At 71.2% G+C, this 57,292-nt stretch carries 52 protein-coding genes and 1 tRNA gene (2 of these 53 only partly in view); 24 read left to right on the forward strand and 29 right to left on the reverse strand.

Annotated features, from left to right (window positions below; translation table 11 throughout):
- A protein-coding gene (locus BLU79_RS40385; protein ID WP_093911026.1) for a hypothetical protein crosses the window boundary here: on the forward strand, positions 1-306 show its 3' end. 429 nt of this gene lie to the left of the window's left edge; the window shows 306 of its 735 coding nt (coding positions 430-735); its start codon lies off the left edge, out of view; the stop codon is at positions 304-306.
- Here BLU79_RS40385 and BLU79_RS40390 read toward each other — a convergent pair.
- Positions 252-989 (reverse strand): 3-keto-5-aminohexanoate cleavage protein, encoded by a 738-nt coding sequence (locus BLU79_RS40390; protein ID WP_177001359.1) that lies wholly within the window; start codon positions 987-989, stop codon positions 252-254. The two genes, BLU79_RS40385 and BLU79_RS40390, sit on opposite strands and share 55 nt — an antisense overlap.
- A gap of 110 nt (positions 990-1,099) precedes the next feature.
- Positions 1,100-1,705, reverse strand: coding sequence for a hypothetical protein (locus BLU79_RS40395; protein WP_093911027.1), 606 nt, complete (start codon positions 1,703-1,705; stop codon positions 1,100-1,102).
- A gap of 232 nt (positions 1,706-1,937) precedes the next feature.
- On the opposite strand from BLU79_RS40395, the gene BLU79_RS40400 reads away from it, so the two are divergent.
- Positions 1,938-4,733, forward strand: coding sequence for a penicillin acylase family protein (locus BLU79_RS40400; protein WP_093911028.1), 2,796 nt, complete (start codon positions 1,938-1,940; stop codon positions 4,731-4,733).
- 54 nt (positions 4,734-4,787) lie between these two features.
- On the opposite strand, the gene BLU79_RS40405 is transcribed toward BLU79_RS40400, so the two are convergent.
- On the reverse strand, positions 4,788-6,140 hold the full coding sequence (locus tag BLU79_RS40405; RefSeq protein WP_093911029.1) for a serine-threonine protein kinase: 1,353 nt from the start codon (positions 6,138-6,140) through the stop codon (positions 4,788-4,790).
- Between the two features lie 96 nt (positions 6,141-6,236).
- Entirely contained in the window at positions 6,237-7,469 is a 1,233-nt protein-coding gene (locus BLU79_RS40410; protein ID WP_093911030.1) for an exo-beta-N-acetylmuramidase NamZ family protein, read from the reverse strand.
- A 187-nt stretch (positions 7,470-7,656) separates the two neighbouring features.
- Here BLU79_RS40410 and BLU79_RS40415 point away from each other — a divergent pair, with 187 nt between their 5' ends.
- The 3 genes from BLU79_RS40415 to BLU79_RS40425 are packed head-to-tail and all read left to right on the forward strand — an operon-like array spanning position 7,657 to position 10,727.
- Positions 7,657-8,430, forward strand: a complete 774-nt coding sequence (locus BLU79_RS40415) for an SDR family oxidoreductase (protein WP_093911031.1) — start codon at positions 7,657-7,659, stop codon at positions 8,428-8,430.
- Positions 8,427-10,094, forward strand: coding sequence for a class I adenylate-forming enzyme family protein (locus tag BLU79_RS40420; protein WP_093911032.1), 1,668 nt, complete (start codon positions 8,427-8,429; stop codon positions 10,092-10,094). The genes BLU79_RS40415 and BLU79_RS40420 overlap by 4 nt, the downstream gene beginning before the upstream one ends.
- Before the next feature lie 39 nt (positions 10,095-10,133).
- On the forward strand, positions 10,134-10,727 hold the full coding sequence (locus tag BLU79_RS40425) for a TetR/AcrR family transcriptional regulator (RefSeq protein WP_093911033.1): 594 nt from the start codon (positions 10,134-10,136) through the stop codon (positions 10,725-10,727).
- A gap of 84 nt (positions 10,728-10,811) precedes the next feature.
- Here the strand turns inward: BLU79_RS40425 and BLU79_RS40430 are convergent, their stop codons facing one another.
- The 3 genes from BLU79_RS40430 to BLU79_RS40440 all read right to left on the reverse strand — a co-directional run bounded on the left by BLU79_RS40430 (position 10,812) and on the right by BLU79_RS40440 (position 13,599).
- On the reverse strand, positions 10,812-12,026 hold the full coding sequence (locus BLU79_RS40430; RefSeq protein WP_093911034.1) for an acyl-CoA dehydrogenase family protein: 1,215 nt from the start codon (positions 12,024-12,026) through the stop codon (positions 10,812-10,814).
- Between the two features lie 5 nt (positions 12,027-12,031).
- Entirely contained in the window at positions 12,032-13,066 is a 1,035-nt protein-coding gene (locus tag BLU79_RS40435) for a phosphotransferase family protein (RefSeq protein WP_093911035.1), read from the reverse strand.
- A gap of 236 nt (positions 13,067-13,302) precedes the next feature.
- On the reverse strand, positions 13,303-13,599 hold the full coding sequence (locus tag BLU79_RS40440) for a hypothetical protein (RefSeq protein WP_093911036.1): 297 nt from the start codon (positions 13,597-13,599) through the stop codon (positions 13,303-13,305).
- Positions 13,600-13,710: 111 nt separating this feature from the next.
- On the opposite strand from BLU79_RS40440, the gene BLU79_RS40445 reads away from it, so the two are divergent.
- Positions 13,711-14,691, forward strand: coding sequence for an NADP-dependent oxidoreductase (locus tag BLU79_RS40445; RefSeq protein WP_093911037.1), 981 nt, complete (start codon positions 13,711-13,713; stop codon positions 14,689-14,691).
- A 419-nt stretch (positions 14,692-15,110) separates the two neighbouring features.
- Here the strand turns inward: BLU79_RS40445 and BLU79_RS40450 are convergent, their stop codons facing one another.
- The 4 genes from BLU79_RS40450 to BLU79_RS40465 form a co-directional block, all read right to left on the reverse strand.
- Positions 15,111-15,440, reverse strand: a complete 330-nt coding sequence (locus BLU79_RS40450; protein WP_093911038.1) for a DUF202 domain-containing protein — start codon at positions 15,438-15,440, stop codon at positions 15,111-15,113.
- The gene (locus BLU79_RS40455; RefSeq protein ID WP_093911039.1) at positions 15,437-15,829 is read right to left on the reverse strand and encodes a YidH family protein; all 393 of its coding nucleotides are present in this window, start codon (positions 15,827-15,829) and stop codon (positions 15,437-15,439) included. The genes BLU79_RS40450 and BLU79_RS40455 overlap by 4 nt, the downstream gene beginning before the upstream one ends.
- Positions 15,830-15,897: 68 nt before the next feature.
- Complete coding sequence (locus BLU79_RS40460; RefSeq protein ID WP_093911040.1) at positions 15,898-16,413, reverse strand: NUDIX hydrolase; 516 nt, start codon at positions 16,411-16,413, stop codon at positions 15,898-15,900.
- A 60-nt stretch (positions 16,414-16,473) separates the two neighbouring features.
- A complete protein-coding gene (locus tag BLU79_RS40465) occupies positions 16,474-17,370 on the reverse strand; it encodes a DMT family transporter (RefSeq protein ID WP_093911091.1) in 897 nt (298 codons plus the stop codon).
- A gap of 306 nt (positions 17,371-17,676) precedes the next feature.
- Here BLU79_RS40465 and BLU79_RS40470 point away from each other — a divergent pair, with 306 nt between their 5' ends.
- From BLU79_RS40470 to BLU79_RS40485, 4 genes are all read left to right on the forward strand, one after another.
- A complete protein-coding gene (locus BLU79_RS40470) occupies positions 17,677-18,627 on the forward strand; it encodes a hypothetical protein (protein ID WP_093911041.1) in 951 nt (316 codons plus the stop codon).
- Positions 18,628-18,913: 286 nt separating this feature from the next.
- Positions 18,914-20,461, forward strand: coding sequence for an APC family permease (locus tag BLU79_RS40475; protein WP_093911042.1), 1,548 nt, complete (start codon positions 18,914-18,916; stop codon positions 20,459-20,461).
- 167 nt (positions 20,462-20,628) lie between these two features.
- Positions 20,629-21,378 (forward strand): molybdopterin-dependent oxidoreductase, encoded by a 750-nt coding sequence (locus BLU79_RS40480; RefSeq protein WP_093911043.1) that lies wholly within the window; start codon positions 20,629-20,631, stop codon positions 21,376-21,378.
- Positions 21,362-21,985, forward strand: coding sequence for a cytochrome b/b6 domain-containing protein (locus BLU79_RS40485; RefSeq protein ID WP_093911044.1), 624 nt, complete (start codon positions 21,362-21,364; stop codon positions 21,983-21,985). The genes BLU79_RS40480 and BLU79_RS40485 overlap by 17 nt, the downstream gene beginning before the upstream one ends.
- Here the strand turns inward: BLU79_RS40485 and BLU79_RS40490 are convergent.
- The 5 genes from BLU79_RS40490 to BLU79_RS40510 all read right to left on the reverse strand — a co-directional run bounded on the left by BLU79_RS40490 (position 21,896) and on the right by BLU79_RS40510 (position 27,000).
- Positions 21,896-23,011 (reverse strand): hypothetical protein, encoded by a 1,116-nt coding sequence (locus BLU79_RS40490; protein ID WP_143052562.1) that lies wholly within the window; start codon positions 23,009-23,011, stop codon positions 21,896-21,898. The genes BLU79_RS40485 and BLU79_RS40490 overlap by 90 nt on opposite strands.
- 171 nt (positions 23,012-23,182) lie before the next feature.
- Positions 23,183-24,217: an L-idonate 5-dehydrogenase gene (locus tag BLU79_RS40495; RefSeq protein ID WP_093911046.1), complete on the reverse strand. Its 1,035-nt coding sequence runs from the start codon at positions 24,215-24,217 to the stop codon at positions 23,183-23,185.
- 14 nt (positions 24,218-24,231) lie between these two features.
- Entirely contained in the window at positions 24,232-25,008 is a 777-nt protein-coding gene (locus BLU79_RS40500; RefSeq protein WP_093911047.1) for an SDR family oxidoreductase, read from the reverse strand.
- Positions 25,009-25,034: 26 nt separating this feature from the next.
- Entirely contained in the window at positions 25,035-26,432 is a 1,398-nt protein-coding gene (locus tag BLU79_RS40505; RefSeq protein WP_093911048.1) for a GntP family permease, read from the reverse strand.
- A gap of 49 nt (positions 26,433-26,481) precedes the next feature.
- A complete protein-coding gene (locus BLU79_RS40510; protein ID WP_093911049.1) occupies positions 26,482-27,000 on the reverse strand; it encodes a gluconokinase in 519 nt (172 codons plus the stop codon).
- Positions 27,001-27,137: 137 nt separating this feature from the next.
- Between BLU79_RS40510 and BLU79_RS40515 the strand changes: the two genes are divergently transcribed.
- Positions 27,138-27,839, forward strand: a complete 702-nt coding sequence (locus BLU79_RS40515; protein ID WP_093911050.1) for a FadR/GntR family transcriptional regulator — start codon at positions 27,138-27,140, stop codon at positions 27,837-27,839.
- A 41-nt stretch (positions 27,840-27,880) separates the two neighbouring features.
- Here BLU79_RS40515 and BLU79_RS40520 read toward each other — a convergent pair whose 3' ends face one another.
- The 4 genes from BLU79_RS40520 to BLU79_RS40535 all read right to left on the reverse strand — a co-directional run bounded on the left by BLU79_RS40520 (position 27,881) and on the right by BLU79_RS40535 (position 33,912).
- On the reverse strand, positions 27,881-28,258 hold the full coding sequence (locus BLU79_RS40520) for a YchJ family protein (protein ID WP_093911092.1): 378 nt from the start codon (positions 28,256-28,258) through the stop codon (positions 27,881-27,883).
- A 13-nt stretch (positions 28,259-28,271) separates the two neighbouring features.
- Positions 28,272-29,615: a M1 family metallopeptidase gene (locus BLU79_RS40525; protein ID WP_093911051.1), complete on the reverse strand. Its 1,344-nt coding sequence runs from the start codon at positions 29,613-29,615 to the stop codon at positions 28,272-28,274.
- Positions 29,616-29,692: 77 nt separating this feature from the next.
- Positions 29,693-33,559 (reverse strand): Pls/PosA family non-ribosomal peptide synthetase, encoded by a 3,867-nt coding sequence (locus tag BLU79_RS40530; protein WP_093911052.1) that lies wholly within the window; start codon positions 33,557-33,559, stop codon positions 29,693-29,695.
- Positions 33,560-33,827: 268 nt separating this feature from the next.
- Positions 33,828-33,912 (reverse strand) — tRNA-Leu (locus tag BLU79_RS40535).
- 189 nt (positions 33,913-34,101) lie between these two features.
- On the opposite strand from BLU79_RS40535, the gene BLU79_RS40540 reads away from it, so the two are divergent.
- The 3 genes from BLU79_RS40540 to BLU79_RS49795 all read left to right on the forward strand — a co-directional run bounded on the left by BLU79_RS40540 (position 34,102) and on the right by BLU79_RS49795 (position 36,795).
- Positions 34,102-35,427, forward strand: coding sequence for a M20/M25/M40 family metallo-hydrolase (locus BLU79_RS40540; protein ID WP_093911053.1), 1,326 nt, complete (start codon positions 34,102-34,104; stop codon positions 35,425-35,427).
- Positions 35,428-35,595: 168 nt separating this feature from the next.
- Complete coding sequence (chpH, locus tag BLU79_RS40545) at positions 35,596-35,829, forward strand: chaplin ChpH (RefSeq protein WP_093911054.1); 234 nt, start codon at positions 35,596-35,598, stop codon at positions 35,827-35,829.
- 144 nt (positions 35,830-35,973) lie between these two features.
- Positions 35,974-36,795 (forward strand): chaplin, encoded by an 822-nt coding sequence (locus tag BLU79_RS49795; RefSeq protein ID WP_093911055.1) that lies wholly within the window; start codon positions 35,974-35,976, stop codon positions 36,793-36,795.
- A 74-nt stretch (positions 36,796-36,869) separates the two neighbouring features.
- Here BLU79_RS49795 and BLU79_RS40555 read toward each other — a convergent pair whose 3' ends face one another.
- A complete protein-coding gene (locus tag BLU79_RS40555) occupies positions 36,870-37,058 on the reverse strand; it encodes a DUF5703 family protein (protein ID WP_005485166.1) in 189 nt (62 codons plus the stop codon).
- 47 nt (positions 37,059-37,105) lie between these two features.
- Here BLU79_RS40555 and BLU79_RS40560 point away from each other — a divergent pair, with 47 nt between their 5' ends.
- A complete protein-coding gene (locus tag BLU79_RS40560; RefSeq protein WP_093911056.1) occupies positions 37,106-37,780 on the forward strand; it encodes a hypothetical protein in 675 nt (224 codons plus the stop codon).
- 218 nt (positions 37,781-37,998) lie between these two features.
- Here BLU79_RS40560 and BLU79_RS40565 read toward each other — a convergent pair whose 3' ends face one another.
- A complete protein-coding gene (locus BLU79_RS40565) occupies positions 37,999-40,167 on the reverse strand; it encodes a helix-hairpin-helix domain-containing protein (RefSeq protein ID WP_093911057.1) in 2,169 nt (722 codons plus the stop codon).
- Complete coding sequence (locus BLU79_RS40570) at positions 40,164-41,147, reverse strand: aldo/keto reductase (RefSeq protein ID WP_093911058.1); 984 nt, start codon at positions 41,145-41,147, stop codon at positions 40,164-40,166. The genes BLU79_RS40565 and BLU79_RS40570 overlap by 4 nt, the downstream gene beginning before the upstream one ends.
- A gap of 186 nt (positions 41,148-41,333) precedes the next feature.
- Here BLU79_RS40570 and BLU79_RS40575 point away from each other — a divergent pair, with 186 nt between their 5' ends.
- Complete coding sequence (locus BLU79_RS40575; protein WP_093911059.1) at positions 41,334-42,389, forward strand: LLM class F420-dependent oxidoreductase; 1,056 nt, start codon at positions 41,334-41,336, stop codon at positions 42,387-42,389.
- A gap of 258 nt (positions 42,390-42,647) precedes the next feature.
- Positions 42,648-43,436, forward strand: coding sequence for a ferritin-like domain-containing protein (locus BLU79_RS40580; RefSeq protein ID WP_093911060.1), 789 nt, complete (start codon positions 42,648-42,650; stop codon positions 43,434-43,436).
- A gap of 31 nt (positions 43,437-43,467) precedes the next feature.
- On the opposite strand, the gene corA is transcribed toward BLU79_RS40580, so the two are convergent.
- Entirely contained in the window at positions 43,468-44,466 is a 999-nt protein-coding gene (gene corA / locus BLU79_RS40585) for a magnesium/cobalt transporter CorA (RefSeq protein ID WP_177001360.1), read from the reverse strand.
- Positions 44,467-44,528: 62 nt separating this feature from the next.
- Between corA and BLU79_RS40590 the strand changes: the two genes are divergently transcribed.
- The 4 genes from BLU79_RS40590 to mshC all read left to right on the forward strand — a co-directional run bounded on the left by BLU79_RS40590 (position 44,529) and on the right by mshC (position 48,026).
- Positions 44,529-45,215, forward strand: a complete 687-nt coding sequence (locus BLU79_RS40590) for a histidine phosphatase family protein (protein WP_093911061.1) — start codon at positions 44,529-44,531, stop codon at positions 45,213-45,215.
- 96 nt (positions 45,216-45,311) lie between these two features.
- The gene (locus tag BLU79_RS40595) at positions 45,312-45,902 is read left to right on the forward strand and encodes a DUF3090 domain-containing protein (RefSeq protein ID WP_093911062.1); all 591 of its coding nucleotides are present in this window, start codon (positions 45,312-45,314) and stop codon (positions 45,900-45,902) included.
- Complete coding sequence (locus BLU79_RS40600; RefSeq protein ID WP_177001361.1) at positions 45,866-46,684, forward strand: SCO1664 family protein; 819 nt, start codon at positions 45,866-45,868, stop codon at positions 46,682-46,684. The genes BLU79_RS40595 and BLU79_RS40600 overlap by 37 nt, the downstream gene beginning before the upstream one ends.
- Positions 46,685-46,796: 112 nt before the next feature.
- The gene (gene mshC, locus BLU79_RS40605; RefSeq protein ID WP_093911064.1) at positions 46,797-48,026 is read left to right on the forward strand and encodes a cysteine--1-D-myo-inosityl 2-amino-2-deoxy-alpha-D-glucopyranoside ligase; all 1,230 of its coding nucleotides are present in this window, start codon (positions 46,797-46,799) and stop codon (positions 48,024-48,026) included.
- 87 nt (positions 48,027-48,113) lie between these two features.
- Here the strand turns inward: mshC and BLU79_RS49485 are convergent, their stop codons facing one another.
- Complete coding sequence (locus BLU79_RS49485) at positions 48,114-48,389, reverse strand: hypothetical protein (RefSeq protein WP_256333641.1); 276 nt, start codon at positions 48,387-48,389, stop codon at positions 48,114-48,116.
- A gap of 3 nt (positions 48,390-48,392) precedes the next feature.
- Between BLU79_RS49485 and BLU79_RS49490 the strand changes: the two genes are divergently transcribed.
- A complete protein-coding gene (locus tag BLU79_RS49490) occupies positions 48,393-48,746 on the forward strand; it encodes a hypothetical protein (protein WP_256333642.1) in 354 nt (117 codons plus the stop codon).
- A 14-nt stretch (positions 48,747-48,760) separates the two neighbouring features.
- On the opposite strand, the gene BLU79_RS40615 is transcribed toward BLU79_RS49490, so the two are convergent.
- Complete coding sequence (locus BLU79_RS40615; protein WP_093911066.1) at positions 48,761-50,497, reverse strand: S8 family peptidase; 1,737 nt, start codon at positions 50,495-50,497, stop codon at positions 48,761-48,763.
- A gap of 311 nt (positions 50,498-50,808) precedes the next feature.
- Here BLU79_RS40615 and BLU79_RS40620 point away from each other — a divergent pair, with 311 nt between their 5' ends.
- Positions 50,809-51,783, forward strand: a complete 975-nt coding sequence (locus tag BLU79_RS40620) for an SMP-30/gluconolactonase/LRE family protein (RefSeq protein ID WP_093911067.1) — start codon at positions 50,809-50,811, stop codon at positions 51,781-51,783.
- 133 nt (positions 51,784-51,916) lie between these two features.
- Here the strand turns inward: BLU79_RS40620 and BLU79_RS40625 are convergent, their stop codons facing one another.
- The gene (locus BLU79_RS40625; RefSeq protein ID WP_093911068.1) at positions 51,917-52,894 is read right to left on the reverse strand and encodes a PAC2 family protein; all 978 of its coding nucleotides are present in this window, start codon (positions 52,892-52,894) and stop codon (positions 51,917-51,919) included.
- Between the two features lie 315 nt (positions 52,895-53,209).
- Here BLU79_RS40625 and BLU79_RS47640 point away from each other — a divergent pair, with 315 nt between their 5' ends.
- Positions 53,210-55,594, forward strand: a complete 2,385-nt coding sequence (locus BLU79_RS47640; protein WP_218137824.1) for an NACHT domain-containing protein — start codon at positions 53,210-53,212, stop codon at positions 55,592-55,594.
- Position 55,595: 1 nt separating this feature from the next.
- On the opposite strand, the gene BLU79_RS40635 is transcribed toward BLU79_RS47640, so the two are convergent.
- Both BLU79_RS40635 and BLU79_RS40640 read right to left on the reverse strand, forming a co-directional pair.
- Positions 55,596-56,267, reverse strand: a complete 672-nt coding sequence (locus BLU79_RS40635; protein ID WP_093911069.1) for a FadR/GntR family transcriptional regulator — start codon at positions 56,265-56,267, stop codon at positions 55,596-55,598.
- Positions 56,268-56,362: 95 nt separating this feature from the next.
- Positions 56,363-57,292: the 3' portion of an amidohydrolase gene (locus tag BLU79_RS40640; protein ID WP_371132035.1), read on the reverse strand. Its footprint extends 375 nt past the window's final position; 930 of the gene's 1,305 nt are visible here — the last part of the coding sequence; its start codon lies beyond the right edge, outside the window — the gene reads right to left on this strand; the stop codon is at positions 56,363-56,365.

Here is a 57,292-nt window from a genome sequence, read left to right on the forward strand (position 1 = left end):
CTCGGAACCATGACGCCGCTGCTCGACCGTTGGGACAGCGGGCCCGTCGCCGACGCCCACCTCGCGAGCTGCGCGGCGACCTGGCTGTACCACCTGGACTCCGATGCCGCGCCGTTCGGCTGGTGGTATCACGCCGACGAGGCCCCCGTCGTCGCCGAACTCCAGTCCTGGCTGACCGCACACGCCCCCGCGCGCCTGCGCGCCCGCAGCGAGCCCGACCTCGCGATCCGCACCGAACTCCTCGCGCTGCCCTACGACGAGCGCTGGGCCCACCCGTACTGGACCAGTCCCTCGGCCACCAACTGAGCGTTGGACACGGCCCGTTCCCCGTCCGGCAGGACCAGCGTGTCCTCCAGGCCGATACGCGTCGCCAACCCCAACCGCCCCGCCAGCCGCAGCACCGGCCACGCGCCCCCGTCCTCCCCGTGCAGCAGCACCGGACGGCCGAACGCCGAGCCCAGGTCGGCCAGGAGAGCACGCGCGGTCTCCTCGGCCGTATCCGCCGAGGGGTCCGTCACCTCCGCCAGCACCCTCAGCACCCTCGGCCCGAGCGGCGAGGCGGCGAACCGTGCCGCGCCGTCCGTGCCGGACCAGATGCCCGCCTCCACGCCGACGCCCCGCTCCAGCAGCCCGGCAGCCACCTGCTCGGCGCCCGGCTCGTGCCAGTTGACGGAGGCGTGGTCGGGGAGGGCCGAGATCGCGGACCAGCTACGAATGCGCTCCACGCGGGCCGCCGTATCCGGTTCCGCCCAGGCGCCCGTGGTCACACCGACCGGGACCGATACCCGGGCCCGTATCGCGTCGAGCACCGGCGCGAGCACACGCGGGGACAGACTGTCCTGTCCGCAAGGGGTCTTCGGGTGGACATGGATGTCCGTGGCACCGGCCGCTACCGCGGCGGCGGCGGACTCGGCCAGGGCCTGCGGCGACAGAGGCACCGCAGCGCCGTCGCCCGCCCCTCGGGGCCCGTTCAGACACACCTGGATCATGTCTCGATGGTGCCAGTCACCACTGACAACGGCGGCTGGGCGGCCTCGAACCCCGCGTCGGCCGTGGTCGGCAAAAGGGGGTGCGGCATCCCCGGCGCACCCCCGTCGTACTAGGCGGACATGAGCAGCCGCCGTTCGCGCCGTGACGCCGCCAGCGCTTCCGGCGTGAGGACCGGACGCGGCACCACGATTCCGCAGTCCGTGCAGACCGGGCCCGACGACGGTTCATGGGCCAGGTCGTACTTCCAGATCAGCCGCTCCCCGCCGCACGCCGGGCACTCCGAACCCGGATCGCGCTCCAGCGCGGAGATCAGTCGGCGCAGCACCTCGGCCAGCGGTTCGTCCGGGTGGACCCGGGGGTCGTCGCACCAGGCGACTCCGAAACCGCCCCAGGTCAGCCGGTGCCAGTCGTCCACACTGCCCGGCCTGCGCAGTCCGTCGTGCTTTTCCCTCTTGCGCCGCTCGGCGAACTCGACCTCATAGGCCAGCCAGACCGAACGCGCCTCTTCCAGCTCGTCCAACGCGGCCACGAGCCGCGCAGGATCGGGGGACCGGTCCTCCGGACCGAATCCCGCCCGGGAGCACAAGTGGTCCCAGGTCGCCCTGTGCCCGTAAGGAGCGAACCGCTCAAGGCACTTACGCAGTGAGTAGCGCCGCAGCGCCAGATCGCACCGCGGATCTCGCACCTGTCTCGCCAGACTCCGGAAACCGGCCATCGCCCTGCACCTCCGTCACACCTGCACCTGTACTTCGGTCACTTCGGCGTCGCCGCACGGACTTCGCGCGACGTTGACGAATAGACGTATCGACAAGCGATTCGGCTCCATCCGATTTCCGATGACCTCCATAGCGAGCCCTGGTGACTCCAAAAAGTGACGCATGTTCATCTTCAATCCCGGGGATACCGCCGGTAACACTCTCGGCCCACCCTCGTCGGTAGGAGCTGCCATGCCACGGCGTATCCCCCGAAACGCCCTGTCCAGACTGAGAACTCCCGGCGGATTCCCCGGGTTCCTGAAGACCGCATCCGTATGCGCGCTGATTGCCGGTCTTTTGTCACCTCTTTCCCAAGCGGTGGCCGCGCCCGAGGCGGCGGCCGAGGTCACGGCCGCGAACGACTACTGCGGGAACCAGTGCTCCGACATCCTGCCGCCGGGCCAGAACGGCAACGCCACCCTCGCCCAGATCCTGGTCAACCAGGCCTTCGGAACCATGCCGGAGCACGCCTCCGACCAGCTGGGCCCCTACGCCAACCTGGCCACCGGCCACTCCGGCCTCACCAATGCGACGATCAACAACTTCTTCAACGACGCCTCGTTCGGCGTTCCCTCCGACCAAGTCGCCTCCACCGTGAATCCCGCCGGACGCGGCGACGTGACGATCGTCCGTGACAAGAAGACGGGTGTGCCGCACATCACCGGTACCACCCGATACGGCACGGAGTTCGGCGCCGGCTATGCGGCGGCCCAGGACCGGCTGTGGCTGATGGACGTCTTCCGGCACGTCGGACGCGGACAGCTGACCTCGTTCGCGGGCGGTGCGGCCTCCAACCAGGGCCTGGAGCAGCAGTTCTGGCGCCACGCGCCGTACACCGAGGCCGATCTGCAGGCACAGATCGACAACGCTGTCGCCAACAACGGCGAGCGCGGGCAGCTGGCCCTCGCCGACGCCAAGGCCTACCTCGACGGCATCAACGCCTACATAGACGCCTCCGACAGCGGCCGCTACTTCCCCGGCGAGTACGTCCTGACGGGCCACAAGGACTCCGTCACCAACGCAGGCACCATCGAGCACTTCAAGATCACCGACCTGGTAGCGCTCGGCTCCGTCATCGGCGCCCTGTTCGGCTCCGGAGGCGGCGGCGAGGTCAACAACGCGATCTCCCTGCTGGCCGCCCAGGAGAAGTACGGCGTGGCCGAGGGCACGAAGTTGTGGGAGTCGTTCCGTGAGCGCAACGACCCCGAGGCGGTCGTCACCGTCCACGACAAGAGCTTCCCTTACGCAGGCAAGCCCGCCGACCCGCAGGGCGAGGCCCTGCCCGACGCCGGTGCGGTGACCGAGGAACAGCTCGTCTACGACCGTACGGGCAGCGCGGCATCGTCGGCCGCGAGCAGCGCCTCGACCACGGCCGCCGAGACCGCCATGACCTCGGCCAAGCGGGGCATGTCCAACGCCCTGGTGGTGGGCGGCGAGCACACCGCGAGCGGCCACCCGGTCGCCGTCTTCGGCCCGCAGACCGGCTACTTCGCGCCCCAGCTCCTCCTGCTCCAGGAGATCCAGGGCCCGGGCATCAGCGCGCGCGGCGCCTCCTTCGCGGGCCTGAGCATGTACGTCGAGCTCGGCCGCGGCCAGGACTACTCGTGGAGCGCCACGACTTCCGGCCAGGACATCATCGACACCTACGCCGTCGAGCTGTGCCAGGACGACTACCACTACCTCCACCGCGGCACCTGCACCGCGATGGAGAAGATCGAGCAGAAGAACGCCTGGAAGCCGACCACCGCCGACAGCACCCCCGAGGGCTCGTACACGATGCGGGTCTGGCGCACGAAGTACGGCCCCGTCACCCACCGCGCGACCGTCGGCGGCAAGAAGGTCGCCTACACCACCCTGCGCTCGTCCTTCATGCACGAGGCCGACTCGATCATCGGCTTCCAGATGCTGAACGACCCCGACTACGTCAAGGGCCCGGCGGACTTCCAGAAGGCGGTGCAGCACATCAACTACACCTTCAACTGGTTCTACGTCGACTCCGAGCACACCGCCTACTACAACAGCGGCGACAACCCGGTCCGGGCGGCCGGCGTCGACGCGGAGTTCCCGGTCTGGGCGCAGTCGGCGTACGAGTGGCGGGGCTGGGACCCGACGACGAACACGGCGCAGTACACCCCGCCGTCCGAGCACCCCAACTCCATCGACCAGGACTACTACATCTCCTGGAACAACAAGCAGGCCCAGGACTACACGACCGCCCCCTGGGGCGACGGCTCGGTCCACCGCGGCAACCTGCTGGAGAACCGGGTGAAGAAGCTGGTCGCCGCGGGCGGCGTGACCCGGGCCGCGCTGGTCAAGGCGATGGCCGACGCGGGCCTGGCCGACCTGCGGGCCGAGGACGTGGTGCCGGACCTGCTCAAGGTCGTGGGCAGCTCCACGGTGACCGACCCGACGGCCGCGGCGGCGGTGAGCAAGCTCCAGACGTGGCTGTCGGCGGGTGCCAAGCGCACCGAGACGTCCGCCGGTTCGAAGACGTACGCCAACGCCGACGCGATCCGCATCCTGGACGCGTGGTGGCCGCTGCTGGTGAAGGCGGAGTTCGAGCCGGGGCTCGGCAGTGAGCTGTACGCCGCGATGGCGAACAACCTGCCCATCGACGAGTCCCCGTCCGCCGCGCACGGCCCGACCGGCTCGCACGCCGGAAGCTCCTTCCAGTACGGCTGGTGGAGCTATGTCGACAAGGACATCCGGTCCGTGCTCGGCGAGTCCGTGCAGGGCCCGCTCGACCGCGAGTACTGCGGTGGCGGCAGCCTCAGCGCCTGCCGGGACATCCTGATCAGCACCCTGAAGGAGGCGGCGGGCAAGACCGCCGCCCAGGTCTACCCCGGCGACGACCAGTGCTCGGCGGGCGACCAGTGGTGTGCCGACTCGATCGTCCAGCGCACCCTGGGCGGCATCAAGCACGGCAAGATCAGCTGGCAGAACCGCCCGACGTATCAGCAGGTCGTGGAGTTCACGTCACATCGGTGACGGGACAGGTGGGGCCTACGGGATATCGCGGATGAACTGGTTGCCGGCGGCGGGTCACTTGATGCGGCCCGCCGCCAGCACCACCTGCGCCAGCTCCCGGTGCACGATGTCGCTGTGCGCCCCCGCCGGTGCCCCGCCCCGCTTGACGACCGTCGCCGCGTCGATGTTCACGCATCCCGAGGTGGGCAGCTTCGCCTTCAGCGCGTCGGCCAGCTTCAGTGACTTCGTCCCCGGCACGGCCTGCACCCCGTCGTGCCCCATCGCACCCCACTTGTCGCCCAGCATCCGGCCGACGTCCAGGGCCGCGATCCCGCGCGCGTCCCCTGCCATGCGGGAGGCCAGCGGATACATCGTGGACAGAGCCGAGTCGTGCCGCGAGTAACAGCACACCAGCGGTCCGTCGATACGGTTGTGCTGGCCCTCCAACACCCCGCCGGCACGGGCGTCGTGCGGCAGCCGGGACGCGAACGCGTAGTGCGAGAAGGCACCTTGGAGCAGCGTCACCGACTTCACCGTGCGCACCCCCTTCGGCAGCCCGCGCAACGCGAAGGACACCAGCCGTGCGCCGAAGCTGTGCCCGACCAGATGCACCCGCACCTCGGGCTCCCGCGCGGCCAGTTGCCCGATCACCCGGCCGAGACCGCGCTCACCGACCGTCCCCGCGCGCCGCTTCATGGCGTAGTACGTCGCCTGCCGCAGCAACTCGTGCGCGCCCTCCCAAGGGTTCGGCAACGAGAAGGAGGCCTCCGCGGACGGGGCTCCGTCGGGGGCACCGTCCGGCGCCCCTTCGGGCGCTTCGAGAAGCGTCAGCGCCCGCGCGAACTCCTCGCACACGGCCGCCACGGATCCCGAGAACATGTCGGGCGAGTCCTGCGGCGCCCCCTCGCGCAGCGTGTCCGCCGCGAACAGCGCCTGCGGCCCCGGCGGCACGACGTCCACCAGCATCCGCACCAGCCGCCCGAACTCCTCCAACTCGGCCTCCTCACGCGGCTGCTGGTCCAACAGCCGCGCGATCTGGTCGATCACGGTCGCCCGCCCCGGGAAGGTCTCCAGCAGGGCGTGCCGCGTGTCCTTGTCGAGGACCGGCCGGCGGGGCATCTCGGCCGCCACGGCCCGCGGAAAGTCGGGGATGGGCTCGTCCGAGAACCGCATCGACGGCCAGACCACGCCCACGTACCCGACCTTCGCCGCCGGGGCGAGCCGCGGGATCGGGGCGAAGAAGCCGTCGTAGAGCCGGGTCGCGCCCGAGCGGTCGCTGTTCCAGCCGTGCGTGAAGACGATCAGATCACGGACGTCGTGCCGCGCCACGCCGGCCAGCAGCCGGTCCCGCCTGCCGGCGTCCGGATCTCCGTCCGCGTCGAAGGTCAGCTCCCAGTAGGGAGTCACGCTCACTGCCGGATCCGCCATGACAGGCCCCCTCGTCCCCCGAAGTGGTGCGATACGGGCGCATCGTCCTGCTACCGGGCGGGAAAGGCCAGATGTCGTCACCCATCAGTGGGGCGCTTATTTGTACAGCAGGTACTCCCCGCGCATCCGCCGGAACGCCGCCAGCTCCTGCTGCCAGCCCGCCACCACCTCGTCGGCGCTCGCACCCGCGTCGATCATCGTGCGCACCTGGGTGGAACCGGTGAGCTTGTCGATCCAGTTGTCGGCGCGCCAGGCGAAGCCGCTCCAGGCCCTCTTGGCGGTCACCAGCAGGGCGATTCCGGTACGGACGGGGTCGTACGCCGCGCGATCGTGGACGTGGACCTGGACGCCGCCGATGGTCTTGCCCTGGAACTTCGAGAACGTGGGCGCGAAGTACGCCTCCCTGAAGTGCACGCCGGACAGGGCGAGTTCGTTCGCCGTCGCCGCCCAGCGTCCGTCGATGTTTTCCGCGCCCAGCAGTTCGAAGGGGCGGGTGGTGCCGCGTCCCTCCGAGAGGTTCGTGCCCTCGAAGAGACAGGTGCCGGAGTACACCAGCGCCGTGTCCGGGGTCGGCATGTTCGGGCTCGGCGGCACCCAGGGCAGGCCCGAGGCGTCGAAGAAGTCGGACCGCCGCCAGCCCGTCATCCGCACGGTCTCCAGCGAGACCGGGGTGGTGAGGAACTCCCCGTTGAACAGCCGCGCCAACTCGGCGACCGTCATGCCGTGCGCCTGCGAGATGGGCTGACGGCCCACGAAGGTCGCGAACTCCTTGTGGAGCACGGGGCCTTGGGCCGCTCGGCCGGTCACCGGGTTCGGGCGGTCGAGGACCACGAAGCGCTTGCCTGCCAGCTGGGCCGCCTCCATGCAGTCGTAGAGGGTCCAGATGTAGGTGTAGAAGCGGGCGCCCGCGTCCTGGATGTCGAAGACGACGGTGTCGACGCCGGAGGTGGTGAAGATGTCGGCGAGGGGGCGGCCGCTCTTGAGGTACGTGTCGTAGACCGGGAGGCCGGTGGCCGGGTCGTCGTAGCGGCCTTCGGAGCCGCCTGCCTGGGCGGTGCCCCGGAAGCCGTGTTCTGGGCCGAAGACGGCCCTCAGGTTCACCCTTTCGTCGGCATGCATGACGTCTACGATGTGGCGGACGTCTCGGGTGACGCCGGTGGGGTTGGTGACGATTCCGACCTTCTGGCCTTCGAGGACCGAGTAGCCGTCGGCTGCGAGCCGCTCGAAGCCGGTGCGCAATTGCCTGTGGCGCTCGGACGCCGACGCTGCCGAAGGGACGGCTGCTGCTGCCGTTGTCGCTGCGAGGAGTGCTCGTCTGGATAGGCGCATGGGGGGCACGGTATTGCTCCCGCAGATTGGGGGGAAGGTGCGGGTGATTCGTGGCTTGTCGCGCCCTGCGGCGGAGCCGCATATAGATGCAGCCCGCGCCCCTTGACGGCGTTGCAGCCGCCCTTCCCAGTCACATACCGACCGGTTAGTCTGGACCTCGCAGGAGAGCCGCAGTCGAAGGAGACCGATGGTGGAAGCCGTTCAGGGTGCCGGAGTCGTCGTTACCGGGGCTGGGGGTGGCATCGGCGCGGCCCTTGCCCGGCGCTTTGCTGCTGAGGGGGCCCGGGTCGTCGTCAACGACCTGGATGCCGGGAAGGCCGAGGCGGTCGCCGGCGAGATCGGCGGCATCGCAGTGCCCGGCGACGCGTCCGCCATCGTCGGCGACGCCCGGGACGCCCTCGGCGGCACCGTCGATGTCTACTGCGCCAACGCGGGCGTCGCCTTCGGCGGGCCGGACCTCGCCGATCTCGCCGATGACAAGGCCTGGTCGCTGTCCTGGGACGTCAACGTCATGGCACACGTGCGTGCCGCCCACGAGCTGCTTCCCCAGTGGCTGGAGCGGGGCAGCGGGCGGTTCGTCTCCACCGTGTCCGCCGCCGGGCTGCTCACCATGATCGGCGCCGCGCCCTACGCGGTCACCAAACACGGGGCGTACGCCTTCGCCGAGTACCTGTCGCTGACGTACCGGCACCGCGGCCTGAAGGTCCACGCCATCTGCCCGCAGGGTGTGCGCACCGACATGCTGGACGCCACCGGCAGCGCGGGGGACCTGGTGCTGAAGCCCACCGCCATCGCGGCGGAGGACGTGGCGGACGCCCTGTTCAAGGGGATGGAGGAGGATCGGTTCCTGATCCTTCCGCACCCCGAGGTCGCCGGGTACTACCAGGCGCGGGCCGCCGAGCCCGACCGCTGGCTGGGCAACATGAACCACCTCCAGCAGAAGTGGGAGGCAAGCCTGTGACCGACACCTCCCGCTACTCCGCCAAGCCCTGGCTGGCCCTGCTCAGCGACGCCCAGCGCGCGCCGATAGCCCCCGCCGACTCCCTCGTGCACGCCCTGCGCCGCGTCGCCGCCGACACCCCGGAGGGCGTCTTCCTCGCCTACTTCGACGGCCGGCTGACCTACCGCGAGGTCGACGAGCTCAGCGACTCCGTCGCCGGGCACCTCGCCGCCCGCGGTCTGGAGCGCGGCGACCGGGTGGCGATCCTGCTGCAGAACTCCCCGCACTTCGTGCTCGCCCTGCTCGGCGCCTGGAAGGCGGGGGCGGTCGTCGTGCCCGTCAACCCGATGTACAAGTCGGGGGAGGTCACCCATGTCCTGCGGGACGGCGAGGTGGCCGCGCTGATCTGTTCCGACCGGGCCTGGGCGTCGTATCTGCGCGAGACGGCGGCCGACTCGCCGGTGCGGATCGTGCTCACCGGGTGCGAGTTGGATTTCCAGACGCGCGACGACGCGCGCGTGCTGTCCTTCGAGCGGCTCCCGCAGGCCGAGGACGCCGACGACCTGGCGGCGGTCGCCCGCGGCGGGCACAAGGCGCCGGAAGGACGCAACCTCGGCCCGTCCGACATCGCGCTGATCAGCTACACCTCGGGCACCAGCGGCACGCCCAAGGGCGCCACCAACACGCACGGCAACATCATGTACAACGCCGAGCGGCAGCGCACCGGGCTGGAGCTGCCCGAGGCGCCCGTCTACTTCGCGCTGGCTCCGCTCTTCCACATCACCGGGATGGTGTGCCAGCTCGGTGCCTGTCTCAACAGCGCGGGCACGCTGGTGCTGGCGTACCGCTTCGAGGCGGGTGTCGTGCTGGACGCGTTCGCCGAGCACGGGCCGCACTACACCGTCGGCCCGTCGACCGCGTTCATGGCGCTGGCCGCCCACCCGGCCGTCACCCGCGACCACTTCGCGTCCTTCCGGATGATCTCCTCCGGCGGCGCCCCGCTGCCGCCCGCCCTGGTGGAGAAGTTCCGGGCCGGCTTCGGGCCGTACATCCGCAACGGCTACGGCCTCACCGAGTGCACCGCCCCCTGCGCCTCCGTCCCGCCCGGCCTGGAGGCCCCCGTCGACCCGGTCTCCGGGACGCTTGCCGTGGGGCTCCCGGGGCCCGAGACGGTCGTACGGATCGTCGACGACCAGGGCGCCGAGGTGCCCTTCGGCGAGCAGGGCGAGATCCTCGTACGGGGGCCGCAGGTCATCCCCGGATACTGGCGGCGGCCCGAGGCCACCGCCGAGACCTTCCCCGACGGCGAGCTGCGCACCGGCGACATCGGCTTCATGGACGCCGAGGGCTGGCTGTACGTCGTCGACCGCAAGAAGGACATGATCAACGCGTCCGGCTTCAAGGTGTGGCCGCGCGAGGTCGAGGACGTGCTCTACACGCACCCGGCGGTGCGCGAGGCGGCCGTCGTGGGGGTGCCCGACGGGTACCGCGGGGAGACCGTCAAGGCGTACATCAGCCTCCGTCCGGGTGCCGAGGCGGACCCCGACGCACTCGCCGCGTACTGCAAGGAGAGACTGGCCGCCTACAAATATCCGCGGCAGGTGGAGGTCCTGCCCGACTTGCCGAAGACGGCTAGTGGGAAGATCCTCCGTCGGGAACTTCGTTCCCGCGCGAACGACGGCTAGACAGCGAGCAACATTCCCGGAAAGGCGGGTGGCGGGACAGTGGCCAGGACGACGGACGGAGACGGTACGCCCGTCCCCCAGCGGCTGCTCGCCGCCGCCACCCGGCTCTTCGCCGAGCAGGGCTACGACCGCACCTCGGTGCAGGAGATCGTGGAGGCGGCCGGCGTCACCAAGGGGGCGCTGTACCACTACTTCGGTTCCAAGGACGACCTTCTGCACGAGGTGTACGCGCGCGTGCTGCGCGTTCAGCAGGAGCGGCTGGACGCCTACGCGGACGCCGACGAGCCCATCGAGAAGCGGCTGCGGGGCGCGGCGGCGGATGTCGTGGTGACGACCATCGATAACCTCGACGACGCGATGATCTTCTTCCGCTCCATGCACCACCTGAGCCCGGAGAAGAACAAGCAGGTGCGCGCCGAGCGCCGGCGCTACCACGAACGCTTCCGTGCGCTCATCGAGGAGGGCCAGGAGTCGGGCGTCTTCTCCAGGGCGACCCCGGCCGACCTGGTGGTGGACTACCACTTCGGGTCCGTCCACCATCTGTCGACCTGGTACCGGCCCGACGGCCCGATGAGCCCCCAGGAGGTCGCCGACCAGCTGGCGGACCTGCTGCTGCGAGCGCTGCGGCCGTAACCACCGCATTCCGGAGCATGGGGCGCGTTCCGGAGCATGAGTAAGGGGCGACCGCATGAGCGGCCGCCCCTTACCTACGTCCCGTTACAGGTACTTCTTCAACTCCCGCCGCGCCAGCGACCGCTGGTGCACCTCGTCCGGCCCGTCGGCGATCATCAGCGTCCGCGCGCTGGCGTACAGCTCGGCCAGCGGGAAGTCCTGGCTGACGCCGCCCGCGCCGTGCAGCTGGATCGCCCGGTCGATGATGTCGACGACGGCACGCGGCGTGGCGATCTTGATGGACTGGATCTCCGTGTGGGCGCCCTTGTTGCCGACGGTGTCCATCAGCCAGGCCGTCTTCAGCACCAGCAGCCGCAGCTGCTCGACCGTCACCCGCGCGTCGGCGATCCAATTGTGGACCACGCCCTGCTGGGCCAGCGCCTTGCCGAACGCCGTACGGGACACGGCCCGGCGGCACATCAGCTCGATCGCCCGCTCGGCCATGCCGATCAGCCGCATGCAGTGGTGGATCCGGCCGGGGCCGAGCCGTGCCTGGGCGATCGCGAACCCGCCGCCCTCCTCACCGATGAGGTGGGACACCGGCACGCGCGCGTGGTCGAAGATCACCTCGGCGTGACCGCCGTGTGAGTGGTCCTCGTAGCCGAACACCTGCATGGCGCGCTTGACGGTCACACCCGGGGTGTCACGAGGCACCAGCACCATGGACTGCTGACGCCGGATGTCCTCGCCGTCCGGGTCCGTCTTGCCCATCACGATGAAGATCTTGCAGTCCGGGTTCATCGCCCCGGAGATGTACCACTTGCGGCCCGTGATGACGTACTCGTCGCCGTCCCGCTCGATCAGCGTGGTGATGTTGGTGGCGTCGGAGGAGGCCACGTCCGGCTCGGTCATCGCGAACGCCGAGCGGATCTCACCGGCCAGCAGCGGCTCCAGCCACTGCTTCTTCTGCTGCTCGTCGGCGAACTGGGCCAGCACCTCCATGTTCCCCGTGTCGGGCGCCGCGCAGTTCGTGGCCGTCGGTGCCAGGTGCGGGGAGCGGCCGGTGATCTCGGCGAGCGGGGCGTACTGGAGGTTGGTGAGCCCGGCGCCGTGCTCGGCGTCCGGGAGGAACAGGTTCCACAGGCCCTGCCTGCGCGCCTCCGCCTTCAGCTCCCCGACCACGGCCGGCGTGTCCCACGGGGACGCCAGCGCGGCCCGCTGCTCCTCCGCGACCGCCTCGGCCGGGTAGACGTACTCGTCCATGAAGGCCAGCAGCTTGCCGCGCAGCTCCTCGGTGCGTGCGTCGAACGCGAAGTCCATGTGCGTCAGCCTTCCTGGATGCCGTCTTGAAGAGTGGTCAGGCCGTGCTCGATGAAGACAGGGACCAGGTCGCCGATGCGGTCGAAGCCGCGGCCGACCGTCTGGCCCAGCGTGTAGCGGTAGTGGATGCCCTCCAGGATCACGGCGAGCTTGAACCAGGCGAACGCCGTGTACCAGGAGACCGCGGAGACGTCGCGTCCCGAGCGTGCGGCGTATCGCTCGATCAGTTCGGTGGGGGCGGGGTGCCCGGCCGCCTCGGCGGTCGTGGAGACCGGGGAGTCCGCCATGCCCAGCGGCATGCTGTACATCACCAGCAGGCCGAGGTCGGTGAGCGGGTCGCCGAGGGTCGACATCTCCCAGTCGAGGATCGCCTTGATCTGGTCGTCGTCGCCGATCAGGACGTTGTCCAGCCGGTAGTCGCCGTGCACGACGGCCGCGGTGGGGGAGGCGGGCAGCCGCCGTCCGAGCGTCGCGTGCAGCTCGTCGATGCCGGCCAGCTCGCGGTTGCGGGAGGCGTCCAACTGCTTCCCCCAGCGCCGCAGTTGCCGGTCCAGGAAGCCCTCGGGGCGGCCGAAGTCCGCGAGCCCCACCTCCGCGGGATCCACCGCGTGCAGCTCGACGAGCGTGTCCACCAGCGACAGCACCGCGTCCCGGGTGCGCGCCGGGCCGAGCGGGGCGAGCTGGTCGGCGGTGCGGTACGGGGTGCCCTCGACGAACTCCATGACGTAGAAGGGCGACCCCAGCACCTCCTCGTCCTCGCACAGCAGCACGGGCCGCGGCACGGGGACGTTCGTCGGATGGAGCGCGCTGATGACCCGGTGCTCGCGCTTCATGTCGTGCGCCGTGGCCAGGACATGGCCGAGCGGGGGCCGCCGTACGACCCACTTCGAGGTGCCGTCGGACACCGCGTAGGTGAGGTTCGACCGTCCGCCCTCGATCAGCCGGCCGGTCAGCGGACCGTGCGCCAGACCGGGCCGCTCGCGCTCGAGCAGGCCGCGCAGCCGGTCGAGATCGAGACCGGGCGGATGGTCGGGGCTCATACATCGCTCCTAATGGCAGGTGAACGAAGGCAGGTGAACGAGACCTGACTCATGATGCCGACCAGTCGGTATGTAGTCCAGTGGGGGAGCCGAACGTGATCGGGGCCACGATAGGCCGACAGCTCCCCGCGCGATGCGTCGGGGAGCTGTCGGTGGTGTCTTCTCGGCCAGTAAGGCTCAATGTCGGCCAATAAAGGCCGGGTGTGACCGGTGTGAATGGTGCGAGTGGTGCGAGCTCAGTGATCGTCCCAGTGGCCGTCGTGCGCGGCGTGCCGGTGGCCGTCGTGGACGTAGTCGACGTGGTCGCCGTGCAGGATGCTCTCGTGCCCGCAGTCGGCTCCGTGCTGATGGGTGTGGCCCTCGTGTGCGACGTGCCCGTCCGTCTCGCACTCGTCCCAGTGGCCCGCGTGCTCACGGTGGAGGTGGCCGTCGTGCGCGTAGTCGGTGTGGTCACCGTGCGGCACCGGGGTGTGCCCGCAGTCGGGGCCGTGGGTGTGCGTGTGGGAGGGGTGTTCCACGTGCAGGGTGGTCATGGTGCTCACCTTCGAAGGTGCGGGTTGTGACGTCGACAGGCTGCCACGCGAACGGCGCATATCAGGTCATTCGGCTTGCGTGGCGCCGTGCCAGCCCGGAGGGTCGGACCCATGAAGGGCATCAGCTACTCACGCTACGGCGGCGCCGATGAGCTCGCATACGGGGATGTGCGCGACCCGCGGGTCGGCCCCGACTCGGTGCTGGTCAAGGTGCGGGCGGCCGCGGTCAACCCGGTCGACTGGAAGTGCCGCGAGGGCTACATGGACCGGCTGCTGGAGCCGGTCTTCCCGGTGATCCCCGGCTGGGACGTCTCCGGCGTCGTGGTCCAACCGGGCGTGTCCGTCACGGAGTTCGGGGTCGGCGACGAGGTCATCGGCTATGTGCGCGAGGACTTCCTCTCCCGCGGCACCTTCGCCGAGTACGTCGCGGCCCCCGTCCGTACCCTCGCGCGCAAGCCCCGCAACCTCACCTGGGAGGAGGCGGCCGGTCTGCCGCTGGTGGGGCTGACGGCGTACCAGGTCCTGACCAAGGTGCTCCAGGTCAAGCGCGACGAGACGGTCCTCGTGCACGCCGCGGCCGGCGGGGTGGGCTCGATCGCCGTCCAGCTCGCCCGGTATCTGGGCGCCCGGGTCATCGGCACGGCGAGCGCACACAACCACGACTTCGTACGCGGCCTCGGCGGGGAGCCGGTCGAGTACGGCGATGGTCTGGTCGAGCGGGTGCGCGGCCTGGCTCCCGAGGGCGTGGACGCGGCGTTCGACACGGTCGGCGGCGAGGCACTGAAGGCCTCGGCCAACCTCCTGGCCCCCGAGGGCCGCCTGGCGTCCATCGCCGACCCGGACGTCTTCGACTACGGCGGCCGCTACTACTTCGTCCGCCCCGACGCCGCCGACCTGCTGCGACTGTCCGAGCTGGCGGAGGAGGGCGTGGTGTCCGTACACGTCTCGGAAACGTTCCCCCTGGAACGCACACCGGACGCCCACCGCCTCAACCAGGAGGGCCGCACCCGGGGCAAGATCGTGGTGACGGTGGACTGGGAGACGGAGGAGGAGGCGGTGGCGCCGGAGGGGTTGTGGCAGGGGGCGGAGTAGGGCGTTCGGGGTGTGAGTGGAGGGGGTGGGCCTTGGGGAGGCGGGTGGTGTGGGCCGGGGGGCCTTCAGCGACCGGGGGTGCGGGGTGGGGTGTTGCTGGTGCCGGGTGGTGAGTGGGCCTCGGGGGGTGTCTTGGGGGCCCGGGAGTGGGGGGGCGGGGCGTACTCGGGGATCGGGTGGTGTGGGCCAGGGGGTTCTCACGGGGCGAGTGGCGAGGGCGGCCGTTCTCGGAGGAGGGCGACGCCGCATATGGCCCGGGCCGGGGTGAGGAGGGTCGTGGCTGTGGCCTGGCGGGGCGAGTGCCGGGGGATTGGTCCACGCGGCGAGGGCGTGGATACGGCACTGGGTGGGGAGTCGTAGAGGATCGGGTGGTGTGGGCCACGGGGTTCTCGCGGGGCAGGTGGCGGGGGCGGCCGTTCTCAGAAGAGGAGGGCGACGCCGCACACGGCCAGGGCCACGGTGACCAGGGCCGTGGCCGTGGCCTGCCGAGAGGGGAGTGCCGGGGGCTCGGCCGTCGCGGCGAGGGCGTGGATGCGGCGGTGGGCCAGGGTCAGGAAGGCCAGCCACAGGCCGAAGCACAGGGCGCAGGCGATCATCCCGGGCACCGAGACCCCGCCGTGCAGTGCGGTCTTCATGGCGAGTACGGCGGCCACGGTGCCGGACAGTGTCGTACGCCGCCACGCCAGACGCGTCCGCTCGGGCTGCAGCCCCGGATCCCGCACCGGCTCCGTGACCGACCCGGCGCTCACCCCTCCCACCCGACGAGCACGACGACGACCATCGCGACGGCCACGACCGCGACCACCAGGCTCAGCACCGCCGGGAACCGCGACACCGGCAGATCCTCGCCCCGGCGCATCGCCCGCTCGCAGCGCACCCAGTGATTGACCGCGCGCAACGAGCACAGCACGCCCGCCGCCAGCAGCGCGAGCGCCAGCCCGACGCGCCAGCCCCAGCGCAGGTCCGGCAGGAACTGGTCCACCGCGAACCCGCCGCCGATGAGCGCGAGCGCGGTACGCAGCCAGGCCAGGAAGGTGCGCTCGTTCGCCAGCGAGAACCGGTAGTCGGGGGTGCCGCCCTCCTGCCGGATCTGCTGAGGTTCGAACCACAGCCGGACGTTTCGTACGAACTCGATCACATGAACGACCCTATCCGGACGGCCGTCAGGGGGCGCTGTCAGTCCCCCCCGGCTACACAGCAGGCAGGTCAGCCGGCCGCCCGGTACGCCCTGAGCCGCTCGTACGCCGCGACCCCGTCCGGCACCCACGCCCACTCCGTCAGCCGCCGCTCCACCTCGGCCTCGGCCAGGAAGTCGTGCCACGCGACCTCCTCCACCTGCGGGCTCACGGGCAGCTCGCAGCGCACCTCGTACACCGCCGACCACCAGGTCTGCCCGGCGCCGTCGTCGTAGAGGAACTTGAAGAGGTACGCCGGGCGGGGCAGCCCGCTCACCCCGAGTTCCTCCTCCGCCTCACGCAGGGCGGCGTCGTCGTACGACTCGCCCGCGCCGACCACTCCGCCGACGAACATGTCGTACCGCGAGGGAAACACCAGCTTGGTGGGCGTGCGGCGGTGCACGAAAAGGCGGCCCTGCGCATCCCGTGCCTCGATGAAGACGCAGCGGTGGCGCAGCCCCTTGGCGTAGGCCTCGCCGCGCGGGGACCGGCCGATGACCCGGTCCTGCTCGTCGACGATGTCGAGGATTTCGTCAGCAGCGCTCATGGGGCCCATCCAAGCAGGGCGGCGCCCGCAACAGTCAGGCGTACCGGTCAGGTGTACCGGTCAGGGCGTCTGCAGAGCCGCCGCCACCCGCCGGAGCTGGGGCACGCCGGACGGCATCGCCGAATGCGTCCCGAGCATGATGATGCCCACCACGATGCCGGCGAGCCCGGCCGCTTCCCACGCCAGCGCGCCCGCGTCGGTGCGGAGCCGGTCGCCGAGGAAGCCCACGCCGCAGGCGATGCCGGCCAGCGGCTGGGCCGCGGTCAGGGCGGGCAGGGACATGCGCAGGGAGGCGGTCTCGAAGGCGCTCTGGACCAGGATCAGCCCGGTGAGGCCGAGCGCCACCACGGCGTACGGCTGCCAGCCGGTGAGGACCTCCATGATGCCGCCCTCGGCGAAACGCTGCCCGGTCATGCGCGTCAGGGCGTCCTGCACGCCGTAGAGGAGACCGGCGGCGGTCGCCAGCAGCGCCGGACCCGAGCTGAGCCGCGAGCGCTTGGCGTAGGTCGTGAGCACCAGGGCCAGTCCGACCATGACGCCGATGATCAGCCAGTGCCGGAGGGGGCTGTCGGTCGCCGTTCCGCCCTGTGGCTGTCCGGCGACGATGAACGCCGTCACGCCGCCCGCGAGCAGCGCGAGGCCCGTCCAGCCCTGGCGGCCCAGCGGCTGCTTGGTCTGGCGGCGGGAGAGTATGAGCGCGAACAGCAGGTTCGTCGCCAGCAGAGGTTCCACCAGGGAGATCTCGCCCTGGCCCAGCGCCATCGCGCCCAGCGCCATGCCGACCACCATCAGACCGATACCGCCCAGCCAGCGCGGCACCTTCATCAGGTCGAGGAGGATCCGCGGGGACAAGAAGTCGCTCAGCGGCGCCTTCTGTGCCGCGTTCTGCTGCAGTACGAAGCCGAAGCCCAGGCAGCATGCAGCGGTGACGGCGAGTATCAGAATCTGAAGCGACACGCTGCGTACCTCGATCATCCTGCCGGGGGGACGGGGTGCGTAAGGACCGACTGTAGCGGCCCAGAGCCCGGCATACGTGGTCTCGTAATCGTGCGGTGCCCGCAGCGACGGCGCCATGACGTACGCCACACAGTCTGAACAATTCCGACATTTCAGTCGTGGCGATTGCCTCAACTGTCACATCAGTAACGGGAGTTGACGCGTGTAACACTGCGACGGCCCTTGACGTGAACCATTGGCTGCGGGTTTGCTGTGCGTGATCACGCGATGACAGTCCACATACTTCCCCCGACAGAACCCAAAACGGTGTCCCCACCTCCGCCACCCCTCGGCCGCGCTCGAAAGCGCGCGGCTCACGCCTTCGACGCGGCCCTCGACGACGCCGAGCTCGCCGCGGCCCGCACCGCTCTCGCCCAGGGCAGATGGCAGACGGCCCGCTCGCTCCTCGCCCGGACCGGCGACGACTGGGACCGCAGAGGGCACCGTGTCACCGTCCTCGCCCAGGAGCCGTACTGCGCCCCCTGGGCCCGTGACTGGCTGCTCGCCGAACCCGACGCCGTCGACGCCGCCGTCCTCCTCGCCCTCGCCCAGGTCCAGCGCGCCCTGCGCGGCAAGGAGAAGCCGGTCCGTGCCCGCGAGTCCTGCCACGCCGCCGCCGAGCTCGCACCCGCCGATCCCACCCCTTGGCTCGGCCTGCTCATGCTGGAGAGCACCCTGGGCGCCGAGGAGGAGGTGCGCCGTCTCTTCGCCGAGGTCCGCGCCCGGCACGCCGACCATCACCACGCCCACCACCTGATGGTCGCCCGGCTCGCCGAGCGCCACCCCGGCGCCGGTCCCGACCCGCTCCACGAGGTCTACGACTTCGCCAACGACGCCGCCGAGCACGCCCCCGCCGACTCCCCGCTCGCCGTCCTCCCGGTCATTGCCCACGCCGAGCGTTACCGCGTCCTCGCGGCGGCCGGACAGCAGCCCCGCGAGGCGGTCGCCTCCGGACACTGGACCGGCCGTCGAGCCCGGCAGGTGATGCGGGACGCCTTCGACTGGTGGCTGGAGTGGGAGCAGGAAGGCCACCCGCGCCGCCTGATCGACCTGAACTTCCTCGCCCACGCCAAGGTCTGCGAGGGCCGCGGCGCCGAGGCGGCGGCCCTGTTCCACCGCATCGGCGAACACGCCACCCCGTCGCCCTGGTCGTACCCCGACCAGGACCCGTACCCCGCCTTCCGCGCGGCCCGCGACACCGCGCTCGGCACGACGTGACGGGACCGACCCGACGTGACGGCACCGACTCGACGAGGCGGCGCCGATCCGACGAGACAGGAGCGATGTGACGCAACCGCGGCCGATGCGGCGTGACGGCGGCGACTCGACGAGGCGGTAGCGGCTCGACGAGACGGCGGCGGCTCGACGAAACAGGAGCGTCGCGACGTGGCGGGCGCCTGGCGCGGCGTGACGCCCCGACCCGACGCAACAGCACCGACGCAAAGGCACCGCCCCGCCCCACCCCACACCCACCACCCCCAACCCGACAAAGGACGGTCTCTCGATGACGACGGGCAGCTCCAGCACGAGCAGAGTCACCGCTGACGGCGGCGGCATCAGTACGTTCAAGGGACAGGACCGCGCTCTGCACGCCGACAGGCTGGGCACGACCGGCCTGCTGCTGTCCGTGCTCGCCGCGACCGCACCTCTGATGGTCGTCGCGGGTGTCATGCCCACGACCTTCGGGGTGATGGGTGTCCTGGGGCAGCCGCTGCTCTTCGTGATCCTCGGCCTCGTCCTCGCCCTCTTCAGCGTCGGGTACGCCGAGATGAGCCGGCACGTCCACAACGCCGGAGCCTTCTACGCGTACATCTCCCGCGGCCTCGGCGGCACGGCCGGCGCCGGCGCCGCCATGGTCGCGCTCGTCGCCTACAACGCGCTCCAGGTCGGCATCTACGGCATCTTCGGCTTCGAGGTCTCCGGTCTGTTCGCCACCTACCTCGACACGGAGCTCGCCTGGTGGATACCGGCGCTGGTGGCCGTGCTCGTCGTCGGCGCCCTCGGCTGGCTGAAGATCGACCTCAACGCGCGCGTGCTCGGCGTCCTGCTGATCATCGAGGTCGCCCTTGTCGTCATCTTCGACGTCGCCGCGATCGCCGACCCCGGCAAGGAGGGCCTGTCCCTGCACGCCTTCAACCCGGACACCCTCACCGGCGCAGGCATCGGCACCGCCCTGTGCTTCTGCGTCGCCGCCTTCCTCGGCTTCGAGCAGGCCCCCGTCTACGCCGAGGAGACCAGCCGCCCGCACGTGCTCGTGCCTCGCGTGATGTATCTGGCCATCGGTGGCATCGCCGTCTTCCTCACGATCAGCTGCTGGGCGTACACCGTCGCCGCCGGCCCCTCGGCGATCGTCGGCACCGCGCAGGAGCAGAGCGCAGGGCTGCTGTTCTTCCTCACCGAGGACCTGCTCGGCACCGGCTTCACCGACGTCCTGCACGTGCTGTTCGTGACCGGCATGTTCGCGGCGATGCTCAGCTTCCACAACGTCGTCGCCCGCTACGCCTTCGCCATGGGCCGCGAGGGCCTGCTGCCCGGCGCCTTCGGCCGCACCAGCGGAGCGAGCGGCGCCCCCGGCACGGGTTCGCTGCTGCAGACCGCGATCTCCCTCGTGGTCGTCGCCGCCTTCGCGCTCGCCGACGACAAGCCGACTGGCGACCCGACCGCACCGGTCCTGCACCTGTTCACCTGGATGGGCAGCCTCGGCGCGCTGGGCGTCGCCGCGCTGATGGCCGCCGCCGCGGTGTCGGTCATCGTCTTCTTCGTCCGCCGCGGGGCCGTCGCCGCCCAGTTCTGGCGGCTGGCCGCCTCCGGGCTCTCCGTCCTCGCGCTGCTCTTCATCGTCGTGTACACCGTCAAGGACTTCGACGTCCTGATCGGCGCCGGCCCGGACTCCTCCCTGAGCTGGGCGCTGCCCGCCGTCATCGCCCTCGCCCTGGCCGTCGGCCTGGCCCAGGGCCTGCTTCTGCGCTCCCGAGCCCCCGAGCGGCACGCCCGCATCGGCCTCGGCAATGAGGCGTTCCAGCTGGAGAAGGCGGCGACGGAGGCGCCGTAGCGGAAGAGCACTTCCCGTGGCCGCTTCCGGGGGCTGCTTCGAGCAGCCGCTTCCAGCAGCCACTTCTTGGCGCCGCTTCTGAGAGCCGCGTAAGAAGTGATTACGGAACCCTGACGAGCACCCGCGATCCCTGGTCCCGGCCGGGTCGCGGGTGTTCGAATGAGAAGGTGAATCCGGAACAGCCCGAAGCCCGGGGCGAGGAGCAGCCCGAGGCGAAGGGCAAACCCATCGGCCGCCGCGTCCTCCTCGGCACCCTCGGCCTCGGCGCCCTCGGCGTGGTCACCGCGCCCACCCTGCAACGCGGCCTGGAGTCCTTCCTCGCGAGCGCCTCCGACAAGGACCCCACCGGCCTGACCGACCTGCTGCCCAACGGCGGCGGCTTCCGCTACTACTCGGTCGCCTCCTCCGTACCCCGCAAGAACGCCACCACCTACGGCCTCAAGGTCGACGGCCTGGTCGACCGCCCCCGGACCTACACCCTGGCCGAACTACGCGCCCTGCCGCAGACCCGGCTGGTGCGTGACGTCCAGTGCGTCACCGGCTGGCGGGTGCCGGACACGCCCTTCGAAGGCGTGCGCCTGTCCCGGCTCCTCGACGCCGCGGGAGTGCGCCAGGAGGCCGGCGCGGTGCGCTTCACCTGCTTCGACGGCACCTACACCGAGAGCCTCACCCTCGACCAGGCCCGCCGCGCGGACGTCCTGGTCGCCCTGCGCATGCAGGACAAGGACCTGAACCACGCCCACGGCGGCCCCGTCCGCCTCTATGTGGCCCCCATGTACTTCTACAAGTCGGCCAAATGGCTCTCCGGCATCACCGTCACCGAGGACGTGAAGCCCGGCTACTGGGGGGAACGGGGCTACGACGTCGACGCCTGGGTCGGCCGCTCGAACGGACGCGACGATGCACCTACGAGTTGACGCTCCCCGCTCGGCCGCCGACGTGCGGCGCTTCGGCCGGGCCACGCGTTGGGTGCACCGTTTGACGGCGGGGCTGATGGGCGTGTGCGTGGTGACGGCGGCCTGCCTCTACATCCCGCAGCTCGCCGAACTCGTCGGTCGCCGCGAGTTGGTGGTCCGGGTCCACGAGTGGGCCGGTCTCGCCCTGCCCGTACCCGTCCTGGCCGGCCTCGCGTCCCGGCTGTTCCGCGCCGACCTGGGCTTCCTCAACCGTTTCGGCCCGCATGACCGCGTCTGGCTGCGCGCCGCCAGGCGCCGCGACAAGCGGCACGCCTCGCGTCCGGCGGGCAAGTTCAACGCCGGGCAGAAGGTCTACGCGGCCTGGATCGCCGGCGCGACGCTGGTGATGCTCGGCACCGGCCTGATGATGTGGTTCACCCATCTCACGCCCCTGGTGTGGCGCACCAGCGCGACCTTCGTCCACGACTGGCTGGCCCTGACCATCGGCATCGTCCTGGCCGGTCACATCGGCATGGCCCTAGGGGATCCGGAGGCCCGCCGGGGCATGCGGACCGGGGTGGTGAGCCGGGAGTGGGCCGAGCGGGAGCACTCCCTGTGGCGCCGGTGACGTGTTTGGCCCCGTGCCCGTGCTCGGCTCCTGCACCACGTCCGGCGCGGTGACCGTGAAGGCGGTCGGCATATGGACCTCGGTGCCGGTGTACCGGAGGGCCACGTCGACGGGGCCCGGCTCCATGACCGGTACGACGACGGACAACACCGGACGACGGCCGACCAGCGTGGGCACCCAGGGGACTTCCTGCCCGCCGATGCTCACCACCCCGTCCCGCACCAGCTCCGCGGGGTCGAAGTACACATCCGCCAGCTCGATCCCGATCGTCTCGCCCGGCCGAGCCTGCCCGTCACCTCCCGTGTCCACCCCCGCGATCCGGTAACCGCAGGCGGCGGTCGTGCCGCTCGACGTCGGCTTCAGCCGGACCGTGGCGCCGGGATGCCGTCGATGGAAGTCGAGCAGCCCGCCCAGGACGGCGTAGGCGGCACGCCCCTTGCAGGTGTCGGCCCGGTCCGCCATCGCGGCATGGTCCCGGACCGCCTGCTGCCAGCTGCCGCCCTCGCCCTGCACGGCCAGACAGGCGGTGGCCAGCCCGCGCAGCAGCGTCCACTCCGCGTCGGCCGGCGTCGAGGGGATCGCGCTCAGGGCGTTGCGGCATTCGGTGGGGGTGCGGAGCAGGTCGTAGACGCTCGACGGGTCGGGAGTGCCGTCGGTGTTCGGTGAGTCGGGGCCGGGCGGGAGCCAGGCGGGGACTTCGAGGAGCTTCTGGCTCATGGTGGGGCTGGGGGAGGAGGGGGTGGGGCGCTCGCCCGGCGGTTCGCCCTGGGACGTACGGGGTGTGCCTATGACCGCGGGCGCGCCGATGTGGCCGTCGGGTGACGGCCGAACCGGAGGAGCGGAGCCGACCGACGGTCCGGGAAGGAGACTCCGGACGCCGTCGGAGGGCCCCGCGGTGACGACGGTGCCCCCGCCGCCCCTGCCGTCCGCCGAACCGCCCCCGTCACTGGTGAAGGCCGCGGCTGCCACCGCCACCGCCCCTACGACGAGCAGCCCCGAGACACGCATCCCGAGGGAAACCGCCATGACGCCCCCCGATGTTCCGGCCCCCGGGCGGCAGCGGCAGCCTCCGGGGGTCCCCTCATCATCGGGCTCGCGGCCCCCTCGGGGAAGCCGCTTCCTGTGATCGGCGGTGCGAGTTCGGGCACACCGGGCTCCGATCCCGCCGAACCGGAATCCCAGTGGATCAGCGGCCGTTCAGCCTCCGAAGTCCAGCAGGACCTTGCAGGACGTGCTCCGGTCCGCCGCGAGTGCGAACGCCGACTCGGCCTCCCGCACCGGAACCACCGCACTGACCAGCCCGTCGAACGACGCCTCGGCGGCGAGCAGTTCCAGCGCGTCGTCGAACTCCGTGTCGAAGCGGAACGCCCCGCGCAGCTCGATCTCCCGGCTCACGACGAGGTTCCCGGCGAACGGGCTCTGCCCCGGCGGCAGCATCCCGAGCTGCACCACGACACCCCCGCGCCGCACGAGCCGCAGACAGGTGTCCAGCCCCGCCGCGACGCCCGACGCCTCGATCGCCACGTCCACCTCGGCAGGCCACCCGGCATCGTCCGGATCGTCGGCCCGTACGAGGGTGTCGGCGCCGGCGATCCGCGCGTACTCCAGGGCCGCCGGCAGCAGGTCCGTCACCGTCACGCGTGCCGCGCCGGCCGCCTTGGCCGCCGCGACCACCAGACACCCGATGGGCCCGGCACCGGTGACGAGGACGTGCTTCCCGGCCACCTCCCCGGCTCGCCGCACCGCGTGCAGCGCGACGGACAGCGGCTCGGCGAGTGCCGCCCGCCGCAGTTCGAGCCCGGCCGGAAGCGCCCTCAACTGCTCTGCGGGGACGGTCACATGGGCCGCGAACCCGCCCTGCACATGCGGGAAGCGGGCGGCGCTGCCGAGGTAGCGGGTGTCCCGGCAGACGTTGCGCCGCCCGTCCGCGCACTCGGGGCACACCCCGCAGGGCGTGGCCGGGTGCACCGCGACAGCCGTACCGGGAGCCGGTCCTGACGCTTCGTCGGCGTGGGAGCCGTAGGAGACGACCGTCCCGACGACCTCGTGCCCGAGCACCATCGGTTCCTTGAGCCGGAAGTCCCCGACCCCGCCGTGCCGCCAGTAGTGCAGGTCGGAGCCGCAGACCCCGCCGTACCGCACGGCCACCAGGGCCTGCCCGGGGCCGGGCGCAGGTACCGCAAGCTCGTCGACCCGCAGGTCGCCCTGACCGTGGATCACACAACCAAGCATCTCCGAAGCCTCCTTCACAGCACGCTCGTCATGCCGCCGTCGACGTACAGCACCTGTCCGCTCACGAAGTCCGCGGCCTCAGAGGCGAGGAACAGCACCCCGCCCACCAGGTCCTCCGTACGGCCCCACCGCCCGGCCGGGGTGCGCCGCCGCACCCACGCGCTGAACTCCTCGTCCTGGACGAGAGGTTGGGTCAGCTCGGTCTCGATGTAGCCGGGACCGAGTCCGTTGACCTGGACGCCGTACGGTCCCCAGTCCGCGCACATGCCCTTGGTGAGCATCTTCAGCGCGCCCTTGGTGGCGGCGTAGGGGGCGATGCCCGGGCGGACCACCTCGCTCTGCAGTGAGCAGATGTTGACGATCTTCCCGTGGCCGCGCTCCGTCATCCGCCGGGCGGCTTCACGACCCACCAGGAACGCGCTGGTGAGGTTGGTGTTCAGGATGCGGTGCCAGTCGGAGTCGGTGAACTCCAGCAGCGGGGCGCGCAGTTGCATGCCCGCGTTGTTGACCAGGATGTCGAGCGGGCCCACCCGCTCCTCGACATCCACGATCCCGGTGGCCACCGAGGGGCCGTCGGTCACGTCGAACACGGCCGTGTGGACCTCGCCGGGCAGCTCGGCGGCGTTCAGTTCGGCGGCGGCCTTGGTGAGCCGTTCGCCGTCGCGTCCGTTGAGGACGACCGTGCAGCCGGCCTCGGCCAGACCGCGGGCGAGCGCGAGGCCGATGCCCCGGCTGGAGCCGGTCACCAGGGCCGTACGGCCGCTGATGTCGAAGAGAGGGTGAGCCGTCATCGTCGTACAACTCCCGTCAGGGTGTGCTAGATCACCAGGGACAACAGCAGGACCAGACCACCGGCGACCACCGAGATGATCGTCTCCATGACGGACCAGGTCTTGATGTTCTGGCCGACGCTGAGGCCGAAGTACTCCTTCACCATCCAGAACCCGGCGTCGTTGACGTGGCTGAAGAACAGCGAGCCGGCGCCGATGGCGAGAACGAGCAGGGCCGCGTGGGTCGTCGACATGTCGGCCGCGAGCGGGGCTACCAGACCGGCCGCCGAGACGGTGGCCACCGTCGCCGAACCCGTGGCGAGCCGGATCGCCACCGCGATCAGCCAGGCCAACAGCAGCGCCGGGATCGACCAGTCCTTGGAGATGTCCAGGACCATCTGCCCCACACCGGTGTCGATCAGCGTCTGCTTGAAGCCGCCGCCCGCACCCACGATCAGCAGGATGCCCGCGATGGGGGCGAGGCTCTTCTCGACGAGCGGCGAGACGCGCTCCTTGCTGAACCCGGCGGGCCTGAGCAGCGTGAAGATGCCCACGAGCACGGAGACGAGCAGCGCGATCAGCGGCGAGCCGATGACATCGAACACGCGCTGCACGGTGTTCTCGGGGTTGTCGATCACGATGTCGACCAGCGCCTTGGAGAGCATCAGGACGACCGGCAGCAGGATGGTGGCCAGCGTGGCGCCGAAGCCGGGACGCTTCTCCAGGTCCTCCGAGACTCGCTGTGGGATCATCCGGTCCGGGGCCGGGACGTCCACCCAGCGGGCGGCGTACCGCGAGAACAGCGGACCGGCGATGATCACCGTAGGTATCGCGACCAGCACGCCGAGCGCCAGCGTGACACCGAGGTTGGCGCCGATCGCGTCGATCGCGACCAGCGGACCGGGGTGCGGCGGGACCAGGCCGTGCATCACGGACAGACCCGCGAGGGCGGGGATGCCGATGCGCATCAGCGAGTAGTTGCCCCGCTTGGCGACCATCAGCACGACCGGGATCAGCAGCACCACGCCGACCTCGAAGAACAGCGGCAGCCCGATCACCGAGGCGATCAGCACCATCGCCCACGGCATCGACCGTCCGCTGGCCTTCGCGAGGATGGTGTCGACGATCTGGTCGGCGCCGCCGGAGTCGGCGAGCATCTTGCCGAGGATCGCGCCGAGCGCGATCAGCACGCCCACGCCGGCCACCGTGGTGCCGAGTCCGGTGGTGAAGCTGACGATGGCCTTGTCGAGCGGCGCCCCGGCGAATGCGCCGAGCGCCAGCGACCCGAGGGTCAGCGACAGGAAGGCGTGGAGCTTGAACTGGGTGATCAGCAGGACGATGACGGCGATGCCCGCCAGGACGGCGATGCCCAGCTGGGCGTGGCCGGCCGAGGTGATGGGCTCGACGGTGTCCGCTGCCAGCATCTCGACGCTGAGTCTGGTCACGGGGGTGTATTCCCTTGCAGATACGGGGGTGGGTGAGGAGTGCGGGGGGTTACGGGGTCGGCTCGGGGAGCGCCGTCAGGGCCGACACGGCCCGGTCGGTGATCTCCTCGGGGTTGCCCGACACGTCCACGACGACTCCGGCCTCGTCCGCCTGGAGCGGCTGGAGCGTGGCGAACTGGGAGTCGAGGAGCGCCGTGGGCATGAAGTGCCCCTGCCGGTGCGACATCCGGTCCTCGATGAGCGAGCGGTCGCCCGCAAGGTGCACGAACACCAGGTCCGGCGCGGCGGCCCGCAGCCGGTCCCGGTACGACCGCTTCAGCGCCGAGCAGCTGACCACCCCGCCGAGCCCGGCCCGCCCGTGCGCCCAGGCGCCGATGGCATCGAGCCAGGGCCACCTGTCCGCGTCGTCGAGCGGGGTACCGGCCGACATCTTGGCGATGTTGGCCGGCGGGTGGAAGTCGTCGCCCTCGGCGTAGGGAACGCCGAGCCGGGTCGCGAGCTGGGGACCGATGGTCGTCTTCCCGGTGCCCGCGACGCCCATGACCACGACGACATGGGGGGTACTCATCGCTGCCTCACTGTCTGCTGTCCTCGTCGACACGTGATGTCGACGCAACTGAAACTCATTAGGTACGACGAATTCAAGAGCCTGTGACGAATAAGTCTGACTTTTTGAGGCCGTGATCCACCCCGTACGCTGAGTACATGACCACTCCGGGCCGGGGTCTGCACGGCCAAGTACTGGAAACCCTCGGCCCCGCGATCACGGCGGGTGAGTACCCGCCGGGCAGCGTCCTGCGCACGGACGAGCTGGCGCAGCGCTTCGAGGTGTCGCGCTCGGTGATGCGCGAGGCCGTTCGCGTCCTGGAGTCCATGCACCTGGTCGAGTCCCGCCGCCGCGTGGGCGTGACGGTCCGCCCCAAGTCCGAGTGGAACGTCTACGACCCCCAGGTCATCCGCTGGCGCCTGGCCGGCGCCGACCGCCCCCAGCAGCTGCGCTCACTCACCGTCCTGCGCTCGGCGATCGAGCCGGCCGCCGCGGGCCTCGCGGCGAAGCACGCCACCGCCGACCAGTGCGCCCGACTCACCGAGTGCGCCCTCGGCATGGTCGCCCACTCACGCGGCCACCAGCTGGAGGGCTATCTCATCCATGACATCGCCTTCCACCGCGCCATCCTGAACGCCTCCGGCAACGAGATGTTCGCCCGCCTGGGAGACGTCGTCGCCGAGGTCCTCGCGGGCCGCACCCACCACGAGGTCATGTTCGAGGACCCCGACCCGGCCGCCGTGACGCTGCACGTCCAGGTCGCGGAGGCGGTCCGCGCGGGCGACGCGGTGCGCGCGGAGCACCTGACCCGCGAGATCACGGTCGGGGCCCTTCAGGAGCTGGACATCCTGGCGCCGTAGACGCCCTGGACCTGCTGCCTACTGGTCGAGAGACCTGCTGCCTACTGGTCGAGGAACTCCCCGTCGACGTACACCCACGCCCCGTCGACCCGCTCGAACCTGCTCCGCTCATGCAGCGAGCCGCCCCGGTAGGAAGCCCGGAAGGTCACGGTCCCCGTGGCATGAAAAGCGGACCCGTCACTCGTGTCCAGGATCTCCAGCCCGGTCCACCGCATCCCCGCATCGAGCTCAAGCCGCCCCGGCCGCGTCCGCGGATGCCAGGTCCGCAGCAGATACGCCACATCACCCTTGACGAAGGCGCTGTACCGCGACCGCATCAGCGCCTCGGCGGTCGGCGCGGCAGCGGAGCCGCCGTGAAAACGGCCGCAGCAGCCGTCGTACGCCTTGGGCAGCCCACAAGGGCAGGAACGCGAGGTCATGCCCGCCATTGTGCTAGCCCGCCGCCCGCGTCTCGGCCCCGGGCAACGGCGGCAGTCCCGCCCCGTACACCCACGCCTCGAACAACTGGTCCACCGGCTCGCTCGTGAAGCGGGACACGTGTGCGGCGAAGGCCTTGGTGGTCACCGTGCCGTTGCGGTGCAGCGGGCCCCAGCCGCGCAGCATGCGGAAGAAGGCGATGTCGCCCAGTGCGCAGCGCACCGCGTGCAGGACCAACCCGCCACGCTCGTACAGCCGGTCGTCGAACATCAACTTGCGCCCGGGATCCGCCAGCCGCAGATCCTGCGGCCGCGACGACAGCAACCGGTGTGCGACAGCCGCGTGTTGCTGAGCCGTACGTCCGCCCGAGCGCTCCGACCACAGCCACTCCGCGTACTTGGCGAACCCCTCGTTCAGCCAGATGTGCCGCCAGTCCGCGATGGACACGCTGTTGCCGAACCACTGGTGCGCCAACTCGTGCGCGATCAGCCGCTCCGAACCCCGCGCCCCGTCCACGTGGTTGGCGCCGAACAGCGACAACCCCTGTGCCTCGACGGGTACATCGAGTTCCTCCTCGGTCACCACGACCGCGTACTCGTCGAACGGGTAGGGCCCGAACAGCTCCTGGAACAGCTCCATCATCTGCGGCTGGCGCGCGAAGTCCCGCGAGAACCGGGGCAGCAGATCCGCCGGGATGTGCCCGTGCTGCGGTACACCGCCCAGACCCGGGTCGCCCAGCAGCACCGTCTGGTACTTGCCGATCGACAGCCCGACCAGATAGCTGGACGTCGGCGCCGACTGCTCGTACACCCAGGTGGTCGTCGAAGCCTTCGTCGTCCGGGTCAGCAGGCGCCCGCCCGCCACGACCGCGTACGCCGACGGTGTGGTGATCGAGATCTGGTACGACGCCTTGTCGGCGGGCCGGTCGTTGCACGGATACCAGGACGGAGCCCCGATCGGCTGGCTCGCCACCAGCGCCCCGTCCTCCAGCTCCTCCCAACCGAGCCCGCCCCACGGGCTGTTCACCGGCTTCGGGTTGCCCGACCAGTGCACCTCGACCGTGAAGGCCGCCCCGGCGCGGACCGGCTTGGCGGGGCGGACGCGCAGCCGCCCACCGCGGTGGGTGTAATGCGGCTGCCGTCCGTCGACCCGAACCCGGCCGATCTTGAAGTCGCCCAGGTTCAGCACGAACTCGGTGAGCGGCGAGCGCCCCGCTATCGCGTTGATCCGGGCCGTCCCCGACAGCCGGTTCGGGCCCGGGCGGTAGTCCAGCGCGAGCTCATACCGGTGCACCCGGTACCGGGAGTCGCCGTGCTCCGGGAAGTACGGGTCCGCGCCCGCCGCCTGCTGAACTGCCACTGCTGTCTGTGCTCCCTGCGCCGTACTGCTGTCACTCCGTGCCGGCCCACCGCTCTCCGGCCCCGAGTGGGCCGTGCTCAGGGACGCCATGCTTCGATCGGATTGCCGAGCCAACGGGTGTCGTCGGGGACGGACTCCGCCGCCATGACGAGCGACGCGGGACCCAGTGTCGTACGGGCCCCGATCGCGCTGCCGGGCAGAACGATCCCGCCAGGACCCAGCGTCGCGCCCTCACGGAGAACCACAGTATCCGTCCGCAAGATCCGGTCGTGGAAGAGGTGCGTCTGGAGCACACACCCCCGGTTCACGGTGGCCGCGTCTTCCAGTGTCACAAGATCGGTCTCCGGCAGCCAGTAGCTCTCCACCCACACGCCCTTGCCGACCCGCGCGCCCAGCCCTCGCAGCCACGCCGTCATCACCGGCGTACCCGGCACCGAACCCGCCAACCATGGCACGGCGAGCACCTCGACGAAGGTGTCGGCCAGCTCGTTGCGCCACACGAAGGAGGACCACAGGGGGTGCTCACCGCTGTGGTGCCGCCCCACGAGTGACCACTTGGCCAGGACGGACACCAGCCCCGCCACGGCCCCCGCAGCGAGCAGCACCAGCCCGGACAGCACCGGCGCCCAGACCCCCAGCGCACACAGCGCCGCCACGGTCAGCACCGCGAGCCCCGCAGAGCAGAACACCGGCACGATCCGGCACAGCTCCACCAGCCCGCGCGCCCACAGCAGCCGGGCCGGCGGATCGTACGTCAGGCTCTGGTCGCCGTCGGCCGCGGCACGCGGCAGCTTCATCGGCGGCAGCCCCAGATACGAGGTGCCCTTCTTGGCCTTCTTCGGCGTCGCCGACAGCACACCCACCAGCCCGCCGTCCGGCACGGTCCGCCCGGGCGCGGTCATCCCCGAGTTCCCGAGGAAGGCCCGCCGCCCGATCTCCGCCCGCCCGATCCGCATCCAGCCACCGCCGAGCTCGTACGGCGCGGTCAGCGTGTCGTCGGCCAGGAACGCGCCCTCGCCGACCGTGGTCAGGCTGGGCAGCGCCAGCACGGTCGACACCTCGGCGCCCTTGCCGATCCGCATCCCGAGCAGCCGCAGCCACACCGGCGTGACCAGCCCGGCGTACAGCGGGAACAGCGTCTCGCGCGAGCGGTCCATCAGCTGGGTGACGGTCCAGGCCTGCCAACCGACGCGGCTGTGCGTGGGGTGCGTGCCCTCGCGCAGGCCGAGGCTCAGCAGCCGTACGGCGATCAGGAGCAGCACGGCATACGCCAGCCCGAAGGCGAGCGTCGCCGGTACGAGGGCCAGCGCGGCCCCCATCAGGGGCGCGTCCGGCGTGTAGAACTCCCGGCCCACCAGGAACGCCGCCGCGCCCGCCAGCACGGGAAGCGCGGTCAGCGCGAAGCCGGTCAGGCCGTACATCACCCGCCAGTACGTCCCGCGGCGCGGCCGCTCCTTCGGCCAGTTGCGCTTGGCCTTGCCGAGCTTGACGGCGGGCGCACCCGCCCAGCGCTGGCCGGTCGGGATCTGCCCGGTGACCGCCGAGCCGGGCGCCACCTCGGCCCGCTTGCCGACCCGGGCGCCCGGGAAGAGCATGCTGCGCGTACCGACGGTCGCGTGCGCGCCCACCTTCACCGCGCCGACCTCCAGCCGGTCTCCGTCCAGCCAGTACCCGGACAGGTCGACCTCGGACTCGACGGCCGCGCCCCGCCCCAGCTTCAGCAGACCGGTGACCGGCGGCAGCGAGTGCAGATCGACGTCCGCCCCCACCTTGGCGCCCAGTGCTCGCGCGTACCGCTCCAGCCATGCCCCGGTCAGCGAGTTCGCCCCGCTGAAGTCGGCGAGCCGCTCGGCCGTCCACAGCTGCAGATGCACGCTGCCCCCGCGCGCGTACCGCCCGGGCTTCACGCCCTTCAGCAGCAGCCGCGCCCCACCGGCGGCCAGCGCGAGCCGCCCCGGCGGACTGAACAGCACGGCGGCCCCGACCGCGAGGAGCCACCAGGGCGCCGTCGGCAGCCACGCGTAGGCGGGCAGCAGATTGCCGAGCGCGGCCAGCGCGACGGTCCAGCGCAGGCCGAGCAGCGTGAACAGCGGAACGAGGAGCAGCAGCTGGATCACCTGCGCGCGCCGGGGCACCGGCGCGACGAACCGTTCGGCCCCGTCGTCCTGCGCGGACTTCTCCAGCAGCCGGGCCAGCTTCCGCAGCACCGGCTGCTGGTAGATGTCCAGCACGGCCGCGCTCGGATAGCGGGTCCGCAGCCGCGTCGTCAGCTGCGCGGCGGCCAGACTGCCGCCGCCGATCGCGAAGAACTCGTCGGAGGCGCTGGTGACGGGGATGCCGAGCACCTCGGTCCACTGCTCGGCCAGCCAGGCCTCGGTGCCGTAGAGCTGCTCGACCGGACCGCCGGTCTCCAGCCCCTTCAGCGGCCAGGGCAGCGCGTTCCGGTCCACCTTGCCCGACGTCCGGGTCGGCAGCTCCTCGACCGGCGCGAGCAGCGGCACGAGCGCGGCGGGCAGCGCGGCCCTCAGCTTCTCGACGGCGACGGCATGGTCCCAGCCGTCCTGGGTGACGACGTACCCGACGAGCAGCTGGTTGCCACTGCGAGCGGTCCGCACGGCGGCAGCCGCACCGGCCACACCGGGCAGCGCCTGCAACGCGGCATCCACCTCACCGAGCTCGATCCGCCTCCCGCCGAGCTTGATCTGCTCGTCGGCCCGCCCGAGGAAGACCAGCCCCTCGGGCTCCGCCTTGACGAGGTCACCACTGCGGTACGCCCGCTCCCAGCCCAGCGACTCCAGCGGCGCGTACTTCTCCGCGTCCTTCTCGGCGTCGAGATACCGCGCGAGCCCCACCCCGCCGATGACGAGCTGCCCGCTGTCGCCCATCGGCACGGGCTCCCCGGCCTCGTCGACGACGGCCAGCTCCCAGCCGTCCAGCGGCAGCCCGATCCGGATCGGCTCCTCACCACTCATCAGCGAGGCACAGGCGACGACGGTCGCCTCGGTCGGCCCGTACGTGTTCCAGACCTCGCGCCCCTCGGTCACCAGCCGCTGCGCCAGCTCGGGCGGGCAGGCCTCACCGCCGAAGATCAGCAGACGTACGTCGTTGAGGGTCTCGGGCTCCCAGAGCGCGGCGAGCGTGGGCACGGTCGACACGACCGTGATCTCCTGCTCGACCAGCCAGGGCCCGAGATCGGCCCCGCTCCTGACCTGCGAGCGCGGCACCGGCACCAGACAGGCGCCGTACCGCCAGGCCAGCCACATCTCCTCGCAGGACGCGTCGAACGCGACCGACAGCCCCGCCATGACCCGGTCGCCGGGCCCGATCGGCTCCTCGGTGAGGAACAGCGCGGCCTCGGCGTCCACGAACGCGGCGGCACTGCGATGAGAGACGGCGACGCCCTTCGGCTTCCCGGTGGAGCCGGAGGTGAAGATGATCCAAGCGTCGTGCTCGATGCCGGGCCGCGCGGCGCGAACCTCGCTGCGGCCGGTGACGGTCAGCTCGTGCTCGGCCCCCACGACGGCCCGGACAGCCGCTTCCCCGAACACCAGCTCGGCCCGCTCGTCCGGGTCCTCGGCGTCGACGGGGACGTAGGCGGCACCGGCCGCGAGCACGGCCAGGATCGCGACGTAGAGGTCATTGGTACCGGACGGCACCCTGACCCCGACCCGGTCGCCGAGCCCGACCCCCGAAGCGGCGAGCGCACGCCGCAGCCTCTCCACCTCGACGGCCAGCGCACGGTAGGTCAGGCACGTCGTGCCGTCGTCCAGTGCGGGCTCGTCGGGATACGACCGCACGGACGCCTCGAAGACGTCGACGAGCGTGCGCGGGGAGGCCGCGGGGCCCCCGGAGAAACGTGCCCTGTCACCGAACTGCTGGTGGATCTCCGCGCTCAGCTCTTCGTCGAGCAGGCCGAGAGCACTGCTCTCGTGTATGGCTGCCATCCGGTCCTCGCGTCTCGATCCCGGAAGCTCCGGGGTGCCGGCGGGCCCGCAGGTCTGCCTGGGGTTGTCCGACCCGGCTCCGTAACAAGCCGGAAATTTTAGTACGACGCTAGGTTCGGCCCCTTCGATACGCCACTCGGAGCAGCCGTTCGGGGCCGCGCCGATGCCGGGAGACAGGCGCTGACCTGGTGATCTTCGTCGGAACGAGACTTCGCCCACATACGGCCGCAGGCCGTGACCTCGTGGTCACGGCCTGCGATATTTCGAGTGTCCGAGGGGGGACTTGAACCCCCACGCCCGATAAAGGGCACTAGCACCTCAAGCTAGCGCGTCTGCCATTCCGCCACCCGGACAAGGTGTCTGTCGTGCGGGGTTTCCCTCGCGGCGACAGGGAAAACATTACCAGGCTTCGGAGGGTGCCCCGATCACCCCCCGCTGTGGCGTGAACGGTGTGTGACGGGGTGCGGTCGGTCTTGGGCGGGGCCGTGCGGAGAGGGAGGATGTGGGGAACCACCAGCAGTGACAGCGCGGGAGGAAGCAGCGTGAGCGAGACGGACACGGCCAGGGGCGTCACCGGCGAGGACGAGGTCGTGGACCTCTGCCGCGAGCTGATCCAGATCGACACCAGCAACTACGGCGACCACTCGGGTCCCGGTGAGCGCAAGGCGGCCGAGTACGTCGCCGAGAAGCTCGCCGAGGTGGGCCTCGACCCGAAGATCTTCGAGCCGCACCCGGGGCGCGCCTCCACCGTGGCGCGGATCGAGGGAGAGGACCCGTCCCGGCCCGCGCTGCTCATCCACGGGCACACCGACGTCGTACCGGCCAACGCCGACGACTGGACCCACCACCCCTTCTCCGGCGAGGTCGCGGACGGGTGTGTGTGGGGGCGCGGGGCCGTCGACATGAAGGACATGGACGCGATGACCCTGGCGGTCGTACGCGACCGGCTGCGCAGCGGGCGCAGGCCGCCGCGGGACATCGTGCTCGCGTTCCTCGCCGACGAGGAGGCAGGCGGCAAGTTCGGCGCCCGGTTCCTGGTCGACAAGCACCCGGACCTCTTCGAGGGCGTCACCGAGGCGATCAGTGAGGTGGGCGGGTTCTCGTTCACGGTGAGCGAGCAGCGGCGGCTCTATCTGATTCAGACGGCCGAGAAGGGCATGCACTGGATGAAGCTGACCGTGGCCGGTACGGCCGGGCACGGGTCGATGATCCACCGCGACAACGCGATCACCGAGCTGTCGGAAGCCGTTGCACGGCTGGGCCGGCACAAGTTCCCGGTGCGGGTCACCAAGACCACCCGGGCCTTCCTCGACGAACTCGGCGACGCGCTCGGCACCGAGCTCGACCCGGAGAACATGGAGGGCACCCTCGCCAAGCTCGGCGGCATCGCCAAGCTCATCGGCGCGACCCTGAGCAACACGGCCAACCCCACGCAGCTCGGCGCGGGCTACAAGGTCAACGTCATCCCGGGTGAGGCCACGGCCCACGTCGACGGCCGGTTCCTGCCCGGCTTCGAGGAGGAGTTCCTCGCAGACCTCGACAAGATCCTCGGGCCGAACGTGCGGCGCGAGGACGTGCACGCCGACAAGGCCGTCGAGACGGACTTCGACGGCTCGCTCGTCGCCGCGATGCAGTCCGCGCTGGTGGCCGAGGACCCGGCGGCCAAGGCGATCCCCTACATGCTCTCCGGCGGGACCGACGCCAAGTCCTTCGACGACCTGGGCATCCGGGGCTTCGGTTTCGCTCCGCTGAAGCTGCCGCCGGAGCTGGACTTCGCGGGCATGTTCCACGGCGTCGACGAGCGGGTACCGGTGGATGGGCTGCAGTTCGGGGTGCGTGTGCTCGACCGGTTCATCGATGCGTCCTGAATTGGGCCACTGAAACGACACTTCGGTGCCACCCCGGTATTCGGCCAGGCGTACAGGACGTGACCGGCGCGAGTGAACACGCTCATCAGGTCGTAGCCCTATTAGTTCCTCCTCGTTACAGGTGATGCGATCAGCTACTTGTGATCGCATTGCCAACAAGGAGGAATAATGATCAAGAAGGTCGTCGCCGCTGCGGCTGCCACTGGTGGCCTGGTTCTCGCGGGCGCGGGCCTCGCCGTCGCCGACTCCGGTGCCCAGGGTGCCGCGGTGCACTCCCCGGGCATCGTGTCCGGCAACGTTGTTCAGGCGCCGATTCACATCCCCGTGAACGTCTGCGGCAACACGATCTCGGTGATCGGGCTGCTGAACCCCGCCTTCGGCAACACCTGCATCAACAAGTGACGTTGTGCCTTGCCCCGTGAAAGGGGCTGAGCCCGTCGGCCCCGGAGCGCACTCCATGCGCACCGGGGCCGACCGGCCTTTCAGCGGCGTCGGGCCATTCCGGTGCCGTTTTTTCGGAACAAGGTCGAAGGCAGGAAATCAGCAATGCGACAGGTCACCCGCAAGGGCCTGCTGACCGTGGCGGCCGCGACCGGCGTCATCGCCGCCGCGGGCGGCACCGCCCACGCCACCGGAGCGGGCGCGAACGGCACCGCCTCCAACTCGCCCGGCGTGCTGTCGGGCAACACGGTGCAGGCGCCGGTGCACGCTCCCGTCAACGTCTGCGGCAACACGGTCAACGTCGTCGGGCTTCTCAACCCGGCGATCGGCAACAGCTGTACCAACCAGGGCGGCGGCCACGGCGACTCCCATGGCGGCGGAGGCGCTTCGACCGACGGGCACACCAGTGACTCGCCCGGCGTCGGCTCCGGCAACCACGTCGAGGCGCCGATCCATGTGCCGGTCAACGTGTGCGGCAACACCGTCGACGTCATCGGCATCGGCAACTCCACCGAGGACAACGACTGCGGCAACAACGGCGGTGGCGGCCACACCCCGCCGGGTGGCGGCCACGAGAACCCGCCGGAGTCGCCGGAGCAGCCGGGCAATCCCGGTAACCCGGGTAACCCCGGAAACCCCGGGGAGCCGGGCAACCCCGGGGAGCCGGGCAACCCGGGCAACCCCGGCAACCCTGGAAGCCCGCAGAACCCGGAAGAGCCGAACCACCCCGGCACGCCGAGCACGCCGCCCGGCGGCGGCTCCTCGAACGGCAACGACACGGGCACCCAGACCGTCACCCAGCCCCAGGGCAAGGCCGAGCTCGCGCAGACCGGCAGTGACCTGCCGCTGGGCCTCACCCTGCCGGTCGGTGCGGGGGCGCTGCTCGCGGGCGCGGTGCTGTACCGCAAGGCGCGGGCCTCGGCGTAGGCCTCGGCCATCCGGCGCGAACGGAGCGGGCCCCGCCTCGGCGGGGCCCGCTCCGTTCTGTGCTTCGCCTCAGCTCACCACGTGGCCCGCACCTGGCGGATGATCCTGCGGCGCAGCCGCACCCTGCGGCTGCCGTCGCGCAGCAGGCTCAGGCGGTCCAACTCCCAGTGTCCGTACTCGGCATGGTCCGTCAGCAGGCGTGTCGCGTCCTTGCGGGAGACCCCGCGCGGTACGTACACGTCGACAAATTCGTATTCCGGCATCGCATCTATTGTGCGGGCTGGGGCTCGGTACGGATAGCGTCTGCACTATGTCTGATGCTGTGCAGCCCACCGCTGCCGAGGTACGCGCCGCCGCCGAGGCGGTCAAGACCGCGCTCGACCGCCACCTGGACGCGGTCGAACGCCGGTCGGGTGAGGACGACCCTGCCGTCTACGAGGCGTTCAACCAGTTGGCAGCGGCCGCCGAGGTCTACGACGAGCTGCTCTACGACCGCTACGACGAGGTCACTCCCTTCGAGATCCCCGGTACGGAGGACGCGCTGCCGCCGTACACGGGCCCCGAGGAACCGAACGCGCTGAGCGTGCTGATCCGCCGGGACTACTCCGTGGCGGAGCCGCAGCGGTTGCTGGCGCAGGCCGAGCGGATCGAGGCGGCGGACGACGAGGGCGCGGAGGCCTCCGGCACGGTGCACGGGGCGTTGGGCGTGCTGTTCGGCGAGTTCGAGCCGGACGAGATCGCCTCCCGGCACAAGGAGTTCGGCCTGGAGGAGGGCGACTCCACGCTCTGGGTGACCGCCGCGGACGAGTCGGCCGAGCCGGGGGAGTGGCTGGAGATGCCCTTCGAGGGGGTCGATCCGCAGCAGGTGGTTTGCCGGTTCGATGTCAGTGCGGTGTTCGACGACGAGGACGACGAACTCGACGACCGCGACGATCTTGACGCCGGGCTGGATGAGGATCTGGAGCCGTTGGACGCGGAGCGCTAGCCGCTGGGCTTGGACGGCTTGTAGGTCGGCGGCGGTCACGGGATCTGTCCGTGACCGCCGCCGTCGTGCTGTGTGGTGCGGTTCCGCCGTGGTGCCTCCGGTATGCGGGCGGCTGCGGGTTGTGTGTGGCTGGTCGCGCCCTCGCGGCGGAGCCGCAAATTGATACAGCCCCGCACCCCTTGAGGTCGGCTGTCCTGCTGTTTCTTCGAGCGGAACCCTTAGTCCGCCGACGGCACCTGCGGTTTGAGTAGGACCGGGAGGCGGGTTGTGCGGGTCTTTGCCGGGATTTCTGTGACCGCTCGGGGGAGGGCCTGTTCTGCGCCGTGGACCACTGAGAGGTGGCGGTCGGCGCGGCTGAAGGCTGTGTAGACCCAGGGGCGGGTGAGGGTCTGGGCCGCGTCGCCGGGGAGGACGACGACGACCGCCGGCCATCGGGCGCCCACCGCCTGGTGTGCGGTCAGGGCCCAGCCGTGGCGTACGGACTGGTCCACCCGCTCCTTCGGTACGACCACGGTCTCGCCCGCGCAGGACAGGTGCAGTCCCTCGGCGTCGGCCGTCACCACCTGGCCCGGCACCGTACGGCCCGGTGCGGGGGAGTAGGCGACGCGGTCACCGGGGTCGAAGCCGCCGAAGCGGCCGAGGCCGGGGTTGAGCCGCTCCTTGAGCGCGGCGTTGAGGGCGCGGGTGCCGGCCGCTCCGCCGTGGCCCGGCGTGATCACCTGGGTCTGCTCGGTGGGGACACCGATCGCGCGCGGCACCGAGTCCGCGACGAGCTGCACGGTGCGGTGCACGGCCTCGCCCGCGTCCCGCACGGGCACGATCACGACCTCCTTGCCGGGGGCCTCGACCTGGTTCAGCTCGCCGATGCCGACACCGGACACCAGCTCGCCCAGCGGCCCGGGATCCGGTCGGCGCGAGGCGAGCTGCGGGCAGATCCGCGCCGCCAGCAGATCGGCGAACACCCGCCCGGGCCCCGCCGACCAGAGCACCGCCGGATCCCCGGCCAGCACCAGCCGGGCCCCGTCCGGCAGCGACTCCGTGAGCAGCGCCGCCGTCTCGACGTCCAACTGCGGCGCGTCGAGCACGACGAGCAGATCGAGGTCGAGCGCACCCTCCACGTCCCGACCGGGCCCTTCGGTGCCGGAGAGCAGACCGGCCACGGTGACGACGCCGGGCACCTCGGGCTGGTCGCCCTCGCTCAGCAGCGCCGAGAAGCGCGCCCGCCCCAGCGGGCTGTGGGTGGCCGCCCAGGCCCGCAGGCCGAGCGTCCGGGCCGTGTGCAGCAGTGCCGCCGGTTCGGCCAAGGACGCCTCGCCGCCGGTGTGGAGGACCAGGCCGTGTGCCGAGACCGCGCGGATCAGGTCGACGGCGGAGCCCGCGGCGGTCGCCGCCCGCTCCCACTCCTCGGCCGAACCGTCCTGCTTGGGCGCTGAGTTGATCAGGCGGGCCAGTCCGTCGGCGAGGCTCTCCTCCGCGAGGGCGTACCGCTCCAGGCCGACGAGGACACGGACCGGCCGTTCCTCGTCCTCCCCCTCGTCGTCGTCCCGCCTGAGCGGGGTGCCGGGCTCGTCCAGAGCGTCCTGGAAGGCGAGGGCCTCGCCCTCGGCCAGGGTGTGCTGTACGGCCGTATCGGCGTCCGGCACACCCCGCTGGACCAGGGCCGCGGTGAGCGTCGGCATCTCCAGGGCCGTGTGCCCGGCCAGGGCCGCCTGTTCCAGCAGCCAGACGGTGACCGCCCGGCCGCGCCGCTCGTCGTCCGGTCCGCACTCCGCTCCGAGCAGGGCCCGCGCGAACCCGTCGGCCTGCTCCGGCCGCACGCCGCCGACGCGCAGCAACTGCCAGGGGTCCGCCCGCAACTGGTCCTCCGCACCCTCGCCGAGCGCTGCAGCGACCTGCGGGGCGAGGGCCTCCGGTGCGCCGCCCTCGGACAGCACACGTCGTACGGACTCGACGGTCTCCGGTGCGGGGGCGGCGGGCGCGTCGGCCGTCACCACGGGCTGTGGCCGGGATACCGGCTCTGGGGCGGGGCGGCGAGGCTGCCCCGGCTCGCTGAAGACGGTGGCAGCGGGCTTCGTGCCGCTCTCCACGGCTCGTACGGCCGCGAGCAGATCGGCGGCCTTCCCGCTGAGCTTGCCCCCGCTGCTGATCGGCCCGTCCTTCTCCGCCTTCCGCCGCGCGATGCGCTCCCGCTCGATCCGCTGAGCGGCGAGCTCCGCTTCGGCCTCGGACGGGGACGCGGTTTTGCCGTCGCCGCCCTCGGCGTCCCGGCTCTCCGTCTCGCCCTCGGCGGCCAGCGCACCCCCGTCCCCGGGCGCTCCGCCCTCCGGCGTGGCCCCCGGCGTCCCCGGCTCGGTTTCCTCCGTGGTCTCCGGCGGCTCCGTGCTCACAGCGTGCTCCAGTCGTGATCGGGATAGCGGTGCACGGGCGCTGACACGTCGTCGAGCGCCCGGCAGATCTCGTCAGGAAGACTAAGGGCCTCCACTGACAATGCCGCCGTGAGCTGCTGTGCGTTGCGTGCGCCTATGACCGGTGCGGCCACGCCGGGCCGGTCGCGGACCCAGGCGAGGGCGACCTGGAGCGGGGTCACGGCCAGCCCGTCGGCCGCCGTCTGCACGGCGTCCACGATGCGGCTCGCCGTGTCGTCGAGGTACGGCGCGACGAAGGGCGCGAGGTGTTCGGAGGCGCCGCGTGAGTCCGGTGGCGTCGCGCCCCGGTACTTGCCGGTCAGCACGCCCCTGCCGAGCGGTGAGGAGGGCAGCAGGCCGATGCCCAGGTCCAGCGCGGCGGGAAGCACCTCGCGCTCGACGCCCCGCTGCAGCAGTGAGTACTCCAGCTGTGTGCTGGCCAGCCGGGTCCGTATGCCCGATGCCGCGAGCTGCCACGTCGCCGCCTTGGCGAGCTGCCAGCCGCAGAAGTTGGAGACGCCCGCATAGCGGGCGCGTCCGCTGCTGACCGCCAGGTCGAGGGCCTGAAGCGTCTCCTCCAGCGGGGTGTACGGGTCGTAGGCGTGGATGTGCCAGACGTCGACGTAGTCCGTGCCGAGCCGGGCCAGCGAGGCGTCCAGAGCGGAGAGCAGATGGCCGCGCGAGCCGTCGAAGCGGCGGTCCGGGTCGGGCACGCTGCCCGCCTTCGTCGAGATGACCAGGTCCCGGCGCGGGACCAGCCCTTCTATGAGCCGGCCGAGCAGATACTCGGCCCCCCCGTCGCCGTACACGTCGGCCGTGTCGACGAGGGTGCCGCCCGCCTCCCAGAACGTCTTCAGGAGGTCCGCGGCGTCGTGCTCGTCGGTGTCCCTTCCCCAGGTGAGGGTGCCGAGCCCGATCCGGGACACGCGCAGGCCGGTGCGGCCGAGATGCCTCTGCTCCATGAACGCCGAGATTACTGGCCAGAACCTGCCGTGTGGGGGCCTGTGGATGACCAGTTTCCAGGACGGTCACCGGTGATGCCGGCGGCCGGAAGCGCGACGCCCGCCACATCGGCCTCCCCGCGGGAGGTCCCCCGCGCTAAGGTCGGCCCCACAAGGGACGTTACTGATCGGTAAGGGGAATCGGCCATGCAGCTCGGGATCAACCTCGGCTACTGGGGTGCCGGAATGGACGCGGACAACCTCGCCGTCGCGCAGGAGGCCGACCGGCTGGGATACGCGGTGTGCTGGGCCGCCGAGGCGTACGGCTCGGACGCGGCCACCGTGCTCTCCTGGGTCGCCGCCCAGACCGAGCGCATCGACGTCGGCTCCGCCATCTTCCAGATCCCGGCCCGCCAGCCGGCGATGACCGCGATGACGGCCGCGACCCTGGACTCGCTGTCCGGCGGTCGCTTCCGGCTCGGCCTCGGCGTCTCCGGGCCGCAGGTCTCCGAGGGCTGGTACGGCGTCAAGTTCGACAAGCCGCTGGCACGCACGCGTGAGTACGTCGAGATCGTACGCAAGGCCATGACGCGCGAGCGGCTGTCGTACGAGGGACAGCACTGGACGCTGCCCCTGCCCGGCGGCCCCGGCAAGCCGATCAAGCTGACCGTGCACCCGGAGCGCGAGCACATCCCGCTGTACATCGCCGCCATCGGGCCGAAGAACCTGGAGCAGACCGGCGAGATCGCCGACGGTGCCCTCGTGATCTTCCCCTCCGCCGAGCACCTGGAGGAGACCACGATCCGGCACCTGCGCGCGGGGCGAGAGAAGGCCGGCAAGACCCTCGACGGGTTCGACGTCTGCCCGACGCTTCCGCTGGCCGTGGGCGAGGACAAGGACGTGACGACGCTCGCCGACACCTTCCGTCCCTACACCGCGCTGTACGTCGGCGGCATGGGCAGCGCCAAGCAGAACTTCTACAACCAGCTGGCGCAGCGCATGGGGTTCGAGGCCGCGGCAGCCGAGGTCCAGGAGAAGTACCTGTCCGGCGACAAGCAAGGAGCCGCGGCCGCCATCCCGCACGAGCTCATCGACCAGACGACGCTGCTGGGCTCCGTGGACCGCATCGCCGACCGGATGAAGGAGTACGCGGCGGCCGGAGTCACCACCCTCAGCCTCGCCCCCGCGGGCTTCACGCTCGACGAGCGGCTCGCCTCGCTCCGGGCCGGCACCGAGGCCCTGGAGCGCGCCGGACTGGCGTAGCACGGGGGGCGGTTCACGGAAGTTCCTGCGGCCGTGGTGGGGGCTCGGGGGTCTTCCCCGCCACGGCCGTCATACAGAACAACGCGCGCGTGCCCGCGCGGTTACGCCCCCGTCGTGACCCCGATGGTCATTCTTTTGGCGGAGTTGTCCGACACAACTGTTGCAGCACCTCTCTCAGCGCATTTGACTCGTTCTTTGCGGAATCCTGCGGAGTCCAGCGGAGTGCGTAGTCCTGCGTCCTGCAGAGAGGTGCCAACGATGCTTTCGGCCAAGAGTCTGTTCCAGGAGATTCTCGACAACGACGAGTCCTTCCGCCTGTTCTGCTCGATCGCGGCCAGCGGCGAGTCCCAGGGCGGCTGGGAGAACGCCCGCATCGCCGCGCTGGTCCCGGAGAGCCAACGCGCTCTCGCACCCAAGATCACCCGGCACGGCGCGGACGAGGACAAGCACGGGCGGATCTTCAACGCCCTGCTGAAGAAGCGCGGTCTCGAACCCGTCCCCGTTCCGCCCGAGACCGACTACACGATGCTGCTGGAGAACCACGGCATCGGCCTCGCCCATGACAAGCTCAAGAGCGACGAGCAGCTCACCGTCCAGGACATCGTCACCTACCTGTCGCACAGCCGGGTCACCGAACAGCGCGCCGCGGAGCAGATGGAGCTGCTGCGCAAGCACTTCGCCGACCACCCCGAGCTCGGCCGCGCCGTCAAGATGATCTCCAACGACGAGGACAACCACCTCGCCTACTGCCACGAGGAACTCCTGCGCTTCGCGGCCCAGGGGCACGGCCGGGCCATCCAGCGGACGCTGCGCGAGTGCGCGCTCGCCGAGATCCGGATCTACCGGGACGTCAGCCTCGCGGTCATGGACCACATGGGCCGCATTCTCGGCTGGCCCCGGCCGAAGGCCGCGGTGCTCGCCGCGGGCATCCACGCCGTGTACGCCTGGGAGCGGTTCGCGGGCTGGCGGCGCATGGTGTCCCTGAAGATGCCGGAACGCCGCGACGCCCTGGGCGGCCCCGCCACCTCGGCGCCCGAGTTCGCCTGACGACTCCGCCACCGGTCCCTGCAATCGGTCCCTACAACCAGCCCCGGCTCTTGAACAGCCGGTACAGCAGCACCTCGACGGCGGCCATGGCCGCGATCAGCAGCGGATAGGACCAGGTCCAGCGCAGCTCCGGCATGTGCTCGAAGTTCATCCCGTAGATCCCCGCGATCATCGTGGGGATCGCGGCCATGGCCGCCCACGCGGAGATCTTCCGCACATCGTCGTTCTGCCGGACGCTCATCTGCGCGAGATGCGCCGCGAGGATGTCGGAGACCAGTCGGTCCAGGCCCTCCACCGCCTCGTTCACGCGCGTGAGGTGGTCGCTCACATCACGGAAGAAGGGCTGCGCCTTCTCGTGCACGAAGGGCACACGCACCCCGAACAGGCCCGTGCCCGCGAGCCGGGTCAGCGGTTGCGCCAGCGGGCCGGTGGCCCTTCGGAACTCCAGGATCTGCCGCTTGAAGGCGTAGATACGGGACGCCGTGTGCCGGGAGCTGCCGCCGGTCGGCGAGAACACCTCCGCCTCCAGCTCCTCCAGGTCGGTGCCCAGTTCGTCGGCCACGTCCACGTAGTGGTCGACCACGGCGTCGGCGATCGTGTACAGCACCGCCGTGGGGCCGTGCCGGAGCATCTCGGGCTCATGCTCCAGCCGGCGCCGCACCGCCCCCAGCGGCGCCTCCTCGCCGTGCCGTACGGTCACCACGAACGAGTCGCCGACGAAGACCATGACCTCGCCGGAGGAGACGATGTCGCTCTTCGGCTCGTATCCGACCGGCTTGAGGACCATGAAGAGCGAGTCGTCGTACACCTCCAGCTTGGGCCGTTGATGCGCCTTCAGGGCATCCTCCACGGCCAGCGGGTGCAGTCCGAACTCCTGGGTGACCCGGTCGAACTCCTTCTCCGTGGGCTCGTACAGGCCGATCCAGACGAACGCGTCGTCCTGGAGACGGCACAGATCCAGGGCGTCGGAGAAGTCGTCGGGCCCCTCGGTCCGCCGCCCGTCCCGGTAGATGCCGCAGTCGACGATCACGGAGCGTATTCTCCCGCCGCCCGGCCCCGAGCGCACCCCGTCGTGCGCCTACGCTGGGCCGCATGCCCACGCTGATCCTGGTCCGGCACGGACGTTCCACCGCCAACACCGAGGGACTGCTCGCCGGGTGGACGCCCGGCGTCGCCCTCGACGAGCGCGGGGCCGCACAGGCCGCCGCACTGCCCGGCCGGCTCGCCGGGCTGCCGATCTCCGAGGTCGTCGCGAGCCCCTTGCAGCGCTGTCAGGAGACGATCCGGCCGCTGCTCGCCGCCCGGCCCGCACTCACCGCGCACACCGACGAGCGGATCGGGGAGTGCCACTACGGCGACTGGTCCGGCCGCAAGCTCGCCGAGCTGGGGGACGAGCCGCTGATGGAGGTCGTCCAGGCCCATCCGTCGGCCGCCGCGTTCCCCGGCGGTGAGTCGATGCGGGCCATGCAGACCCGGGCCGCCGAGGCCGTACGCGAATGGAACGCGCGCGTGGAGCGCGATCACGGCGCGGACGCCGTGTACCTGATGTGCTCGCACGGTGACATCATCAAGTCCCTCGTGGCGGACGCACTGGGTCTTCATCTCGACCTCTTCCAGAGGATTTCCGTAGAACCGTGTTCCATCACCGCGATCCGCTACACACGCCTGAGGCCGTTTCTCGTACGCCTCGGGGACACCGGTGATTTCGCGTCCCTCGCCCCGCGCGAGGAGCCGCCGGCCGGCGATGCGACGGTCGGCGGCGGCGCGGGCGCACCGTGATCGTCGAGCGCAGTAGGGTGAAGCGGTCGAAGTAGCGCCGCCACCACGATTTCGCTGTCGATTTCGCCGTACTCACGATTCCAATGGAGACAGGACGTGTCCCGTCAGGTGTTCCTCTACGACCCCCCGGAACGTTTCGTGGCCGGTACGGTCGGACTGCCCGGACGCCGTACGTTCTTCCTCCAGGCCACCGCAGGCTCCCGGGTGACCAGCGTGGCCCTGGAGAAGACCCAGGTCGCCGCCCTCGCCGAGCGCATGGACGAACTGCTCGACGAGGTGGTCCGGCGCAGTGGCGGCAGCGCTGCCGTCCCCGCCGTGGCGCCCACCGAGATCGCCGACACCGAACCGCTGGACACCCCCATCGAGGAGGAGTTCCGCGTCGGCACCATGGCCCTCGCCTGGGACGGTGACGAGCAGCGCATGATCGTCGAGGCGCAGGCCCTCGTGGAGCTCGACGCGGACTCCGAGGAGGACCTCGCCGAGGCCGAGGAGCGGCTGCTGCAGGACGAGGAGAACGGCCCCCCGATGCTGCGGGTCCGGCTCACCGGCGCGCAGGCGAGGGCCTTCGCCAAGCGCGCCCTGGACGTCGTCAACGCGGGGCGGCCGCCGTGTCCGCTGTGCAGCCTCCCGCTCGACCCGGAAGGACATGTATGTCCGCGCCAGAACGGATACCGCCGCGGAGCGTGACCTCGGTGGAGCTGCTCGCCGAGGGCGAGCTGACCGTGCGCGGCCGCATCCGTGAGGCGTCCAACGCCGTCCTCTTCTGCACGGTCGCGTACGAGGGGCAGGAGGCGTCCTGCGTGTACAAGCCGGTCGCCGGTGAGCGCCCGCTGTGGGACTTTCCCGACGGGACGCTCGCGCAGCGCGAGGTCGCGGCGTACGAGGTCTCCGAGGTGACCGGCTGGGGGCTCGTGCCGCCGACCGTGCTGCGGGACGGGCCGTACGGCGAGGGCATGGTCCAGCTGTGGATCGAGGCGACGCCGGAGGCCGAGCTGCTCGCCCTGGTGGACGGCGAGGAGCCCGAGCCCGGCTGGAAGGCGATCGGTCTCGCCGAGGTCGGCGAGGGGAAGACCGCGCTGCTGGTGCACGCCGACGACGAGCGGCTGCGGCGGCTCGCCGTCCTGGACGCGGTGATCAACAACGCCGACCGCAAGGGCGGGCACCTGCTGCCCGCCGAGGCCGGACGGTTGTACGGCATCGACCACGGCGTCACCTTCAACGTCGAGAACAAGCTCCGGACGTTGCTGTGGGGCTGGGCGGGGGAGCCGCTGACGGCGGAGGCGGTCGAGGCGCTCGGCGCCCTGCGGGAAGGGCTCAAGGAGGGCGGTGAGCTCGCCGTACGCCTGGCCGGACTGATCACCGCCACGGAGGTGGCGGCCACGCGCGCGCGTGTCGAGGCACTGCTGGCGTCCGGGAAGCATCCGGAACCGAGCGGGGAGTGGCCCGCCATTCCCTGGCCGCCCGTCTAGCGGCGCCCTGACGTCCCGCAGCACAATGGCCGGTATCGCGCAAGAAGGCCTTACCGGCCATCCGGCCCGGTCCGGTTCGTGTACGGAACATCCGTCCGGTTACGCTCATGACATGTATGCCTGGCCCGCTTCTGAGGTCCCCGCCCTGCCTGGTCAGGGCCGCGGCCTGAGGATCCACGACACCGCGACCGGCGGTCTGGTCACCCTCGACCCCGGTCCCGTCGCCCGTATCTACGTCTGCGGCATCACGCCGTACGACGCGACCCACATGGGTCACGCGGCGACCTACAACGCGTTCGACCTCGTTCAGCGCGTGTGGCTCGACACCAAGCGGCAGGTCCACTACGTCCAGAACGTGACCGACGTCGACGATCCACTCCTGGAGCGGGCCCAGCGCGACGACATCGACTGGGTCGCCCTCGCCGAGAAGGAGACCGCGCTCTTCCGCGAGGACATGACCGCCCTGCGCATGCTGCCCCCGAAGCACTACATCGGCGCGGTGGAGGCCATACCCGGGATCGTGCCGCTGGTGGAGCGCCTCCGGGACGCCGGCGCCGCGTACGAACTCGACGGGGACATCTACTTCTCCGTCGAGTCCGACCCGAACTTCGGCAAGGTGTCGAACCTCGACGCCGCCGCCATGCGACTGCTGTCCGCCGAGCGCGGCGGCGACCCCGACCGGCCCGGCAAGAAGAACCCGCTCGACCCGATGCTCTGGATGGCCGCACGGCCCGGGGAGCCCAGCTGGGACGGCGGTTCGCTCGGGCGGGGCCGGCCCGGCTGGCACATCGAGTGCGTCGCCATCGCCCTCGACCACCTCGGCATGGGCTTCGACGTCCAGGGCGGCGGCTCCGACCTCGCCTTCCCGCACCACGAGATGGGTGCCTCGCACGCCCAGGTGCTGACCGGCGAGTTCCCCATGGCCAAGGCCTATGTCCACGCCGGCATGGTCGCCCTGCACGGCGAGAAGATGTCCAAGTCCAAGGGGAATCTGGTCTTCGTGTCGCAGTTGCGGCGCGACGGCGTCGACCCCGTCGCCATCCGGCTCGCCCTCCTCGCCCACCACTACCGGGCCGACTGGGAGTGGACCGACCAGGTGCTCCAGGACGCCGTCGCCCGCCTCGACCGCTGGCGTGCCGCGGTGTCCCGGCCCGACGGGCCGCCCGCCGAGGCGCTCGTGGAGGAGATCCGCGTCGCCCTCGGACACGACCTGGACGCCCCGGCCGCGCTAGCCGCGGTCGACCGCTGGGCCGCTGAGCAGGAGGAGCGGGGCGGTACGGACTCGGGTGCCCCCGGCGTCGTGTCGCGCGCGGTGGACGCGCTGCTGGGCGTGGCCCTCTAGCCGGGCGCCGTACACACGAGAGGGGCGCTTCCTCCCCGCGGGTGGAAGCGCCCCATTGTTCATGTGCCCGTTTGGTTCATGTGCCGGTCAGAGCTTGCGGATCTGGATGCTCCGCAGGACCAGCGGCTGGCTGGTGTCCCACACGCCGATGACCTGGTGGCCGAACGCGAAGGCCTCCTGGACCTGGTCGTGGGTCTGCGCGTTCGGGTTGTTGAAGACCCGGAACACGTTGTTGATGCGCAGGAAGATCTGCGACGGCTGGCCCGGCAGCGGCTGCACGATGTCGATGTAGCCGTTGGCGATACCGGCCTGCGGGGCCGCCTGCGGGGCCTGCTGGACGGAGGCCTGCGTGAGCTGCTGCACCAGTTGCAGCACCTGCTGCTCGGCCTGCTGTTGCTGCTGGTCGGCCTGCTGCGGTTGGCCATAGCCCGGCTGCTGGCCGAGCCCCTGGACCTGCTGCTGCCCGAGCTGCTGCAGCAGTTGCTGGAACGGCTGCTGCTGGCCGAGCTGCTGGAGCTGCTCCAGGGAGCCGCCCATGCCGTACGGCTGCTGCTGGCCGTAGCCCTGCTGCTGGCCGTAGCCCTGCTGCTGCCCGAACGGCTGCTGGCCGTACGGCTGCTGCTGTTGGTACGGAGATGTGCTCGGGAACTGCTGGCCAAGCTGTTGTCCCATGTGACTCATCTGCGGGGTGGTGCTCATGCGGGTGTCACCTTCCCTTGATGTGATGGGCTGCGTCAGCCGGTGATCACCAGGCCGACGATCTCGTCGTCCGAGAACCACACTCGGACATCGGGCCGTCCCCCCGCGAAGGCGGTATGGACCGCCTGGCGGATCTCGGGAGACGGATGATTGAGGTTCCGCCAGTCGCCGGCCACGAACAGCCGGAGCCTGGGCGGAAGTTCACGCGGATACGGCAGCAACTCGTCCCAGTACCGCTCGGCCTTGCCCGAACCGACCGCCTGCGGCAGCAGATAGGTGACCGCCGCCTTGATGTCGGGCCGGTTGCCGACCCGCTGGGAGGCCGGCCGGCCGGGCGCGTCCTGCTGCGGCGAGCCCGTCGCCCGCAGCACCGCTCGCGCACGCTCGGGGGACATCGGCTGCTGACCGGCCGCCTTGAGCATGCCCTGCAGCGCGGCCAGCGCGCCGACCACCACCGGGGAGGCGGAGGAGGTCCCCGAGAACGTGTCGGTGTACCAGGCGATCTCCTCGGGCCCGCCCTGCAGATCGCCGGGCTTGTCCCAGAAGCCGCCGGTGGTCGTCACCTCGCGCCCCCAGCCCTGGGCGTCCACGCGGGCGCCGTAGTTGGAGAACGCGAGCCGTGAGCGGTCCGGGCCGTGGTCGCGGCCGTGCGTGCCGGGCGGCGGGGCGCCCGCACCGACCAGGACGGCGCCGGAGGACGGGTTGGACGGGTTGAACGGGTTGCGCCACGACTCGGGGAACCCGTCCGGGCGCCGCTCGTAGACCGCATCGTCGAGCGACTCGGCGCCGTTGCCCGCCGCCGCCACCACGAGGACGCCCTTGGCGGTGGCGTACCGGACGGCGGCGAGGTCGTCCGGCCACCATTCGAGCGCGATGTAACCGCGCTGGTCGTCGCGCTCGGCGTACTCGAACCGGGGCCCCGGGCGGTGGAGTTCGATCAGCAGGATGTCGCCGTGGCCGAGCCGGTCCGCCGCCGCGTGGATCGCGGCCGCCGTGCCGATGCCCTGGAAGGACGCGGCCGCGGTCACCGTCTCCGGCACGATGCCGGTGACGCCGTACTCGTTGCGGTCGCCGCCGATCACACCGATCACGGCGGTGCCGTGGTTGCGCCAGGCCAGGTCGGCAAGCGGGGTGCCGACGACGACGCCGGCCAGCTTGGCGGCCAGATCCTCGTGGCCCAGCTGCCAGGAGCCCTCCACGTCGATCACGGTCACGCCCTGGCCGGCGCCACCGGGCCGCTGCCAGGCCCAGTACGCGTCGACGCCCTCGGGCGCGGGCCGCAGATAGCCCTGCCGGCCGCTGTAGTCGGGCGTGACCGGCGCGCCTTCCTTCAGGCGCCCGTCCTCCCCGACCTGCCCGATCGAGGCCGGCACCGCACCCGGCTTCACATACGCCGAGTCGATCCCCGGCAGCGCGGCGATGCGCGCCCTGAGCTCCTCGGCGCGGCGTTCCCCGCCGCGCACCCGGTAGAACAGCGCGAGGTCGGGCGCGTCGCCGGTGCCGGTGGTCTGCTGGAGTGCGGTCTGCTGGAGTCGCTCCTCGCTGCCGAACAGCGGCTCCAGCACGAGTTGTTCGTCACTGAGGAACATGTTGAGGGCCGAGACGTCCGAGCCCGCCACCGACCTCACGCCCTCGGCCTGGGCACGCAGCCGGGCCTCGGGACGGGCGACGACGATCAGTTCCCGCTCGGCTCCTCGATAGGTGAATCCCGCTCCGTCGGGCCCGGGCCCGGACGCTCCCGGGCCCTGCGCCGGATCTGCCTGGTCGGTCATCGTCTGCCGCTCCCTTCGGTCCTGCGGGTACCAAGTGCGGGTGGTGCGGCGCGCCTTCGTGGGACAACCAAGCACGCGCGGCCCGGTCCGTCCAGGCTTATTTCGCCAAGTCGGTTTTAGGTAAGTTGAATTGGGTACCGTGTGCAATCCGTCCTGAAAGAGATGTCACGCCACAATCGGGCCAGATGCTGTCCAGTCGCTGTCGAGAGGCTGTCCACTGCTGCGGAGGCGGTCGACGTGTGGTGGGGTGGAGGAGACAGTTGACCGTTGGACCAGCCGACGGCCGGTCCCCGTCCGCGGAAGGACGCACAGTGGCCCCCGAACACCGCTCCTTCGCACCTCATCTCACCCGCCGCAGACTCCTCGCGACCGGTGCCGCCACCGCCGGCGCCGTGCTCGCCGGGTCTGCCGGCACCTCCGTCGCGGCGGCCGAAAAGACGCGGCCCGCCGTGATCCACCTGCCCAACGGCTTCCGCCCGGAGGGCATCGCCACCGGCGGCGGACCGTACGCCTACCTCGGCTCGCTCGGCGACGGCTCGATCTACCGCGCCGACCTGCGCACCGGCGAGGGCTCGATCATTTCCACCGGCCCGGGCACGCCCTCGGTGGGCCTCAAACTCGACTACCGGGGACGGCTGTTCGTCGCCGGACGCGGCCAGGGCGCCCGCGTCGTGGACGCCCGCACGGGCGAGATCCTCGCCTCGTACGTCCTCACCACGGCGACCCCGACCTTCGCCAACGACGTGTTCCTGACCCCGCGCACGGCCTGGTTCACGGACTCCTTCCAGCCCGCGCTGTACGCCCTGCCGCTGGGCCGACACGGCGAACTGCCGGACGCGGACGACGTCGTGAAGATCACGCTGAGCGGCGACTGGAGCCAGGTCGCCGGCGAGGTCGTGAACGCCAACGGCATCACGGCCGCCCCCGACGGCTCGGCACTCCTCGTCGTGCAGTCCGGGGTCGGCGGTCTGCACCGCGTGAACCCGCGCACCGGCGTCACCCGGCTCGTCGACCTCGGCGACGCGGCCCCGCTCACCAACGGCGACGGACTGCTGCTGAGCGGGCGCACGCTGTACGTCGTCCAGAACCGGCAGAACGCGATCGACGTGTTCAAACTCGCCGCCGACGGCAGCAGCGGCGTCTTCCAGCGCCGGATCACCGACCCGCTGTTCGACGTGCCGACCACGGCGGCCGCGTACAAGGGCCGCCTCTACCTGCCCAACGCGCGCTTCACGACGACGCCGACGCCGGAGACGACGTACGACATCGTGTCGGTGCCCGCCTGAGGGCAGGGGGACGCCGGAGACGCCAGAGCAGGCAGGGGCGACAGGGACGGCAGAGGCGACGGAGACGGCAGAGGGCGGTGCGTGATCTACGCACCGCCCTCTGCCATCCCACTGCTTGGTCTGCTTGGCCTGCTCAGTCCTCCGACGACTCGTCGTCGTCCGTGGCGCCCGGCCTCGGCGGCTTGGGCGGCTTCGTACGGCCCCCGCCCGGGTTGTCCCGCAGGAAGGGGGCCTCGCCGCCGTCCGTGGCGTGCCCGCCGGCCGTCGGACCGCCGTCCCGGCGCCGCAGATACCGCTCGAACTCGCGGGCGATCGCCTCGCCCGACGCCTCCGGCAGCTCCGCGGTGTCCCGGGCCTCCTCCAGCGTCTGCACGTACTCCGCGACCTCGCTGTCCTCGGCGGCCAACTGGTCCACACCGACCTGCCAGGCGCGCGCGTCCTCGGGCAGCTCGCCCAGCGGGATGCGCACGTCGATCAGGTCCTCCAGGCGGTTGAGCAGGGACAACGTCGCCTTCGGGTTGGGCGGCTGCGAGACGTAGTGCGGTACGGCCGCCCACAGCGACACCGCCGGGACGCCCGCGTGCGTGCACGCCTCCTGGAGGACGCCGACGATGCCCGTCGGGCCCTCGTACTTGGTCTCCTCCAGATCCATGCGGCGGGCCAGGTCCGGGTCGGACGTGGTCCCGCTGATCGGGACCGGACGCGTGTGCGGGGTGTCGCCGAGCAGGGCGCCCAGGATGACCACCAGCTCCACGCCCAGTTCGTGCGCGAAGCCGAGCAGCTCGTTGCAGAACGAGCGCCACCGCATGGACGGTTCGATACCCCGGACCAGAACGAGATCGCGCGGCTTCTCGCCGCCGACGCGGACGACGGACAACCTTGTCGTCGGCCACGTGATCTTGCGCACTCCGTCGTCCATCCACACTGTGGGGCGGTTCACCTGGAAGTCGTAGTAGTCCTCGGCGTCGAGCGCCGCGAACACCTCGCCCTTCCACTCCCTGTCCAGATGCGCGACCGCGGTGGAGGCGGCGTCGCCGGCATCGTTCCAGCCCTCGAACGCGGCCACCATGACCGGGTCGATCAGCTCGGGAACCCCCTCGAGCTCGATCACCCAGTGCCTCCTTCCGACGTGCCCTCGCTTGACCACCCAACCTTACGGCGTGCGGCGGGGGCTCCCGCAGCCCCCTTGCACGGGGGAGTGAACGGATCACTGCCCCGTTCGCTACCCCGAAACACCCCCCTAGAGATCCGATGTCCGACGAATGCCGAGCAGCGGGGCAGGTCGGGCGGTTTCACCCACTCGTGTGGAGGTCCGCGGATCGGCCGCCGGGGGCCCGGTGCGTGCGGAACTGTTCTTCGGGTGAGTGGAGTTGCCCCCAGGTCGCGGGTGCGGCGGGTCGGGATCAAGTATCTGACGCTGCTTGGTGTGGGGATCGTGGGGGCGCTGCTGGTCGCGCCGCATGTCGAGGACCCGGCGACGGTGGTCGCGGCACTGCTGCCGACGCTGGCGGGTGCGTATCTGGCCTGGTGCGCCTATCGGGCGGACCGTCTGGAGGCGGCCGCGGTGACGGATCCGGGGGCCGTGGCCGACCGGCTCGCCGTCGCCGTGCGGCGGCAGTGGGAGGCGGAGACTCAGGCGCGGCGGCTGGCGGATCCTTATCCGTTGCCGGTGGCCTGGCGAGGCGCGGATCCGGATCTGGCCGAGGTCACGGACGGTCTCGCGGGCCGGGACGACGAGATCGGCGCCGTCTTCGGCGGGCGCGTCCCTGATCGGCGGCTGCTGGTCCTGGGTGATCCGGGCTCGGGCAAGACGCTCCTGCTGGTCCGGCTCGTGCTGACGCTCATCGAGGGGCGCGCGCAGGGCGGTCCGGTGCCGGTGCTGTTCCCGCTGGCCTCATGGGATCCGGCCGTGATGGATCTGCGGGGCTGGATGGAGCGCAGGCTGGTGCAGGACCATGCCGAGCTGGGGGTGGCGGCGCCGGGTGAGTACGGGGAGACGACGCTCGCCGGGATGCTGCTGGACCGGCGTCTGGTGCTGCCGGTCCTTGACGGGTTCGACGAACTGCCCGCCGCGACGAACGGGTTGGCGCTCCACCGGATCGCTGAGGCATTGCCGTACGGCTACGGGCTGGTCCTGTCGAGCCGTCCGACGGAGTACCGGGCGGCGCTGCAGCCCCGGACGGGGGTGCCGGCGCGGCTGACGGGGATGGCGGGCATCCGGCTGGAGCCGCTCGGCGCCGGGGATGTCGCCGCGTATCTGCTGCGGGATGCGGGCGGGAGCGGAACTCCGGCTGCCGCGCGGTGGGAGGCGGTGGTGGCGGAGCTGGGCACGGCCGCGCCGGTGGCGGGGGCACTCGGCAGCCCGTTGATGGTGTCGCTGGCGCGGTCCGTGTACAACCCGCGCCCGGGGGAGACAGCGGGGGAGCTTCCGGATCCCGGCGAGCTGCTGCGGTGCGCTACGCGCAGGGCGGTGGAGCGGCATCTACTCGTTAGGTTCGTCGACGCGGCCTACCGGCCGCATCCGCGGCGGCCGTGTCGTTGGTCGGCAGGGGAGGCGCGCGATGCCCTGCGGCTTCTGGCACGGCGGATGGAGCGTGGCGCCGACGGGGCGGCGGAGGTCGCCTGGTGGCAGCTGCACCGCATCGTGCCGGGCGTGTTGCCACGGGTGCTTGCGGGGGTTTTGCTCGGAGCCCTGGCTTGGCTGGTCGAAGGCGTAGCCATGGAGCTGGGGAGCCAGTTCGCCCCCAACCCGCTGTTCATTCCCTACTGGGAAGAGCGGGGCGGCCTCGGAGTCGTGGCGGCCGGTATGTGCGGGGGACTGGTGTGCGCGCTCGGGGCGAGCGTCACGATCTTGCTGTTGTGCTCGGCTGCCACCAACGACCTCTCCCTCGCCTTCGTGGCGAATCGCCTGGCCGATGGTGGCGTGCTGGCGTTGGGCGGCGTCATGCTTGCAGGCTTCGCCCACGGCGCCCGGTCGAATCTGCGTCGGCCGGCCGCTTGGAACCGGCAGACGCTCCTGACGGGTGCCATGGCCGCGGCTCTCTACGTGCTGGCGTTCCACAACGCCTGCGGCACAGCCAACGCACTTGTCTACGGGGTGGCCGCGAGTGTCTTCGGAGCGGACGGCATGATCGCGGATCCCGTCTCTCCCGTCGCCCGGGTCCGGTGGCACTGGAGCAAACGGGGCATCTTCATGGGGCTGTTGGGTGGGATGATGCTCGGCGGCGGCGTTCTGCTCGAGGGCCTGCTGGCCGATGTTCTCTCCGGGGGATCCAGCCGTGAGTACATCGCACCCTCCGAACCTCTCGAAGCGATGTGGGCCGCCGAACAAGTTGCCGCGGTGTACGCGGTTGCGTGCCTGCTCGTGAACGGACTGCGGGCGGTGCCGATCGATCTGGGAACATCGGCCGACGGTCAGGTCCTCCTGGCGAACGACCGTCGAACATTGGGCACCTGCGTTCTCACCGCGGCGCTGCTCGGCACCGCGGTGATCGGTACGCAGGGCTGGTGCGCCAAACTCTTCGGTTCGACGCGTGTATGGGGCGGGGGCACCACTGGCGCGTACCTGTGGCTCTACATCGTCGGCCTGGTCCCCGCTGTGCTCATCGCCGTGGCCATCGGCATCCGCCAGTCCGCCTGGTGCCATTACGCGGTTGCCCGCTGCTGGCTCGCCCTCCGCTGGAAGTTCCCGTACGACCTCTGGGGGTTCCTCGCCGACGCCCACGACCGAGGCATCCTCCGCCGCACCGGCGCCGTCTACCAGTTCCGCCACATCGAGCTCCAGCACCGCCTCGCCGAAGCCGACCGTTAGGTCACAGCGTCGACCGCAACCACTGCTCCACGCTGGCGATATGCACCGTCGCCCAGGACCGCGCCGCCTCCCCGTCCCGGTCCCGCAACGCCTCCAGGATCGCCCGGTGTTCGTGCAGGGTCCGACTGACCGCGTCCTCCTGGGTCAACCCCCGCCAGATCCGCGCCCTTGTCGTCGGCCCCGAGAGCCCGTCGAGGAGCGAGCACAGTACGGAGTTCCCGGAGCTCTGCACGATGCCCCGGTGGAACTCCAGGTCGCAGGCGACGAGTTCCTCCACCGACGGTTCGGTGCCGAGCTTGTCCAACTGGTTGGCCAGCGCGTCCAGTTGCTGCTCGCTGATCCGGGACGCGGCCATCGCGGTGGCGGCGGGCTCCAGGATGCGGCGCACGGCGAGGAACTCCAGCACCGTGTCGTCGCGGTGGAAGTCGACGACGAAACTCAGCGCCTCGAGGAGCAGCTGAGGGTCGAGGCTGGTGACGTAGGTGCCGTCGCCCTGCCGTACGTCCAGGATCCGGATCAGCGACAGGGCCCGCACGGCCTCCCGCAGGGAGTTGCGGGACAGCCCCAGCTCCGCGGCCAGCTCACTCTCCTTGGGGAGCCGGTCGCCGGGGCGCAGCGCGCCGGAGACGATCATGCCCTTGATCTTCTCGATCGCCTCGTCGGTGACAGCCATGGCCCGCCTCCCTGTCGTTCGCGATGTCCCGCACGATGCCGACACGAGGCCGCGCAAGAGACATCCGATGTCTCAGCTCACATTATGGGGCCTGTTCAGAGGAGTGCCTCCAGATCGGCGATCACGGCCGCCTCGTCGAGCGTCGTCAGCACCCGGTCCCGCATCAGAATCCGCCCCTCGACCACCGTGTCCCGCACGTCCGCCGAGTGCGCCGCGTAGGCGAGCGTGGACCACGGTTCGTGCAGCGGGCGCAGGTGCGGTGCGTTCAGGTCGAGCACGATCAGGTCGGCCCGCTTGCCCGCCTCCAGAGAGCCCAGCTGCTCCCCGAGCCCCAGCGCCCGCGCGCCCTCGACCGTCGCCATGCGTACGGCCCGCTCCGCGCCGACCGCCGTGGGGTCGCCGCCCGCCTTGTGCACTAGCGCCGCCTGCCGCACCGCCCCCAGCACGTCCAGGGTGTTGGAGCTGACGGCCCCGTCGGTGCCGAGCCCGACGGTCACCCCGGCGCTCAGCAGCCGCGGCACCGGAGCGATGCCGCAGCCCAGCTTCAGGTTCGACACGGGGCAGTGGGCGACGGACGTGCCGGTGCGGGCCAGCGCCGCGATCTCCGGCCCGGTGAGCTCCACGGCGTGTGCGAGCAGCAGGTCGGGGCCGAGGAGCCCGAGGGAGTCCAGCAGCTCCACCGGGCGCTTGCCCCAGCGCACCTCGACGGTGGCCACCTCGGTCCCGTTCTCGGCGGCGTGGATGTGCAGCAGCGCCCCGAACTCCCGTGCCAGCGCGGCGATCTCGGTGAGCTGGTCGGGGGAGAGGGTGTAGGCGGAGTGCGCGAAGACGACGGGACGGCGGCCGTGCCGGGCCGGGCCGCGCGCCTCCAGGTCCCGGCGGGCCCACGCCAGCCGGTCCTCGTAGGCGAGCTTGTCCGGCGGCTCGGGGACGTCCATGAAGGTGGGCCCGGTCAGCAGCCGCCAGCCCGTCTCGCGGGCCGCCTGCTCGGCCGCCTCGTGGAACCAGTACATGTCCAGCGCCGA

The sequence above is a fragment of the Streptomyces sp. cf386 genome (assembly GCF_900103585.1).
Lineage (GTDB): Bacteria > Actinomycetota > Actinomycetes > Streptomycetales > Streptomycetaceae > Streptomyces.

Coding starts and splice junctions, on each gene's coding strand:
- BLU79_RS40390 (WP_177001359.1), bottom strand. CDS start 989: ATGATCCAGGTGTGTCTGAACGGGCCCCGAGGGGCGGGCGACGGCGCT.
- BLU79_RS40395 (WP_093911027.1), bottom strand. CDS start 1,705: ATGGCCGGTTTCCGGAGTCTGGCGAGACAGGTGCGAGATCCGCGGTGC.
- BLU79_RS40400 (WP_093911028.1), top strand. CDS start 1,938: ATGCCACGGCGTATCCCCCGAAACGCCCTGTCCAGACTGAGAACTCCC.
- BLU79_RS40405 (WP_093911029.1), bottom strand. CDS start 6,140: ATGGCGGATCCGGCAGTGAGCGTGACTCCCTACTGGGAGCTGACCTTC.
- BLU79_RS40410 (WP_093911030.1), bottom strand. CDS start 7,469: ATGCGCCTATCCAGACGAGCACTCCTCGCAGCGACAACGGCAGCAGCA.
- BLU79_RS40415 (WP_093911031.1), top strand. CDS start 7,657: ATGGTGGAAGCCGTTCAGGGTGCCGGAGTCGTCGTTACCGGGGCTGGG.
- BLU79_RS40430 (WP_093911034.1), bottom strand. CDS start 12,026: ATGGACTTCGCGTTCGACGCACGCACCGAGGAGCTGCGCGGCAAGCTG.
- BLU79_RS40435 (WP_093911035.1), bottom strand. CDS start 13,066: ATGAGCCCCGACCATCCGCCCGGTCTCGATCTCGACCGGCTGCGCGGC.
- BLU79_RS40440 (WP_093911036.1), bottom strand. CDS start 13,599: ATGACCACCCTGCACGTGGAACACCCCTCCCACACGCACACCCACGGC.
- BLU79_RS40445 (WP_093911037.1), top strand. CDS start 13,711: ATGAAGGGCATCAGCTACTCACGCTACGGCGGCGCCGATGAGCTCGCA.
- BLU79_RS40460 (WP_093911040.1), bottom strand. CDS start 16,413: ATGAGCGCTGCTGACGAAATCCTCGACATCGTCGACGAGCAGGACCGG.
- BLU79_RS40475 (WP_093911042.1), top strand. CDS start 18,914: ATGACGACGGGCAGCTCCAGCACGAGCAGAGTCACCGCTGACGGCGGC.
- BLU79_RS40485 (WP_093911044.1), top strand. CDS start 21,362: ATGCACCTACGAGTTGACGCTCCCCGCTCGGCCGCCGACGTGCGGCGC.
- BLU79_RS40490 (WP_143052562.1), bottom strand. CDS start 23,011: ATGGCGGTTTCCCTCGGGATGCGTGTCTCGGGGCTGCTCGTCGTAGGG.
- BLU79_RS40495 (WP_093911046.1), bottom strand. CDS start 24,217: ATGCTTGGTTGTGTGATCCACGGTCAGGGCGACCTGCGGGTCGACGAG.
- BLU79_RS40500 (WP_093911047.1), bottom strand. CDS start 25,008: ATGACGGCTCACCCTCTCTTCGACATCAGCGGCCGTACGGCCCTGGTG.
- BLU79_RS40510 (WP_093911049.1), bottom strand. CDS start 27,000: ATGAGTACCCCCCATGTCGTCGTGGTCATGGGCGTCGCGGGCACCGGG.
- BLU79_RS40515 (WP_093911050.1), top strand. CDS start 27,138: ATGACCACTCCGGGCCGGGGTCTGCACGGCCAAGTACTGGAAACCCTC.
- BLU79_RS40520 (WP_093911092.1), bottom strand. CDS start 28,258: ATGACCTCGCGTTCCTGCCCTTGTGGGCTGCCCAAGGCGTACGACGGC.
- BLU79_RS40530 (WP_093911052.1), bottom strand. CDS start 33,559: ATGGCAGCCATACACGAGAGCAGTGCTCTCGGCCTGCTCGACGAAGAG.
- chpH (WP_093911054.1), top strand. CDS start 35,596: ATGATCAAGAAGGTCGTCGCCGCTGCGGCTGCCACTGGTGGCCTGGTT.
- BLU79_RS49795 (WP_093911055.1), top strand. CDS start 35,974: ATGCGACAGGTCACCCGCAAGGGCCTGCTGACCGTGGCGGCCGCGACC.
- BLU79_RS40555 (WP_005485166.1), bottom strand. CDS start 37,058: ATGCCGGAATACGAATTTGTCGACGTGTACGTACCGCGCGGGGTCTCC.
- BLU79_RS40560 (WP_093911056.1), top strand. CDS start 37,106: ATGTCTGATGCTGTGCAGCCCACCGCTGCCGAGGTACGCGCCGCCGCC.
- BLU79_RS40570 (WP_093911058.1), bottom strand. CDS start 41,147: ATGGAGCAGAGGCATCTCGGCCGCACCGGCCTGCGCGTGTCCCGGATC.
- BLU79_RS40575 (WP_093911059.1), top strand. CDS start 41,334: ATGCAGCTCGGGATCAACCTCGGCTACTGGGGTGCCGGAATGGACGCG.
- BLU79_RS40580 (WP_093911060.1), top strand. CDS start 42,648: ATGCTTTCGGCCAAGAGTCTGTTCCAGGAGATTCTCGACAACGACGAG.
- BLU79_RS40590 (WP_093911061.1), top strand. CDS start 44,529: ATGCCCACGCTGATCCTGGTCCGGCACGGACGTTCCACCGCCAACACC.
- BLU79_RS40600 (WP_177001361.1), top strand. CDS start 45,866: ATGTCCGCGCCAGAACGGATACCGCCGCGGAGCGTGACCTCGGTGGAG.
- mshC (WP_093911064.1), top strand. CDS start 46,797: ATGTATGCCTGGCCCGCTTCTGAGGTCCCCGCCCTGCCTGGTCAGGGC.
- BLU79_RS40615 (WP_093911066.1), bottom strand. CDS start 50,497: ATGACCGACCAGGCAGATCCGGCGCAGGGCCCGGGAGCGTCCGGGCCC.
- BLU79_RS40635 (WP_093911069.1), bottom strand. CDS start 56,267: ATGGCTGTCACCGACGAGGCGATCGAGAAGATCAAGGGCATGATCGTC.